This is a genomic window from Chryseobacterium glaciei (assembly GCF_001648155.1).
GTDB classification, from domain to species: Bacteria; Bacteroidota; Bacteroidia; order Flavobacteriales; family Weeksellaceae; genus Chryseobacterium; species Chryseobacterium glaciei.
In genome coordinates, this window is the sequence record NZ_CP015199.1 from 4,369,118 (window position 1) to 4,426,647 (window position 57,530).

The following is a 57,530-nucleotide window of genomic DNA, read 5'->3' on the forward strand; positions in this document are numbered from 1 at the left end:
AAGCTACAGAAAAGTCTTCTCTTTCTGCCGGTATCATTGCCTATCTTGCCATATTACTTACCGCTTTTGCTTTTTTTATCATCCTTTTTAATTTTGGGATTGCATTTCTTATTGGCAAAGCTTTAGATAATATTTCTTATGGATTTTTAATTGTTGCTGCCTTTTACTTTGTAGTTATGATTCTTGTTGTTTTCTTTAAAACCAGAATCGTAAATTCGGTAGCAGATCAGGTAATTAAATTTTTAAATCATTAAACTATGGGCAGAAACTACGACAGCTTAAAAGAATTAAGAATCAAGAAAAATTTATTGAAAGGTGAAATCAATGATTTGGAAAATCTTCTGACTTTTAAAAATACAAAAGAAAGTTTAAGCGCATTTACCAATGGTTTAACAGATCAATATCTACAGGAAAAGGTAGATGAAGATGGTGATGAAAAAATTGTTCTAAGAAAAGATGTGATTGCCAAACAATTGACCACTGAGGTTAAAGATATGTTTGTCAATAGAAATACCGCCATGGGAATTGCAAGTTCTGCATTAAAAGGAAATGCAATGGACAGCCTTATCAAGCTAGGAATCACTGCGTTGGTAGGGAATTATGCAAAGAAAAACATGAGCAGTTCTAATTGGAAGAAGAAACTTCTGGGCGCTGCGTTGATCTACATCGCTCCTATTGCATTGAAATTTGTACGAAAAAAATTAGAAAGCTATCAGAAAAATAAAAGTGTTTCAAGCTTGGAACAGCTTATATAGTGTTGTAGAGTTTTAGAGTCAGAGAATTTTAGGGTTTGCAATAACTCAAACTCTCCCACTCTAAAACTCTATTTCTCTCCTACCCTGAAAAGTTGTCCTAAAATAATCCCTGCAGCCATTGAAACATTCAGGCTTTCTGTGGATTGAGATTTACCAAATCTTGGGATACTGATGCTTTTTTGAAGTAATTTTTCTGTTTCTGGGCGCATTCCATTGCCTTCGTTACCTAAAATCAGATTCATTTTTTCAGGTTTTTTGAAAGTATAGATGTTTTCGCCTTCCATATCGGTTCCGATATTTATATTTTTTGTGTTTGAAAGATATTCAACCAAATCAGTATAAACCATATTTACCCTCGTAAAAGAGCCCATAGTCGACATAATAACCTTCGGATTATAAACATCTACTGTGTCTTCACTGCAAATAATCTGTTCAATTCCAAACCAATCTGCCAATCGAATGATCGTACCCAAATTTCCGGGATCCTGAATTCCGTCCAACACAAGCTGAACATTTTTATCCTTAAATATTTCTTCTGTTTTTAAGTGGCAAACTGCCACAGAATCTTTTGGAGTTTTCAGGAAACTAATTTTTTTCAACTCATTTTCAGACACATGAGTGATGGGAGCATCCGTACGGTCCAATTTTTGCGGATCGGTAGAAAATATTTCTTTAATTTTAAAATTAGAATTGGGAAGTTCGCAAATGATTTTATTACCTTCAACCAAAAACAAATTGTATTTTTGTCTGAACTTCTTTTTATCTAAAGACTGTAAAATTTTTATTGTATGAGCTGTAAGCATTATAAGAATTCTCCTCAAAAATATTATAAAATTATCTCATTTGCAACATTTGTTGGCCTTCTTTATGCTTGTAGTACAACAAAGAAAGTTCCGGATGGTGAATATCTGCTTACACAAAACAATTTTGAGTTTGAAGATAAGAAAGAACTTTTCGACGGTGAACTGAAGAATTACGTTCAGCAAAAGCCGAATAAAAAGCAGTTTCTCTTTATGCCTTTAAGTTTATGGCTGTATAATTCGGCTAATCCTAAGTACGATACGATTCTTAATGAATACATGACCTACCCAAACGAAATGAGAGATCAGAAATTACGTGATTCTCTTTTTATTAAATATAATATGAAAAGTAGCGTCGGGAAAAGCCTTTTAATAGACAGATTGTATCATAACTGGGGATCACCGCCGATAATTTTAGATCAGACAAAAACTGAAAAAAGCGCGCAATCTATTGAAAAAAGATTGACATATCGTGGTTATTGGGATGCGGAAGTTAAATTTAAACATGCTTTAGATTCAGCTTCTAAAAAAGCGGCTGTAACTTATTTTATTACGCATAAAGATCCTTCTCTTATCAAAGAATATTATTATAACATTCCGGATCCGAAGGTTAAAAATATTTATCAGCAAAAGATTCACGAAACTCTTATCAGATCTGGGAAAATCCTTGATCAGACCGTTCTTGAAAAAGAGGTTACAAGAATTAATGATCTTATGAGAGAATATGGTTATTATAAGTTTAATAATTTTAATGATGAAATTTATTTCGTTGCCGATTCTTTAAAAAGTAGAAAACAGATTCCTCTTACTTTAGAAATTCATAAAGATTCTATTGACACTCCTTATAAGGTTGCGACAATAGGAAATATAGACGTGGCTATCATTGATGAAGCGGGTGATTATCTTAAAAATACAACGAAAGACAGTTTAAGAGGCATTAGATTTCATAAAGTCAATAATCAATATAAGACGAGGTCAATCTGGAGATCAATTATTGTGGGAAGTAAACAGCCTTATGATCAAAAAAAATTAGATCTTACTAAGAGAAATCTTTTATCGATGAACAATTTCAGCATCATAAAAGCAAAAGACTCTTTAAGACATGGCGGCGGAACATCTCCCAACGACAGTATTGTTGATGTAATGTATTTACTGAAACCGCTTCCAAAATATGAATTGAAATTAGGAACTGATGTTAATTATTCTCAGTTATTGAATTTAGGAGTTTCTCCTTCGATAGATTTAACAACGAGAAACGTTTTCAACGGTGCAGAAAACCTTTCAACAAGTCTTTCAGGAACTTTTGGTTCTATAAGAAGTACGAAGGATATTAGCAAACGTATTTTAGCGTATGAAATTTCGGCGCAGGCTTCATTGAATTTCCCGAGATTATTGCTTCCTTTTGATTATTATAAATTCCTTCCAAAAAGATACAGTCCGACTTCTTCTATTGTTTTAGGAGCTGCGGTTCAGAATAATATAGGTTTAGGAAGAGTTAACTTTAATACAGGTTTAAATTATTTTGCAACTGTTAATGATAAGGTTTCTCACAGACTTACCCTTTTCAATACACAGCTGAGTTTAACGAAAAATAAAGATGCTTATTACGATTATTTTGTAAATGATAATATTATCAGAAATGAAATTTTCACTGATTATTTTCAGCATAATACAGATGCAGCGCAGGAATTTACTTCCGGGCAGAAAACAATTGATCAAATTTCTCAGGAAATTATTAATGACACCGATTATATAGGAACTCTTGATCAGACTGGTAGAGATCGATTAACGGCATTTTTGGGAACGTTGGTGAATAAAGACAGACAGACGCAAGATGTTATTATTTCTTCGATGATCTATAATTTTGTTTATAATGAAATTGGTAAAAAAGACTATCCAAACGCATTTTATTTTAATGGAAAAGTAGAATTAGCAGGTAATATTTTAAGTATATTCAATCAGAAAAGAAATGATGGGGGTATCGTAACAAGTCCTGAGAGAACCATTTTCGGGATCCCTTACGCTCAATTTATCAAATTTGATTTTGATGTAAGAAAATATTTCAAATTCAGCAACAACCAAACTTTGGTATTGCGACAGTTCATAGGTCTTGGTATTCCTTATGGAAACTCATCTTCAATGCCGGTGATCAGGTCTTACTTCAATGGTGGTTCCAACGATATCAGAGCTTGGGTTGCTTACGGAGGTCTTGGGCCATCTGATTCTCAGGTTGATGAAAGAGTTCGTACTTACATGACAGACAATGTAAAACTAACTACGAATATCGAATACAGAATCCCTTTTAATGAAATGTATGAAGGTGCCATTTTTACGGATATCGGTAATACATGGAGCCTTCGTAACCAAAATGACGGTTATGGAGATGAGTTTAAATTCAATAAATTCTTAGGGCAAATGGGTGTCGGTAGTGGCTTCGGGTTAAGGGTAAATGTAGCTTATATTACGCTTAGACTGGATCTTGCTTATAAAATCTATGATCCAAACAAACCGGATGGCGACAGATGGAGATTTAAAGATTTCCAACCCTTCAAACCAACTCTGAATATCGCGTTCGGATATCCTTTCTAATCAGGAGAAATTCCCAATACAAAATATACTACAGCAATTACTCGAGCCAGAATTTCTCTGGCTTGATTTCTGTAGAAACTTTCAGGTTTATTGACGTCCTGAGCATCAAAACCCAGCGCATTCATATTATTATTTCTTGCAAAAAACAATGCACGGAGATTATGAAAACCTTGTGAAACAATAATGACATTGTCTTTTTTATAAACGTCTTTGCAACGTAAAATGCTTTTATAAGTATTAAAACCTTTTGGATCTTCTGTAATAATATCTTCCGGAACACCCTCCTGATACACCAGATATTTTTTCATGGCAGCGGGCTCGTTGTAACCTTTACTTTTTTCACCACTTACAATGATTTGCTTAATTTTTCCGTGATGATAAAGAAGTGCTGTTGCATCCATCCTTTTCGTAAAATAAGGATTAGACATTCCCGATCTCATTTTAGGCGATGTGCCCAAAACCAAAGCAATCTCCCTCGGCGGAATTTTTGAGATTTTCGTATACGTACGACCTCCTGTAAGAGCAAATACCCAGGCATTGGCGAGACATATCAGCAGAATTCCAATTTCTACGGATATAAAGGCAAGGTTAAATATGTTTTTTACGATTCTCAAATGAAATCAAAGTTAAGCTTTATTTTCTTAGTTTTTGCAATGGACATACAGGCTAAAATTTTTCCTTGAGCTTCTTCTTTTTCCGTTAAATATTCATTTTCCAACAGCTCAACTTCCCCTACTTCAAGATAACATTCGCAACTTCCGCAAATTCCTGATTTACATGAATAAGGAACAGAAAATTTTTGACTCAATAATTGTTGAAGAATTTTATCCTTATTATCCGGCAATTCTGCATGATATTCTTTTCCGAACATGGTAAAATCAACTTCCACATTTTCAATTAAAGGAAATTCTTTTTCTATTGGATAAATATCGTCATTAAATTCTTCAAAAAGCTCAAAGTGAATATTTTTCTTAGGAATCCCGTGATGATAACATGCGTTTGCCAGCGTTTTAATCATTTCACCCTTTCCGCAGATCAAAACTTCGTCTACAGCATCCCAGATAGTAGATTCTTCATCAGTATCATCTAAATGTAGGATTTGATTAATAATTAAATTCAATTTCTTGGCATCTAATCTTCCATAAAAAAATTGATCGGCCGTTTTTTCCTGAGAAAAGAAATAGAAAATTTGTAATCTGTCACCACAAATTCTTGCAAGATTATCTAACAAATCTCGATAAACCAATTCCTCAGAATTCTTATTTCCAAAGAATAAAAACAATCTCGTTCTCGGTTCTGTATGAAGAATATTTTTATAGTGACTTAAAATTGGGGTAATACCAATTCCTGCAGCAAAAGCGACAATCGTTCTGAATTCATGAGGTTTGGAAACCAATGTAAATCTTCCGCTCGGCTCACTTACAAGTAACTCATCTCCTACTTTATAGTTTTTAAATAGTTCGGAAGTCGCTCCATCAGGCGAATTTACTTTTATTCCTAAACTTATTTTTTTCTCATAAGGAGCAGACGTCATCGAATAATCATTAATAACATCTTTACCATGAGATTGAAATTTTACACTTACAAACTGCCCTGCTTCAAATTGGAAATTTTCATGCAAATTCTCGGGAATCTCAAACTCCAGAGAAAAAGTATTTTTGGTAAGTTCTTCCTTTTTTGTTACTTTTAACCAATGAAACTGCGTCAGTTTCCCTTTATAGATTTGTTGTTCCATACTTCAATTCAAAAATAGCTAAAAAATAATTTATGAGGAAGATAATTTTATCCACGCTTGTTCTAGTTGCACTTTCAAGCTGTAAAAAAGAAAGCCAGAAAACTGATGAAAACGCTGTTACCGAGGATTCGGTTACTGTTTCACAAAATACAGAACCTGCTTCTCCTGCTTTAGCATTAAAAGTTTTGACTACACAACAGGCTTCCGACTTTTTAAAAACTAAAAATGACACTTTATATGTAACCAATTTCTTTGCAACCTGGTGTGGACCATGTGTAAGAGAAATCCCACATTTTAAAGAAAAAATCACGGAATTAAAAGGAAAACCTGTAAAAATTACATTTGTAAGCGTTGATAATAAAGATGTCTGGAATACAGATGTTCCTCGTTTTGTAAACGAACAAGGCATTAGTGAAAACACGCTATTGCTTGACGGAAAACTTCTTGATGCCAACTTTTTCAAAAGCAATTTCACAAAATGGGACGGAGGAGCCATTCCTTTCACCTTTATGAGAAAGGGTGATAAGACCGATGAATACTTGGGAATGATAACTCCTGAGCTATTAGATTCTAAAATAAAATTTTTTCTAAAATAAATCTTACAGAATTCTTTCTGAATGATGTCAAATAAATTTAAAATCCTGTGTTTACTGTTTTTAATCGCCATTATTATTACAGCGATCATTAATCTGAACACAGGATTTTTAAGTCTCCATGTTCAGGATTTTTTCATGAGCTCTGAGAATAATCAAATTGCAGAAATTCGTGTTAACAGAGTTTTAGTGATGCTTCTGGCAGGAATATCAATTCCGACCTCAGGTTTTTTGATGCAGGAATATTTTCAAAATCCATTAGCCGGGCCGGACATTTTAGGGATTACTTCTGTCGCAAGCTTATCTGTTGCATTTTATATCTTTTTCTCATACAATATTCTTCTTCCTGAATTTCTTCAAAACAGCTTTCTGAGCCTATCTGCCATTGGTGGAAGTTTACTCTTGATGCTGGTTTTATTATCAATGTCGAATAAATTTCAGGATAAATCTTACTTAATTATTTTTGGATTTTTGGTTTCCGCATTTGCCGGAGCGATTGTTTCATTACTTCAATTTTATGCTGAAAATCAAAGCCTGAAAAACTATATTTTATGGTCTTTCGGAGCCAATAATATGGTAACGAGAAATCAGATTTATGTTTTATCAATTTTAGTTTTGATAGGATTATTTATCTGCTTTAAAACCATAAAACCTCTTATTGGAAATTCTTTAGGAACTTCATACGCACAAAGTTTAGGCGTAAATTTGAATCGTTTAAAAATATTAATCATTGTAGCTTCTTCCCTACTTTCCGCGTCTATTACAGCGTTTTTGGGGCCTATTTTATTTATAGGAATCATTGTTCCTCACTTTTGCAGATTGGTTTATAATCCCGCAAAACTCTGGCAGCAATGGATTTTAAATATGTTTTTGGGAATGTTGATGATGTTATTATTTTCAATCGTTGCAGAAAAAACGCAAGTCCCAATAAATGTAATAAGCTCTATATTTGGAATTCCTGTGATATTGATGATGCTTTTGAAACAGAATAAAGTTTAGGTGTTGGTTTTTCGCAAAGGCGCAAAGTTATTTTCTTTAAGTTTGTGTTTTAAGACGCAAGGATTTTATCTTCGATAAAATTTAAAACTGCATATTTGTATTATTCAAATTAGTATAAAATCAAACACAACACAAATGACAGAAAATGAATTATCAAAAATAGTTTTTGAGATAGGATTAAAAATACACAAGAAATTAGGGGCAGGATTATTTGAACATGTTTATGAAGAATGTCTATTCTATGAGCTAACAAAGGCTGGCCTTTTTGTAGAAAAACAAAAACTCCTTCCAATTATCTATGATGAATTAAAAATTGAAAATGCTTTCAGATTGGATATGATTGTCGAAAATAAATTAATTTTAGAAATAAAAACAGTTGATTATATTAATCCAACACATAAGTCACAACTTCTAACATATCTAAAGATGACAAATTGCAAATTAGGATTATTAATAAATTTTCAAAGCGATCTTTTCAAAAATGGGATAACAAGAATCGTAAACTTTATATAAATAATCAGCATTAAAATTTGACAAAGTCAAATTCCTTGCGTCTTAAAACAGTATTTTGTAAAATAAACTTTGCGCCTTTGCGAAAAACCAACAAAGAGAAATGCACTTACAAATCAAACAAGCAAACATCGGCTACAATAAAATCTTAATTTCAAATGCTTCTGCCCATTTGAATTTAGGAGACGTATGCTTATTGATTGGTAACAACGGTGTCGGGAAAACTACTTTAATCAAATCTATTCTCCATCAAAATCCTTTATTAAGCGGAGAAATTTCTATTAATAATAAAAATATAAAAAATCTTTCCGTTAAAGAAATTGCGGAAAATATTGCGGTTGTTTTTTCAAAATCGATAATTCCGCAGAATTATACGGTTGAAGATCTTATTTCGCTAGGGAAATATATTTACTACCCTTTCTATTTCGAGCTTAAAAAAGAAGACAGAGAAGAAGTTTCTGATATTATCAAAGCATTAGATTTAGACCAATATAAACATACTCTTCTTAAAAACCTCTCAGATGGAAACCTTCAAAAAGCTTTTATTGGAAGAGCTTTAACCCAGAACTCTCCTATCATTATTCTTGACGAACCTACGACTCATTTAGATGAGAAGAATAAAATTATCATCTTAAAAACGCTTAGAAAATTATCCAAAGAACAGAACAAATTGATCTTGTTTTCTTCCCATGATTGGCGACTGGCAAAAGAATTTGCAGATAAAATTTGGTACGTAAAAGACAGTCATTTATACTCCGGAATTGTGGAAGATCTTTTGCTTCAACATGAGGAGTTAACAAATGCTTCTTTATTTCAAGTCAATGAAAATTTTGTAGCTCCAAAAATCATCGCACCTGATTTTTATAAAGAAATGTTGTATTCTTTGCTTCAAAAAAACTTCCAAAAAGACCTTTCTTCATTAAATTTTGAGTTTCAAAACAACTTTTGGGTTATTTCCAATGATTCAATCAAACAACAATGCGAATCCTTCGAAGAAATAGTTAATTTCGTGAAAACCATTTACTAATACATGTTTTTCTTTATTAACTTCATATACTATGCATGCATAGTATTATGCTAATCATACAATTTAATCATCTAGCAGTCAGGTTATTAACAAAATTTAACGTTAATAAATACTATGCATGCATAATATTTACTACATTTGAATTAAACCATTTCCACAAACATGATGGACAACAATAAAGATAAAATAGAAAATGTAGATCTAATTTTAAAGCAGACTTGGTTGGCTGTTTCTAAAATGTATACAGATCTTGCTCAGGAACATGATTCCACGGCTGTTCAGGCGCTTACGCTTCTTAAAATTGATCCAAAAGAAGGGACTAGAAGTACGAATTTAGGTCCTAAAATGGCTATTGAACCAACTTCTTTAACGAGAATTATAAAACTTCTTGAAGACAACGGATATATCTATAAAGAAAAGACAACCACAGACAAACGTGAAGTGATCATTAAACTTACCGATAAAGGACTGAATTCCAGAAACATGTCTAAAGAAGTTGTAGTTAATTTCAACAAAAGAGTAATGGAAAAAATTGCTCCCGAAAAGTTGGATACTTTCAAGGAAGTGATGGTTGAGATCATGAAAATTGCGATCGATTTAAATAATAAAAAATAATATAACAAATCAATAAATCAAATGAAAAGAAGAATCAAACACGTAACGGTTCTTGGTTCAGGAATTATGGGAAGCGGTATTGCGGCTCACTTCGCTAATATTGGCGTAGAGGTTTCGCTTTTGGATATCGTTCCTTTTGAATTAACTGAAGCAGAACAGAAAAAAGGTTTGACCAAAGATGACAAAGCGGTAAGAAACAGAATCGCTTCTGAAAACTTTGAAAAACTGAAAAAAGCAAGTCCGGCTCTACTCTATTCTCCAAAATTCGCAGATAGAATCAAGGTTGGAAATTTTGATGATGATTTACCAAAAATAAAAAATACAGACTGGATTATTGAAGTTGTGGTTGAAAGACTTGACATCAAAAAATCAGTTTACGAGAAAATCGAACAATTCAGAAAACCGGGAACTTTAGTTTCTTCAAACACTTCCGGAATTCCAATTAATATGTTGGTTGAAGGAAGAAGCGACGATTTCAAACATTATTTTGCAGGAACACACTTCTTTAATCCTGTAAGATACCTTCCTCTTTTAGAGATTATTCCTACAACTGATACAGCTCCGGAAATCATTGATTTCTATATGAATTACGGAGCAAAATTCTTAGGTAAAACAACCGTTTTAGCGAAAGATACTCCTGCATTTATTGCCAATAGAATTGGGGTTTTCTCAATGATGGATTTGCTTCACAACGTTCAGAAATTAGAATTAACCGTTTCTGAAGTTGATAAATTAACAGGTCCAGTAATCGGTCGTCCAAAATCTGCAACGTTCAGAACTGCTGATGTTGTTGGTTTGGATACGTTGGTGATGGTTGCAAACGGCGTTCGTAACAGCGGTGCTGAAGCGAATAATTTCAATGATGTTTTTGCTCTTCCAAGTTATATCCAGAAAATGGTTGATAATAAATGGCTAGGTTCAAAAACTGAGCAAGGTTTCTATAAAAAGGTGAAAAATGCAGAAGGAAAATCTGAAATTCACGGATTAAACCTTGATACATTAGAATATGAACTTCAAGGAAAATCTTCTTTCCCTACTTTAGAATTAACTAAAAATATTGATAAGCCGATTGACAGATTTAAAGTCCTAATTGGTGGAAAAGACAAAGCCGGAGAACTTTACAGAAAATCGTTAGGTGCATTATTCGCTTATGTTTCGCATAAAGTTCCTGAAATTTCTGATGAAGTTTACAAAATCGATGATGCCATGAGAGCAGGTTTCGGTTGGGAAAGCGGACCATTTGAAATCTGGGATGCCGTTGGTGTTCAAAAAGGTATTGAATTGGCTAAAGATGCAGGTTACGAAGTTTCAGACTGGGTGAAAAATGTAGAGACTTTCTATAAAGTTAATGATGAAGGACAAAGTATTTATGTTGATAAAAACTCAGGTGAATACAACAAAATTCCGGGTCAGGATGCTTTCATTATTTTAGATAATATCAGAAAAAACAAAACGCTTTGGAGTAATTCGGGAGCTTCGATTGAAGATTTAGGCGACGGAATTATCAACTTCGAGATTCGTTCTAAAATGAACTCTCTTGGAGGCGAAGTTCTGGATGGATTAAACAGAGCCATTGATTTAGCTGAAAAAGAATATGACGGATTAGTTATCGGAAATCAAGGTACAAATTTCTCTGTTGGAGCGAATTTAGCAATGATTTTAATGATGGCTATCGAGCAGGATTGGGATGATTTAAACATGGCAATTGCTTATTTCCAGAAATCGATGATGAGAGTTCGTTACTCCTCTATTCCGGTTGTCGTTGCTCCTCACGGAATGACGCTTGGTGGTGGTTGTGAAATGACGATGCACGCCGACAGAGTGGTTGCAGCAGCAGAAACTTACATCGGACTGGTTGAAACCGGAGTTGGTGTAATTCCTGGTGGTGGTGGAACGAAAGAACTGACATTGAGAACTTCAAGAGAATTCCACAGCGATGATGTTAAAAATAACAGACTTCGTGAAGCTTTCATGAATATCGCGATGGGTAAAGTAGCAACTTCTGCTTATGAAGCCTACGATATGGGAATTCTTGAAAAAGGAAAAGATATTGTTTCCGTAAGCAAAAACAGACAGATTGCAGAAGCTAAAAAGATTGCAAAATTATTGGCTGAACAAGGTTATACTCAACCAATCGAGCAGAAAGTAAAAGTTCTTGGTAAAGATGCATTGGGAATGTTCTATGTTGGAACTGACCAAATGTTGACAGGAAACTTCATCTCTGCACACGACAAGAAAATTGCAGATAAATTAGCGAATGTAATGGTCGGTGGGAATCTTTCTGAACCAACAATCGTTACTGAACAATATTTACTGAATCTTGAAAGAGAAACATTCTTACAACTTTGTGGTGAAAGAAAAACATTGGAGAGAATTCAATATATGTTACAAAACGGAAAACCATTAAGAAATTAACTGTCAAGTTTTGAGCCACGAAGTGGCGAAACAACAATAGCATCGGGTGAAACCCGGTGTAAAAATAAAAACCAAAATTAAAATGTCAAAACAAGCATACATAGTAAAAGGATTTAGAACAGCGGTAGGAAAAGCGCCAAAAGGCTCCCTTCGTTTTACTCGTCCTGACGTAATGGCGGCTACAGTTATTGAAAAATTAATGGCTGAACTTCCGCAATTAGACAAAAACAGAATCGATGACCTTATCGTAGGAAATGCAATGCCAGAAGCTGAACAAGGCTTAAACGTTGCTCGTTTGATCTCTTTAATGGGATTAAATACAGACAAAGTTCCCGGAGTTACCGTAAACAGATATTGTGCATCAGGAAGTGAGGCGATTGCAATTGCTTCTGCAAAAATTCAGGCAGGAATGGCTGATTGTATTATTGCAGGTGGTACAGAATCAATGTCTTACATACCAATGGGTGGTTATAAGCCTGTTCCTGAAACGGAAATTGCAAAAACAAATCCTGATTATTATTGGGGAATGGGTTACACTGCCGAAGAGGTTGCAAAACAATATAATATCACAAGAGAAGAACAGGATCAGTTCGCTTTTGAATCTCATATGAAGGCTTTAAAAGCCAATCAGGAAGGTAAATTTGCCAGCCAGATTGTTTCGATTCCTGTTGAATATAATTTCTTAGACGAAAACCAGAAAATGCAGACTAAAAAGTTTGACTTTTCAGTAGATGAAGGGCCAAGAGCAGATACTTCATTGGCAGGTTTGACTAAATTAAAACCAGTATTTAAAAACGGAGGAAGCGTAACTGCCGGCAACTCTTCTCAAATGAGTGATGGAGCAGCTTTCGTAATGGTGATGAGCGAAGAAATGGTAAAAGAATTAGGATTGGAGCCAGAAGCAAGATTAGTTGCTTACGCAGCTGCAGGTCTTGAGCCTAGAATCATGGGAATGGGACCAATTTATGCAATTCCAAAAGCTTTGAAACAAGCAGGTTTAGAATTAAAAGATATTGAATTAATCGAATTAAACGAAGCATTCGCATCACAATCTGTTGCCATCAAAAAAGAATTAGACTTAAATCCTGATATCTTAAATGTAAACGGAGGCGCCATCGCTCTTGGTCACCCACTTGGATGTACAGGAACAAAATTAACCGTTCAACTTCTTGACGAAATGAGAAAACGTGGAAACAAATACGGAATGGTTTCTATGTGCGTTGGAACGGGTCAAGGTGCAGCTTCAATTTTTGAACTCTTATAATAAAATAAAAACTAAACCTTCAAGGTTTTTAAAACCTTGAAGGTTTCCTTAATAAGAAAAAATCAAGTATTAAATGGGAAATATATTAAAAGGAGGAGAATTCTTAATTAAAGAAATTCCTGCAAACGAAATTTTCAGCCTTGAAGAACTAAGCGAAGAGCAAAAAATGCTTCGCGATTCTGCTAAAGAATTTATAGATAGAGAAGTTATTCCACACCACGATCGTTTTGAGAAAAAAGATTATGCATTGACTGAAGAAACAATGCGTAAATTAGGTGAAATGGGACTGTTAGGAATCACAGTTCCTGAAGAATACGGCGGTCTTGGAATGGGATTCGTAAGCACGATGTTGGCTTGCGATTACGTTTCTGGAGGAAATGGCTCATTAGCAACAGCTTATGGAGCGCATACAGGAATCGGAACACTTCCAACTCTTCTTTACGGAAGTGAAGAATTGAAAAAGAAATATCTTCCGGATTTAGCGACAGGAACAAAGTTCGGAGCTTATTGTTTGACAGAGCCGGATGCTGGTTCTGATGCCAACTCAGGAAAAACAAGAGCAAAATTGTCAGAAGATGGGAAACATTATATCATCAACGGACAAAAAATGTGGATTTCTAATGCAGGTTTTGCAGATACTTTCACTTTGTTTGCTAAAATTGATGATGATAAAAATATTACAGGTTTTGTAATTAATCGTTCTGAATTGGAGAATCCTGAAAGTTTGACTTTCGGTGAAGAAGAACATAAACTAGGTATTCGTTCGTCTTCTACGCGTCAGGTTTTCTTCAATGATATGAAGATTCCTGTAGAGAATATGTTGGGTGAAAGAAATAATGGTTTCAAAATCGCTTTGAATGCATTAAATGTTGGTAGAATTAAATTAGCTGCAGCAAACCTTGACGGACAAAGAAGAATCTTAAACCACTCTATCCAATATTCAAACGAAAGAAAACAGTTTGGAGTTGCAATCTCAACTTTCGGAGCAATCAGAAAGAAAATTGCTGAAATGTCAACTGGCGTTTTCGTAAGTGAAGCTGGTTCTTACCGTTTAGCAAAAAATGTTGAAGATAAGATTGAAGAATTAGTTGCTGGAGGAATGGATCATCAACAAGCTGAATTAAAAGGTGTTGAAGAGTTCGCAGTAGAAGCTTCAATTCTTAAAGTTTTTGTATCAGATCTTACTCAAAATACTGCCGATGAAGGAATCCAGATCTATGGAGGAATGGGATTCTCAGAAGACACTCCAATGGAAGCTGCATGGAGAGATGCAAGAATTGGAAGAATCTACGAAGGAACCAATGAAATCAACAGACTTCTTGCGGTTGGAATGCTAATCAAAAGAGCAATGAAAGGTGAACTAGATTTACTTTCTCCTGCAATGGCAATCAGCAAAGAATTGATGGGAATTCCGTCATTCGAAGTTCCTGATTATTCTGCATTTATGAGTGAAGAAAAAGCAATTATCTCTAATCTTAAGAAAGTTTTCTTAATGGTTTCAGGAGCTGCTCTTCAAAAATTCATGATGGATGTTGAAAAACAGCAACATTTATTATTAAATGCTTCTGAAATTCTTAACCAGATCTACATGGCTGAATCTGCAGTATTAAGAGCTGAAAAACACTTCTCTGCTGATTCTGTGGAAGCTGCAATGGCTCAGTTAAACCTTTACAAAGCAATCGACAAAATCATTGCTGGTGCAAAAGAAGGAATTGTTTCTTTTGCGGAAGGTGACGAACAGAGAATGATGCTTTCTGGATTAAGAAGATTCACAAAATATACAAATAGTCCAAATGTAGTGGCATTAACTGAAAAAGTAGCTGCCCATTATATTGAAAAAGGACATTACTAAAAAGTAATTTTAAAGAAAAGAATTTCCATTTTACTGAAACAGATTTTCTAAAACAAAAAATCCCGAAATTTACTTTCGGGATTTTTTTTAATTATAATTGCTTTTGTCCAATTTCATTAATTTCGTTGAAGTTTTCTTTAGGATTTACTCCATATTGATTTCTTCCTGGAGTTCCTTCAGTAGCACAAAGTATCAATAACCAAATTCCTCCAATAATTGGGATGAAAGCTATGAAAAACCACCATCCACTTTTATCAATATCGTGCATTCTTCTAATGAATACCGCTAAACCAGGGATAAAAGTCGCCAATCCATAAAGCAAATAAATATATCCGTAAGGGATTTCCGGTGTAAATTTCAATCCCAAAACATTATCCAATACCGCTGCTATAATTGCAAAAATCGTATTGAATAAGAGATACATCCAATACTCTGTTCTTCTAGCTCTTCCATCAAAATCAGCGTACTGTTTTAATACTTTTAAATACCATTTCATAGTTTTTAGTTTTATTGTTAAACTCAAAAATAAAGATTATTTTTAATAACATTGCTTTTTAATAAAAAAAATCTCTTTTATTGAAATAAAAAATTTTCACTGGCTAAAATTTATTTAAAGAAAAATACCATTACAGAAAATTTTTAAGAAAAAGAATGGAAGATATTTTTTACTTTTGTGATCTACTTTTATTTGAAATGACAAAAGACGATCTGCTTCACAGAGCAATAAAAATAGCCGATAAGGCACATAAAGGCCAAACAGACAAATATCACGCTCCATACATTGCTCACGTTATGCGAGTGATGGAATATGGTAAAACAATGGATGAAAAGATCGTAGGCGTACTTCACGACGTTGTAGAAGATCATCCTGTAGAATTCAGTTTGGATTATTTACGAGATCAAGGTTTTCCGGAATATATTATTTTCGCGATCAGTTGTCTTACAAAATTCGATCCTGATGAAGAGTATGACGATTTTGTAAAAAGAACCGAAAGATCTCCTTTGGCTGTAGCTGTAAAACTTAATGACCTTCGTGATAATATGGATCTTCGCAGAGTAAACCGCGAACTTCTTCCTAAGGATATTAAAAGATTTAATAAATATTTAAAAGCTTATCATTATTTGGTTGATAAATATTAAAAATATAATTTTCCCTTACATTCTATTGAATCTAAGGAGGATTTGTTTTATTTTCAGTTAAAAAAAGAAATTTATTTTTAATCCGCTCCCGGATAATCAAACGTTTTCACAGGATGGTTTGTTCCGTCGATATTGATATTTAATGCAAGATAAATGAAATGAAAATTTTGGTTTCCAGATGCATTAAATTCTCTTTGCCAAAGATATCCTGCTGCAATTCCGAAATTATTGTCAATCTGATAACCACCTCCCGCATAGACTCTATTCCTTGCGAAAGTAGGTTTCATCGGGCTTACAAGGAAAATTTCGTTGTACACATTCGCGAAAACCGTTCCTTTTTTAACCTCTTTTGAGTTTAAAGGAACACTTACATTCAATCGGTAACGGTAACGCATTCTTTGGGAATTTTTATCCGTTTGAGGTTCATGAAACCAAGATTTCTCAACACGAAAACGGTTTTCAAATTTTACTACACCTTTTTTAATGTCAATCACATCCTGTAACCATACCCTGAATTCTTCCTTATTGATGGCGTGGTCTTTATAGGTCGCATATCTTCCTAATCCAACAAAAGGCTTGTGATTTTTAGTAAGATTATATCCTAGCCCACCTTTTATTTCGTAATAATCAGGATAAGTATAATCTTCAATACTTCTTATCTGACCTTCCGCATATAGGAAAAATTTTGGATGAAATTTATAAGTCAGGGTCAGCGCATTGAAGCTTGAAATATGTTCTTGAGCTTTAAAAAATGTTAGACTTAATAGTAAACTGAGACTTAAAAAGAGTTTCATCTAAAAAAATTTTTGCAAATGTAATTGAATTAATATTAGATTAACAATTTTGTAACATTAACTTTAATTCATTCTCAGTTAACATTTACTTAATATTGATATTGTATGAGAAACCAACGTGAAACCACCTGTTAGGCATATTTACACCGAATGTTTCAGTGTATTCTGTATTGGTAACATTATTAATTAAAACGTACACAGAAAAGTCTTTTTTAACAAAACTTAATTTTTCATCTAAAAGATTATAACTACCTAGATTTAGCCTGTCGTTGTATCTGTAAACGAGTTCGTTTGTAAAGTTTTTAAGGAATTTTGTTTCTAATTTAGCAATAAACTGATGTTTTAAGTTATCCAAAACATATCTTGAAACAAAATCATTGGAAGCATTAAATTTATTATCAAGATAAGTATATCCAACAGTATATTTTAACCAATCTAAAACTCGGTGATCAAGCTCTGCTTCTACTCCTTTTATAGTTGTATCTCCTACATTTTGAGCATACCAGATCGGATCATTTAAAGAAGCTTTAACCCAATCAATAGAGTTATTGGCTCCTCTTAAAAATCCACTTACTTTAGCTAAGATATTTTTATTTTGAAACTGATATCCAATTTCTGAGTAAACAGCACTTTCAGGAGTTAAATTAACATTTCCCTGCTCTGTTTTACTTACATAATAAAGATCTGTAAAGGTCGGAACTCTGTGAACTTTTGAAATATTTCCGTAGATTTTATTGTTTGGATCGAAGTTATAGCCTACATCCAGTCCCGGGTAGAAGAAATTTCCTTCATTAGAATAGTTTGCCCAGGAAACTCCCGGTGTAATATTTAATTTTTTGTCTAATAAAGAAAAATGATGTTCGAAAAAGACCTGAGAAACAAAACGGTTTCTGTTTCCTAAATTATTACTCGCCAAAAATTCTTTTCTCAATTCAACACCAATGCCAGTCGTTCCCAACCCCCATTGATAGCTGGAATTTACTTCACCACCCACATTATTTCCGATGTGCATGTTTCTGTAAATTTCAGGTTTTTCACGGTTAAAAAGGTACATATCCTGTCCTCTTCTCCAATATACATTTGAGTTTAATCTGAACCTTCCAAACGTTTGCTGATGAGCCAAACTTACGACAGAAGCCTGAACTTCTTCATACTGCTCAGTTGCCAGCGGAGACGAATAAAAACCATTCGCGCCAAATTTTTTCTCTGAAAAACCAGCCTGTAACTTAATATCTCCGTCTTTTATAGCCAATCTACTCTGATAGAAAACATTTCTGATCTCATAATCCGTATTATGCATATATCCCTCTGATGAAGCAGAATTAGCCTGAATGGAGTTTGAGAATTTTTCAGTTCCGATACTTGCATTTAATCCTAAGCCATAGGTTTCGTAATCTCCACCTTCAGCGCTAATTTTAACTCTTTTTCCGAGATTTATTTTAGTAATGATATTGATCGCTCCGGCATAGGCATTTTGACCAAATCTCCTTGCTGCAGGGCCTTTTATCACTTCAATTCTTTCAACATCATCCAAATCTACAGGAATATTCATAGAATTATGACCTGTTTGGGAATCATTCATTCTGATTCCGTTTAAAAGCAAAAGAACTTGTTCAAAAGAGCTTCCACGGAAACCGATATCACTCTGTACACCATTCGCTCCTCTTCTTCTGATATCCATTCCGGGAATTTGCTGAAGAATTTCATCAATGCTTTTTGCAGGAGAATTTATAATATCCGCTTTTGTAATAATGGTAATATTTTGGTTGGCACTTTTATATGGTGTTGAAATAAATTTACCTTGTACAGCGATGGTATCAATATCGGTTGTTTTTTCCTGTGCCTGAGCGAAAAGCATCGTTCCAAGAAAAAAAACACTTCCTACTTTTTTAATCATGTCTTATCAGAATTATCTTCAGTTAGTTTTTTGCAGATTAGCAAGCCCAAAAATAACAGAGATAATCAAGACAGGCAAATGATAGTTGTCATAAAAAAAAGATGCAGAAAACTGCATCTTTAGACTTTTTGGGAAGTAAATTCTATCTTTTTCTCATTAAATGTGTAACTAGATCTCTGAATAATTTTCTCATTTCTATATTACATATTTATGAATACAATTTTAAATAATTTTAATATACAAAACAATACCAAAATGAAAAAACATGATGAAAATAGCAAAATTTAACATTAGCGCTCAATGATATGCTATGAATATTATTTTTTGGTTGATGATTGTTTAATTTTTCCTTCTGAATTTGTAACGTATTTCAGCCCTAAAAATCAGCATCCTATTTAAATAGATTCTTTGAATGATAATGAAACATTTCTCGGTAAAATTTTCCGTTTAAAATTCGTAATTTTGTTAGTCTTAAATTTACTATGGCTTCAACAACAGAAATAGATATAAAAAAACAGGTTTTTGTTAAAAACGCACACCTTAACAACCTGAAACATATAGATGTATTAATCCCGAAAAACAAGCTTATTGTTATTACGGGAGTTTCCGGAAGCGGAAAATCATCTTTGGCTTTCGATACGATCTATGCTGAAGGGCAAAGAAGATATGTCGAGAGTTTAAGCTCTTATGCACGTCAGTTTTTGGGTAAATTAGAAAAACCAAAAGTTGACGATATTAAGGGTTTAGCTCCATCCATCGCCATTCAGCAGAAAGTAATTTCTTCCAATCCGCGTTCTACAGTAGGAACTTCTACTGAGATCTACGATTATATGAAACTTTTATTCGCAAGGATCGGGAAAACATTTTCTCCGGTTTCGGGTGAAGAAGTGAAAAAAGATTCGGTGACGGATGTGATAGATTTTATTAAATCATCAAAAAAAGATACTTCTTTCTTATTGCTTACCCCATTGGAATATGACGTTGCCAATTTCAATGAAACTTTAAATGTCTTAAAAGTTGCAGGTTTTACAAGACTGGAGATCAACGGAAACGTTGCCGGAATTGAAGATCTGGAAAGTTTTGGTTTCGTTCCCGAAAAAGGAATGGCCATCAATTTGGTGATCGATCGTTTTTCTTACGAAGAGGACGAAAGTTTTCTTCAAAGATTGGCAGATTCTATCCAGATGGCTTTTTATGAAGGCAGAGGTCATTGCGCCCTTAAAAATATTGAAACAGAAAGTGTAAAAGAATTCTCCAACAAATTCGAATTGGATGGAATGGAATTTCTTGAACCCAACGTTCATTTTTTCAGTTTTAATAATCCTTATGGAGCTTGTCCGACTTGTGAAGGTTACGGAAAAGTGATTGGAATTGATGAAGATTTAGTGATTCCAAATAAAGCATTATCCATTTTTGAAGATACAGTGGCTTCCTGGAAAGGAGAAACCATGAGCGAATGGAAGAAAGATTTCATTAAAAAAGCAAAGGATTTCCCTATTCATAAGCCTTATCATCAATTATCAAAAGAACAGAAAAATTATCTTTGGAAAGGTGACGGAAGCAGCAGTTTTCCATCGCTTAATAATTTCTTCAAAATGCTTGAGGAAAATTTATATAAAATTCAATACCGTGTCATGCTTTCCCGTTACAGAGGAAAAACGCTTTGTCCGACTTGTGAAGGTTTGAGACTGCGTGAAGAAACGAGCTGGGTAAAAATTGACGGTCACAATATTCAATCGGTTATTGAACTTCCTTTAGATGAATTATTTCCTTTGATTGAAAGCTTCAAACTGTCTGATCACGATAAAGAAGTTGCGAAAAGATTATTATACGAAATCACAACCCGTATTGAGTTTTTATTGAAGGTTGGTTTGGGATATTTAACGATAAACAGAACTTCAAATACACTTTCCGGTGGTGAAAGTCAGAGAATTAACTTAGCAACGAGTTTAGGAAGTTCTTTGGTGGGTTCAATTTATATTTTGGATGAACCATCAATTGGATTACACTCAAGAGATACTGAAAATTTAATTGGTGTTTTAAAAAATCTTCGGGATCTTGGAAATACCGTAATCGTTGTTGAGCATGATGAAGATGTGATGAGAGCAGCCGATTATATCATCGATATTGGTCCGGAAGCGGGTTATCTTGGTGGTGAACTGGTATTTGCAGGAGATTACAAGCAGTTGAAAAATGCTGATACGCTTACTTCTAAATATTTGACAGGAAGATTGGAAATCGAAGTTCCTGCAAAACGTAGAAAAGCAAAAGAATGGATTCATATAAAAGGTGCGAGACAAAATAACCTTAAAAATATAGATGTTGACGTTCCGTTGGAAAGTTTGGTTGTAATTTCAGGAGTTTCAGGAAGTGGAAAATCTACTTTAATGAAAGAAATTCTTACGAATGACATACAGATTCAGCTTGGAATGGGCGGAAAAAAAGGAGATTACGACTCTGTAGAATTCCCGAAAAAATTAATCAAAAATATTGAATTAATTGATCAAAATCCTATCGGAAAATCATCCCGTTCAAATCCTGTAACGTATTTGAAGGCTTATGACGACATCAGAGATCTTTTTGCTAAACAGAAAGTATCAAAAATGATGGGTTACAAGCCTAAACACTTCTCTTTCAACGTTGACGGCGGAAGATGTGATGAATGTAAAGGTGAAGGGGTGATCAATGTTTCGATGCAGTTCATGGCAGATATCGAGCTTGAATGTGAAGTTTGTAAAGGAACCCGTTTTAAAAACGAAATTCTGGAAGTGAGATTCGATGAGAAAAACATTTCAGATATTCTTCACATGACGGTTGATGAATCACTAGAATTTTTCAAAGAAAATAAAGAAGAAAAGATCGTCACCAAATTAAGACCTTTACAAGAAGTTGGTTTGGGATATTTACAGTTGGGACAAAGCTCTTCTACTCTTTCCGGAGGTGAGGCGCAGCGTGTAAAATTGGCTTCTTTCCTTGTGAAAGGCGTTACCACAGACAAGACTTTATTTATTTTTGATGAACCATCAACAGGTTTGCATTTCCACGATATTCAAAAATTATTGAAATCTTTACAGGCTTTGATCGATCTTGGACATTCTGTGATTGTTATTGAACATCAACCCGACATTATAAAATCTGCCGACCATATTATCGATATCGGTCCGGAAGCCGGGAAATACGGTGGTGAAGTGGTTTTCACAGGAACACCGGAAGAATTAGCAAAAAATAAAAAGTCTCACACAGCGAAGTATATTAAAGAAAAGCTGGAGCAGTAAAATATAAATAGAGCGTCAAATTGACGCTCTATTTTTTTTGTTTTAAACACTAATAGCGCAAATATTTTTCACGAATGTTCACAAATTAATTTATTGTGTTTTAATAAAAAAAATATTTTCTAAGAGCTTTAAAATTGTGTTATTTGTGAAAGAATTAGTGAAATTCGTGTTTAGAAAAATTAAATATTATACAAAAACGGACTTCGTTTAATAAAAGTTGTATCCTCAATCTGAGAAACCAAAAACTCAGATAAATCTGTAGCACTGATTTTTTCTCCTTTACAATCTTCTAAACTTGTGTCTACAGGAAAACTATCCGAAGTCGGAATGATCAATGGAAGTCTTACTAACGTCCAGTCAAGTTTACAGTTTACAAGAATTTCGTATTCATCCTGTTTGTCTTTTGTTGTTTTTGGGTAGTTTTCATACATCCAGTTTGTTGCCATTTTTACCTTATCATTTTTATGATCAAAAGGCGTGTCAACATTCAGACCTGTGATGGCGATATATCTTGTGATTCCGTGTGAATTCATCGACTGTATCACATTTTTTGTAGCATCTGTGAATATTGACTTCTCTCCTATTGGCTGTCCAATTTTGCTGATCACAGCACTGCAATCTTTGATGAGCTGATCAACTGCTTCAAAATCTCTTGCATCGCCTTTTATGATTTCAATCAAAGGATTTTTTAAGGTGAAATTTTCAGGGTTTCGAAGTAATAATTTGATGGGATATCCCTTTTCTAAAAGATTTTGAACAAGATATTTTCCGGATTTTCCTGTTCCACCAATAACGGCAATTTTATTTGTTTTCATAATGATCTCTTTATTTGTGGTAATTAGCAAGCCATAAAACAGCGATGTGCTTTTACCTTTTAATTTTAATGTAATAGATTATTTGGGCTCAGAAAATTTGAACCTTAAAGTTTCAAGCCAAAAGAAATTGTGCTTGAATAAATTGTAATATTTATAAAGAGATATTAATGGAATAAAATTAGGACTTTTTTCGTGATATAGAAAGCTTTATCTTTGATTTTAAAATTTAATATAATCTTTAGGACTTCCAAAAAACATTTTTACCATAACCATGAAACTTAAAACACTCTCTTTTCTTTTATTAACTGTATTCATATTCAGTTGTTCTTCAAAAAAGAATATCGAACCAAATCTTAATTATGAAGTAAAGCTAGATACGCTTACAATGCTTGATCAATCAAGGAACAGAAAAATTCCTGTAGCCTATTTTAGTCCGAAAACGGATAAAAAAATCGCCAATCAGCAGGTTATTATTTTCAGTCACGGATACGGTGCGAATCACGGTGGAGATTATTTATTGTATTCTTATCTCACGGAAAAATTAGCTTCCAAGGGATATTTTGTAGTGAGTATTCAGCATGAATTACCAACGGATGAATTAATTCCTTCCGGTGGAATTCCACAAGTTGTAAGAATGCCTTTCTGGAAACGCGGTACAGAAAATATTTTATTTGTTTTGAATGAATTAAAAAAGTCTAAGCCCGAACTCGATTATAAACATGTAACTATGATCGGACATTCAAATGGAGCTGACATGACTGCTTTATTTGCCAATAAACATCCGGATATGGTCTATAAAATTATTACGATGGATAACAGAAGAATGTATCTTCCAAGAACATCAATTCCAAAAGTTTATACGTTACGTTCTAATGATTATCCTGCTGACGAAGGCGTTTTACCTACAAAAGGAGAGCAGGAAAAATATCATATTACGGTACAATTTACCAATATCAATCACGGAAAAATGGATAATAAAGGAAGTGAAGAAGAAAGAAAAGCGCTGACCGATTTTGTGCTAAAATATCTTAATGAAAACTAGCTAACAAGTTATCCACAAAAAATTGTTGATAACTTGTGAATTTTAACATTAAATTTACACTTCGTATTAAAATAATAGCTAAATTTACTATGTAATAAAACTGAAATGAATTCTTTTTTTGCCTTTTTCAGCTTTGGAATTGCAATTAAATTTGAAATAAAAATTTAAGCACAGCATTGTCGGCTGTGCTTTTTTATTGTTGTCTAATTAAAAAAATGAGATGTATTTATCTACTGAATCCGCTTCTAAAGAGCGGATTCTTTTATGTTGAATATATTTAATCTAAAGAATTCCCCGAGGCTTGCCTCGGCATTGATGGTGTAATCTTCTGTCTGTCCAGCTCTTAAGTTAGTAGATCCAGATTGAAATGACGAGGTATTGTTTGATGCTACCAAAAGTAACATTGGTGATCATATTGCTGTCTGCACCATATTAAAAAGTTGGCGAGCAATACTGTGCTTCAACAAGAGTGCAAAACGCAACAGCAGAAAGGATAAAAGTCTTCTTCATTAATACTTATTTTTATTGAGATAAGTTTTTATCTATTTAGACTGAATAAAAATAAGAAAGGTGATGATATTTATCCGTTTATTGTGATTTACTTAAAAAAACAAATTATTTACATGCTTATTTGATCAGAACTTCCAGCATATCAACATCTTTTCATTATCATAAGGATAACCTATTATTTTCTTCTGTTTATCGAAAATCTGAACAATTCTTATATTTTCTTCAAATTCGAAATGATTTTTGATCATTTTATCCTGTAAAGAATATACCCATACTCTATTATCTTCGTAGAAATAAATCAATTTTTCATCTTCAGAGACTAAAAAATCACTAAAATGAAAATCTAAGTTTATTGTAAATGGAGTTTTATGATCCAACGACTGATAGATGATAAGTTTTGGAATAGGTTCTATTCTTTCATGTTTTGTTTCTGTGGCAGGCTCTAAAATTCCGCATTGAAGATATAGTCTTCCCGATTTACGATGAATGACATTTTTGTAGATCTCTGTTTTTAAAACCTGATCCGTTTCGTTTTTCAATAAATCATATCTCATCACAGAACCATAATGTCCACAAAAAATAAGAAAACTATTGTCATTTACTTTACTGATTCCTCTGCAGGATTTCATTTTCTTTTTTATTGAGGTTTCTGTATCGGTGTTATAAATATTCAAAAAATTTGAACTGAAATTCATTAACAGTAAAGCATTTTTATCATCCGAACTTATATAGTCACTGTATTTGGGAACTCCTTTAGTCAGCTTCTTTTCAATAGTAAAGCTAGCTCTGTCAATTTGAAATATTTTATTGTCAGAAACAGCAAAGAGAACTTTTTTATTTTCGTTCCAATATAAACAGCGTACAGAATTTTTAATGGAAATACTATTCACTTCATCGCCTGCTTCAAGGACAAGCTTTCTCAGTTTCATGGAAGGAAATGATGATCCCCATCCATCGCTGATATAAAAATGAGTATCATCAACAGGATCAACCTGTGGTTTTATGCCACCGAAAATTGCATTTTTAAGCGTTATTCTCCAATGTTCTTTGATATTCATATTTAAGGCAGATAAGATTTAAGAGTTTCTTCGGCTTCTCTTTCGTAGATCTCAAATTGTTTTACGGCAGCTTCTTTTTTCTCTGTAGCATTAGAAGCATTTGGTTTTACTGTTCGTGATCCTTTGCCCAGAAAATAGATATCTCCATTATTATTCTTTTGGTAGTAAGCAGACCATGAAGTGTCATCCTCTGTATAGCCTTTGATTACATTCGGTAATGCCTTATTTAAAAATGCATATTCTTTGGCGCTGAATGTTGCCATCCCCATAATTAAACGCTTCAGTTTCTTTAATGTCAGAACGGGTAAAAAAGCAGGAAATTCTGTTTTATTAATTACAAATCCAAGGCTCAGAACTTCCAGATTGGGTAAACCTTCCAAAAAAGAAAAATTGTCAATTGGCTGGTTCCAGTCGAGTGTGCCATCGATATGCAGATATTTTAAACTGTCAATTCCCTTCAATCCGTCGAAATTTGAAACCCTGCGCAGATTTTCAAAATGGACAGATCGCAGTTTTGTTAATTTCTGAAGTGGTGAAAGATTAGAGAACCCCGAAACATATTCAAATACAACCTCTTCCAGGTTTTTTAAATTTTCGATAAATTCTATGTCCTTCGCCCTGAAAAAAGAAAGCCTTAACCTTTTAAGCAGTGTGAGATCTTTTATAGCTTCTACCTGTTCTTTGCTTGGATCGTGGAGTGTAAGCTCTTCAAGGTTTGGAAAATCAAAAATCTGTCGCCAGTTTTCATGATTTTTACTGATGGTCAATATTCTGACACTTCCTTTATCTTTAATTTCTTTTTCTATAGAATAGGCATTTCTTTCATTATTCGGAACAATCGTCCAATATTCGTCTTCTCGGTCTAATAAATCTGCAAAATGGTGTCTCATATTTTTGTTTATTGAATTTCGGTACAGATCTCAACTAAATAATTATCAATATCTTTTATGTAAGCAGTTGTTTGTCCCCAAGGCTTTACGGTAATTTCTTCATATAGAGAAGCTCCATTAGCTATTGATTTTTCAACCAAAGATTCTACATCATCTGTTACAAAACCCAACTCTATTCCGAAAGGTTTGTCATCTGCTTTAGATTTTAAAAATCCCCTTTTAATATTTGAACCGGCAAGTTGTAATGAAGCAAAAGAAAGTGTTGTTTCGCCTGAAATTAATTCTCCATAATCATTTTCCGGAGTTATAAATTTAATTTCAAAATTAAAGGTGTTTTTGTAAAAGTTCATGGATTTTTGTACGTCTTCTACATAGAGGATGATGTATTTTAATTTGATCATGTTTTATTTTTAGTAAATTTATAATTGAACGGGATGTTGACTTCTCTATCTTGAGTATGATTTTACTTAAATAATTTATACTCTTGTTAATTGATCAAGTTTTTTCAATAACGTAGGAAATCTGTATGAGCCATGCATTTTTTCAACATTAATTTTTATTTCATCTACATTTACTCCTTTTGCTGTAAGAAATAAGGGAGTTTTGCTTTCTCCTCTGTAAATATTTCTTCTTTGAGAATCAGGTGTTATGAATTCATTTTTTGCAATCCCAATGATTGGATATTTTTGGTCTAAAGCATCATAGAGATAACCTCCCAGACCTATTTTTCCTTCATTATCCAAGGTTACATACCCATCAACAATGATTATATCTCCTTCTTTAAGATTGATTTTTTGCAATAAGCTTACAATACACGGTAGCTCTCTTTTGTAGAACGCTCCACTTTCATAATCGGAATTGATCTCTGTTTTTTCACTGAAAATTTCAGTCTCTTTTTCGGAAGCCCAGTCTTCAAAAGCAATACAGATCGTATTGGCGTAATCATCGTAATAATAAGTGTCGAAAGCGTAAATCATTTAGCTAGGTAGTGAGTTTTAATTGTGAATGGTGAATGGTCAATATTGCTTCGCAAGTGAATTTTTACAGTATAAATTTCAAATTTATTTATTAAAAAACTCTCCAAAATGCCATAAAATTCCTGACAGATCGTGTACGAAACATTCTTTCCCCCAATCCATTGTTCTGATGGGTATTAATTTTACTCCATCGTATTTTTCTGGAAGATTTAAAGATAAAAGTTCAGTCCAAAATTCATCAACGTTCTCAACTTCAATAAAAAGCATTGTGTTTTCGATCCATTCTTTTATGTAGGCATTTTGCAGATAGAATCCGATTTCCTGTTTTTTAAACAAAGAAAGATTATGCTCTAAAATGATTTCTTCAAAGCCTAAATCTTTATAAAAGTCTCTGCTTATCTGAAAGTTTTTAGAACCAATAAATGGTCTGATGGATTTTACATTCTGTTTCATGATCTTCTGTTTTTCCAATTGTTGTAGGTCATTTCAAACTTAATTTCTCCTTTTCCGTGCGTTCCGATCTCGTTCCATCCTGATTTTCTGTAAAAAGTTTCTGCTCTTGTATTGGGCGAAGTTCCAAGCCAAATGTTATCTTTTGTCTGCTCAAAATACCAGTCCAGCATAATATCATGAAGTTTTCTACCAATTCCTTGATTTTCAAAATCAGGATGCAGAAACAAAGCCCAGATGTTATTTTCTTTCAGATCAACAATGGAAAATCCAACAATCTGATTTTCAACTTCACCAACCCAACCTTTTCCTCTTTCAAATAAAAATTCTTCACAGTCTTTATTTGTCACAAGATTAGGATCAGACAACATGTTTTCCTTCACAGAATTTCTTACAATTTGGATCTGTGGGATGTCTTCAATTCTGGCTTCACGAATAATCATACTCTTTAATTAAAGCTTTAATAAAAGCCTATAAAGTTTTATCTAATATAGGCTTATCTATTATTTTTAATGTAATTTATTGTTTTTTATCAACTACAATTCTCTCTGTTCGATTAGCAATTTCCCAAGCTGTTGCAAATACCAATTGAGTCCTTTTCTCCAATAAAGAATAGTCAATTTTATCTGGCTTATCCGTAGGTTTATGATAATCTTCGTGAATTCCGTCAAAGAAAAATGCTACAGGAATATTATTTTTAGCAAAATTATAATGGTCTGATCTGTAATACAGTCTTTCAGAATCGTTTGGATCATCATATCTGTAGTTCAGTTCCAGATTATTTGTGCGCTTATTTGCGGCTTCATTAATTACTTTTAATTCAGAGCTTAACATTTCAGAACCAATTACATACACGTACTGTTTCCCTCTGTTCTCAGGATCATCTCGACCGATCATATCGATATTTAAATCAACCACCGTATTCGCTAAAGGAAAAACAGGATTATCAGTATAATATTCAGAACCAAACAGGCCATGCTCCTCTCCCGTTACATGAAGGAATAGGATTGATCGTTTCGGCCCATTTCCTGCCTTTTTAGCGCTCTGAAAAGCTTTGGCGATCTCCATTACGCCAACTGTTCCGCTTCCGTCGTCATCAGCTCCGTTATAAACTACTCCATTTTTTGTCCCGACGTGGTCATAATGTGCGGAAACAACAACAATTTCGTTAGGTTTTTCACTTCCTTCGATAAAAGCCAGAATATTTTCAGAATCAGGGAGATTTCCACCACCTCTCTTCTTCATAAAATCAGCCGGAACCTTCTGATAATAAGAGCCTAAAGCTTTTGGAGAAGAAATTCCTAAAGTTTTATAATAGTTGATCATATACTCCCCAGCTTTTTTCTGTCCGGGACTTCCGGTATCTCTGCCGCCCATTTCATCAGAAGCAATTACATATAAGTTCTTCTTTAGATCATCAGCCGTAATCGTCTTGTAAGCAACAAGAAAAGCTTTATCTCCTTTCGCAACAGTAGCAACCGGTGCAGTAGGTTTTGAAATATTATTTGAAACTTTTGAAGTTCCACAACTTACCAGTACAGCAACAGAAAATATTGGAATAAGAAGTTTTTTCATTCTAGAATAATTTGCTTAAAAATAACAAAATTTATTTAATCTTTGACGAATTACAATTTTTCTTATATTTGATTTAAATGCAAAATAGATGGAAAAAATTTACGGATTTACTCATTACTCATTTTTCACCGATATGGCCGAACTCGCTTCAAAACATAATAGTTTTGATTTGTCTTTAGGTCTGCCCGATTTTGATATTGACGACCGTTTAAAACAATATTTAAAAGAATCTGCAGACTATAACCATCATAATTATGAGCCACTTGCGGGAAACCCTCTGTTAATTGAAAATATTATTCAATTTAATTTAAACCGAAAAAATAGCATTCAGCTTAAAAATAATGAGGTTACTATCGTTCCGTGTGCAACTTTTGCTTTACATACCTCTCTTAAATCTGTTTTAAATCAAGGAGATGAAGTTATTGTCATTCAACCTTGTTATTATACTTACGGGCCTTCAATTGTATTAAATGGCGGAATTCCTGTCTATTATGATCTTGATAATGATTTCACCATAAACTGGGAAAAACTTCAAAATTGTATTTCTCAAAAAACAAAAGCAATTATTATTAATTCTCCACAAAATCCAACCGGAAAAATATGGTCAAAATCTGATTGGAATCAATTTTACGAATTAATAAAAGATCAGGAAATTTATTTAATTTCAGAAGAAATCTATGATATTTACTGTTATGATGGAATTGAGCATTACAGTTCCTTTCTTCATCCCGAATTAAAGAAAAGAACTTTCTGTATTTTTTCTTTAGGCAAAATGTTTCATTGCACCGGCTGGAAAGTCAGTTATTTGTTGACACCTGAAGAATTAACTGCAAAATTCAGATGCCATCAACAATATATTTCTTACAGTGCGAATGCTCCGGCTCAATATGCTCTGGCAAAATATTTAGAGGTTTTTGATCCTTCAGAAACACAAAAATTGATGCAGAATAAAAGAGATATTTTTAATGAATTGATTAAAGATACTCCGTTTGAGGTTGAACAAAAGGCAGAAGGAAGTGTTTTTCAGATAGTTAATTTCAGGAATGTTTCTAAAACAATGAGCGATGTTGAATTTTCAAAATGGCTGACTATTGAAAAAAAAGTGGCTTGTCTTCCGCTTTCTGCATTTTATAACTCAAGACAAAATTCTGATTATGTGAGATTTAGTTTTGCTAAAAAAGATGAAGTGATTATTCAGGCTTTCGAGCATTTGAGAAAGAGTTTATAGTTTTTTTTCTCCCACAGATCTCGCAGATTTTTACAGATGATTGCATATAAAAAAGCACCGCATGATGCAGTGCTTTGATTATATATTTAAAACTTATTTACAGAGAAAGGACTCTTACATCGATTCTTCTGTTTTTTGCTTTACATTCATCGGTATCATTGCCTTCACAAACTGGATATTGTGCGCCATAACCCTCAGCTTCTATTCTGTCCGATGAAATTCCGAGCTCCAATAATTTTAATTTTGCTGTTTGAGCTCTTAAATTTGATAATTTCTGATTGCTTTCAGGGTTTCCTGTATTATCGGTATAACCTCCTAATTTTACTTTCAGATCAGGATAGGCATTTAAAATTTCTGCTAAATTAGTCAACTGAGCGTCCGAACCAGGTTTTAAATCACTCGAACCACTTTGGAAATACAGATTTTCGATCGTATACCAATTGTTTGGATCTAAAACTGTTTGATTTTTCAGTTTTACAGCATTGTACATTTGATATAATTGGCTTCCTTCACCAATCTTGATTGCTTTTCCACCTTTCAGTTTTATCTCTTCGATAGTTCCGGTTTCATATACAAAATCTCCGTCTTCATTTAAATGACCTTTAACTTCTTTTGGAGCTAAGGTTACCGCCGTATTTCCTGTATTTATAGAAGAAACCGAATGAGCACCTTCCATTGCCAGTAAGCTTTCAATTTTAGCTTTTCTGTTCGTTTCAATTTTATCTTTATGTAAAACTGCTAAAGTCGGCGCGATCACTAATGACACAATTGACATTAATTTAATTAAAATATTCATGGATGGCCCAGAAGTATCTTTAAACGGATCTCCGACCGTATCACCCGTTACTGAAGCTTTATGCGGCTCTGAGCCTTTGTAATAGGTCTGTCCATTGATATTCGCTCCTTTTTCAAATGATTTTTTAGCATTATCCCACGCACCGCCGGCATTATTCTGGAACATTCCCATCAAAACACCACACACTGTTGCTCCGGCTAAAAATCCACCTAGAACTTCAGGACCGAAAATAAATCCCATTAAAAGAGGAGAAATAATGGCAATTGCTCCCGGCAACATCATTTTTCTGATCGATGCGTCTGTAGAAATAGCGACACATTTTTCATACTCGGGTTCTGCTTTTCCTTCTAAAATCCCTGGAATTTCACGGAACTGTCTTCTTACTTCCTCTACCATTGCCATTGCGGCTTGTCCAACCGCTGTAATTGCCAATGATGAAAAGATAAACGGAATCATTCCGCCAACAAACAATCCTGCTAGAACATCAGCTCTGTAAATATCAATACCATCGATTCCTGCAATTCCTACGAAAGCGGCAAATAGAGCTAAAGCCGTCAAAGCAGCAGAAGCAATGGCAAAACCTTTCCCTGTTGCTGCCGTGGTATTGCCTACCGCATCTAAAATATCTGTTTTTTCACGAACTTCTTTGGGTAATTCGCTCATTTCGGCAATTCCTCCCGCGTTATCTGCTATGGGTCCGAAAGCATCAATTGCCAGCTGCATTGCTGTTGTAGCCATCATTCCTGCGGCAGCAATGGCAACACCGTACAATCCGGCGCATAAGTAAGAACCGTAAATTCCTCCCGCCAAAACAATGATCGGAAGTAAAGTTGATTCCATCCCAACGGCTAATCCGCCAATGATGTTTGTTGCGTGCCCAGTGGAAGATTGTCTTACGATACTTAAAACAGGTCTTTTGCCCATTGCCGTATAATATTCTGTGATGATACTCATTAAAGTTCCCACAACCAACCCGACCATGATTGCCCCGAAAACACCCATTTTAGTGAATTCATGACCTCTTAAAATCATTTTGTCAGGAAGAATATAAGTTACCAGAAAATAGGAAGCGACTGCCGTAATAACGATACTTCCCCAGTTTCCTAGATTTAAAGCATTCTGAACACTTGAAGTTGATGAACCTTCATTATCATTAATTCTGACAAATAAAGTTCCTATCATTGAAAATATAATTCCTGTTCCGGCAATCAGCATCGGCAAAAGAATCGGTGCAAAGCCTCCGAATGAATCATCAGAGATCGTCTCTCTTCCCAAAACCATTGTCGCTAAAACTGTTGCCACATAAGATCCGAATAAATCGGCTCCCATCCCTGCTACATCCCCAACATTATCTCCTACGTTATCTGCTATCGTAGCCGGATTTCTAGGATCGTCTTCCGGAATTCCTGCTTCAACTTTTCCAACTAAATCGGCTCCAACATCGGCCGCTTTCGTGTAAATACCACCGCCAACTCTTGCAAAAAGGGCAATAGATTCTGCTCCAAGAGAAAATCCGGTAAGAATTTCTATCGTTCTTTCCATTTCATATGAATCAACGGGGGCATTCGGGGCAAAAATTTGTTTTATAATTAAATACAAAGATCCTAATCCTAATACGGCCAGTCCGGCAACTCCCATTCCCATTACAGAACCTCCTGCAAATGAAACTTTAAGCGCTTTTGAAAGAGATGTTCTTGCGGCTTCTGCGGTTCTTACATTGGCTTTCGTAGCGATCTTCATTCCGATGAAACCTGCCAATGCAGAAAATATGGCGCCAAAAATAAAAGCAATCCCGATGCTCCAATGCGAATTGGCACTGGTCATACCCATCACGGCTAATAAAATGGCTACAATAACTACGAAATAGCTTAAAACTTTGTACTCGGCCTTTAGAAAAGCCATAGCACCGTCAGCGATATGTCCGCTGATAATTTTCATCTTTTCATTTCCGGCATTTTGCTTACTTACCCAGTTACTTTGGAAAAAAGTATAGAGCAAAGCAATCACACCAAAAATTGGTACTAACACAAATAGATCCATAGTTTAATATTTTTTTGGTAATAGAAAATTAAATATAACAAATAATTCTCACGAAATTGACAAAAACAATTGTAACTATTTAAAAATAAATGTTTAAACGCTTAAGCTATGGCGATATTTTTTTTGTTTTTTTACCACAGATTTCACACAGATTTTTGTGGATATTATTGAAAGGGACTTATGATATTTACGCTTTTAATAATTAATAATACAAATCTTTTTTTAGAGTCAGGAAGGGATGATTTTTTAAACATGTTGAAAGGCACAGCCCGACTTGAGTGGAGCACATTTTGTAGTTTTTGGAAAGGGAAAAGCATTGGCAAAACTATAAAATTGCGGGAACGGAAGGCGGAAACAGCTGCCCAAAAATGTATTATTGATTGTATCGTTTCTGAACTAAATTTCAATAAAAAAAGGATAAACGAAAATTCATTTATCCTTTGATATTATTTAATTAAGAGAATTTTATCCTCCGAATTTATCTGCGTAATCTTTCTGAGATGCAATGATAACTTTCTTAGCGTGTTCAGCTCCATAAACCTCTTGAATTCTACATTTTGCAGGCTCATCCGGTAAGTTTTTGTACGTTAAGAAATAGTGCATTAATCGTTTCACTTCAGCTTCAGGTAATTCAGCAATATCTCTGAAATGTCCGAAAGCATGGTCACCGATCATTACTGCAACAATTTTATCATCTGCCTCACCTCCGTCGATCATTTTGAAACCTCCGATTGGAATAGCTTCCATGAACAACCCACCTCCGTGAATATTGTGAGAACTCAAAACACAGATATCCAATGGATCATGATCTCCCATCGATACGTCTGTAGCCCCTCTTTCAACTGCTAATTTCATTACTTCATTATCGCAATATGTCCTTGGAACAAATCCGTACAATGCCGGGATGATATTTGAGAATTTCTGAGGTCTGTCTACCTTTAAATATCCTGTTTCTTTATCTACTTCATATTTAATAGTATCTGAAGGAACGATTTCCACGAATACATTAACAACATTTGGCGCATCTTCTCCTGCAGAAACTCCATGCCATGGATGTGCTTTAAAATTTGGAATCATTATTTATTTTTATTTTTAGTTAAGCTATTATTAAAATTTCTCTTCTCAAGTCTTCTATTGTTGCCGAAATATAGTCTTCATTTTCCATATAATTCATGATGAAAATGGTTTTAAACTCATCAAGATTGGCATTTCCGCTTAATCCTTCATAGGTTTTGTGAAGCAGATCCAGCACTGCATTCTTGGAATCAACAATATTTTTCCACGAATTTTTTGTAATGTATAATTGTTGTGAAGAATTATACTCAAACTCCTCATTGATCGTTTTTTCCGTAAGAAAAATGAATTCGTGAGCCGCAAGATCTTTATCAAATCTCTGAATAAGGTTGGAAGGCTTCATTCTTTCCAGAAAAAGTGTCATTCTTTCATAAGACTGGGTCTTATTTTCGGAATTCGATTTTACGGTAAGAAGCTTTATTTCCTGATTTTTAAGATTGATATAATTGTGTACAAACTGCCTCAGCAAAACCAAAAAAGGGATTGCGATGATCAATGCAAATGCATATGGTAGGTATCCTGAAAAACTTGTCATAATTTGAGGAAGCAAAATTACTAATATTTTCTGAATTTATGACTGAAAAACATGTCATTATCAACAATAAAATAAGATTAATCGATTTATGAGATTCGCTTTAAAATCTTACTTTCCAAATAACCGTATTCCTGGAGTTCTGCACCAAAACTTTTAAAGAAAACTTCTATCCCACGAATATTGCTCCCCATGAAATTAAAACTTTTTTCGTGAATATAATTTTCCAGAATTTTATCTATTAAAAAAGAGGGGCCGTTCTCGTTTTTAAAAGATTCATCATTAATTAATGCCAATAAAGAAAGTTGTTTTCCTTCTGAAATTACAATAGCTAAATTGATCAGCTTTTCATCCAAATAGGCTCCGCAAAGCTTAAGGAAGCCGTTTTTATTTAGAAATACTAAATATCTTAAAAACTTTTCGTAATCGGATCTTTTGGGAATTCCTTTATAATTATTTTCAATGAAATTGATAGAATCGGCATTTAAATCAATTTCTTTATAAAAGAGGTGTTGCGCCCATTTTGCGGTAGACTTTCTTCCTTTAAAATACTTTTTCCGCCTTAAAATTACGTAGTCAGAAATTGGAATTATGTAGTTTTTTTTCTTTTTTAAAATTTCTTCAAAATCATTATTTTGATTAAAAGAATACAAAAATACTTTTGAGCTTTTCTTTAAAAAATTTAAAAATTTAGTATTAATTTTACGATCATCTTTTTTCGAAAAAACGCCTAATTGCTGGCAGAAAAGTGGCATCAGCACAAAATTAAAACCAAGTTTTTTTTTCAATGGAACAGGCATTACCGCTTCATAATCGCCATACACCAAAAGCTGCCAATTTCCGGAAAGTTCGTCCAAAATGTTTTTATTGGCGTACCAATTTCTCTGTTCAGAATTTTCTAAACATTCAGTATATTTTTTGAAATCAATTTCGTTGTATTTCAATCTTCTAATCATAATAATCCTTCGTCTGAGAAACTAAAATATGAATTCTGTGTAATAATCAAATGGTCTAAAAGCTGAATAGTTAAGGTATTTCCCGCTTCTTTTATTTTTTGAGTGATATTAATATCTTCTTTGCTGGGCTTCAAATTTCCTGATGGATGATTGTGAGCGACAATAACTCCGGTCGCAAAGTGATCCAGAGCAGTTTTAAATAAAATCCTAATATCTACAATCGACTGACTGATTCCACCCTGCGTTAATTGTGAAATATGAATAACTCTATTACTTTGATTCAGAAAAATTGCCCAAAATTCTTCTGTCCGTAAATCTGCCAAATGATTTTTAAAAATCTGATAAGCTCCGTTACTGTTGGAAATCATTGGTTTTTCAGGAATTTCCTGACTCGATCTTCTTCTCCCGATTTCCAAAGCTGTTGCAATAGAAATAGCTTTCACCTCGCCTACTCCTTTGAATTTCGTTAAATCTTTCACCGACAATAAACTCAACTGATGCCAGTTATTATTGACAGAAGCTAGAATCTTTCTTGCCAATTCTACGGCAGTTTCATCCCTACTTCCGCTTCCCATAATGATCGCAAGGAGTTCAGAATCAGAAAGTGAGCCCTTGCCTTTCAGCAAAAACTTTTCTCTGGGTCTGTCGTCTTCTGCAAGGAATTTTATGGACATATTTTTTAGGTGGCAGGAATTAGGGTTTAGGGATTAGTTTAATAGAATGCGTATAAAATAATGGGTTGTTTTGATTGATCGATGTATTTTGCCGTTTCGTTGAATGCATCTTTTGAAAGCATTAGACAGCCAAAACTTAAACAAGCTGGATTTATCGATTCTTTATCCGGAACACAATAATAGGAATGGAGAACGATTGCTCTTGGTCTTGCGTTGCTGTTTGTTTCATCAAGCCCGTCTAAACGGTACGCTTTTCCGAATTTCCCGTTATAGCTTTCGCGAATTTCGTATTTCCCTAAAGATGATTGGTGAGAACCATCAACATTACTGAATTGTAAATTATTTGAGCTAGAAACTACAGAGCCTTCACCATGAGCAACAATCGCTTTCTGTAACATTTTATCATTTTTCAGATCATAAACGAAATATCTATATTTTCCGGAATGAATTTTAAAATTGATGAAAACTGCCAAATCCTGATTATAATTTTTCCCCTTAATATAGTTTTTAATCTCCGAAATTTTTGATTTTGGAAGATAATCAACAACATTATTAGCCTGAGATTCAAATTTTGAACAGGAAATAATAAAAAGGAATAAAAAAATAAAGTTTTTCATCATTTGACAGGAATTTACTCGATGATCATTCCGTCTTTCATGACTAATTTTCTGTCGGTAATTTCCGCAAGATTCGGGTTATGGGTTACAATCACAAATGTTTGATTGTATTTATCTCTTAAATCAAAAAATAATCTGTGTAAATCATCTGCATTTTTTGAATCTAAGTTACCTGTTGGTTCATCTGCAAAGATGATTTTAGGAGAGTTAATTAACGCTCTGGCGACCGCAACCCTTTGCGCTTCTCCACCCGATAATTGGTTGGGTTTATGCTGTAATCTTTGTTCGATTTTTAGATCTTCAAACAAAGCATAGGCCTTTTCCAATGATTCTTTTTCGTTGGCTCCGGCGATTTTCGTAGGCAACAGTACGTTTTCCAATGCTGTAAATTCCGGCAACAACTGATGAAACTGAAATACAAAACCAATATTCTGGTTTCTGAATTTAGAAAGCTGTTTGTCATTCATATTAATAAATGACTCCCCTGCCATTGAGATCTCTGTATCATATTTATTAGAGTTCGAAGGCGAATCCAATGTTCCCAAGATCTGCAGTAAAGTAGATTTTCCTGCACCTGATTCTCCAACAATAGAAACAACCTCTCCAGTTTTGATATGAATATCAACCCCTTTTAATACTTCTAAATTCCCATAAGATTTATGGATATTTTTTGCTTTAATCATGAGTCAAAAATAGTGATTTGATTTGAAATATGAGAGAAATTTAAGGTGAATTGTAAATGGTCAATGCACTTCGTTTGTCAATTTTTTTTTAAACTTAAATTTTAAACGCAAGGTTTCCAAGGATTTTTGAAATTCATTTTGCATATTTTTTTAGTTCGCAAAGGCTTTAACACTCAGTAAAGGTGAATGTTTAGAAATTCATTATCATATAGTTTGTCATCCGGAGGGCTAGTATATTATTAGAAAATAATATGGAACGATTCGTGCTTAGACCCCTGGAATGACAAACAGAGTTGAAAATTTAATAAACAAAAAACGTCTCCCAAAAATGAGAGACATTTTTGTATTTCAAACTGCAATAGTGGTGCAAAAAAAACTTATATATCTGATAAGAAATCTATACTGTTTTATTCGTTTAATTATGTATCCTATTTTACGACAAGACAATGAATTATTTACTTCAATTTATTTTTAGAAATACGGATGCTATACATTGTAATTAAAACAGTTACGAGAAGAAATAAAGCTCCGATCCACGGCGTACTTTCTATTCCTAATGCTGAAGTTACAATCAAACCTCCTGAATATGAACCAATCGCGATCCCAATATTAAAAGCAGCGATGTTGATTCCTGAAGCAACATCTTCCGTTCCGGGCAATTCTTTTTCGGCAATCTGAACGACCAAAAGTTGCAATCCGGGAACGGTAGCAAATGATAATGCCCCTAAAAAGAAAAGCGTAATGATACTCAAAATCGGACTGTTTACCGTGAAATAAAATGCCAATAAAACCAAGCCTTGCGTAGCAAACATCCAAAGTAATACTTTCAACGGATTTTTGTTGGCTACTTTCCCGCCGATTAAATTTCCTAATGCAATCGCAATTCCGTAAATCAATAAAATAATCGTTACGACTGATTCTTTAAATCCTGTAATCTCCTGTAAAATAGGCGATAAATACGTAAACACAACAAAAGTTCCGCCATATCCCATTGCAGTCATTAAGAAGGCAAAAATTAAACGTCTGTTGGTTAAAACTTTTAATTGTTGTTTTAAAGATGCTGTTTTTCCTTTTTGTAAGTTTTTCGGAATCAAAAGTGTACTTGCTATTAATCCTATAATTCCTAAAATTGCGACTCCGATAAAAGTGGCTCTCCATCCAAAATGTTGCCCAATAAAAGTTCCCAGCGGAACACCGGTTACAATCGCCAACGTTAATCCTGCAAACATGATGGATATTGCTGTTGCTCTTTTTTCCTCAGGAACCAAAGAGGCGGCAATCGTAGATCCGATGGAAAAATAAACCCCGTGAGCAAATCCTGTTAAGATTCTCGCCAATACTAAAGTAATAAATCCGGGAGCAATTGAAGCTAACCCATTTCCGATGACAAAAAGCAGCATGATGGATATTAATAATGCTTTTCTTGGTACTTTTCCTGTTAAAGCTGTTAAAATGGGAGCTCCAATGGCAACTCCGATAGCGTATAAACTTACCAAGAGTCCTGCTGATGGAATGGAAATATTCAGGTCACTGGCAACGGTTGGAAGCAGTCCTACAATGACAAACTCTGTCGTTCCGATTCCGAAAGCACTTATCGTTAATGCCCAAAGTGCTGCAGGCAGTTTTTTCTTTTTTATGATTTGAGGATCAGGATTGATATTGATCTCATTTTGATAGTTCATTGTGAATGATTTTAATGATTTTGACAGTACAAATTTCCGATGATTTATTGTATTATAAAAATTAGATAAATAGTAGTTAATTATCATTAAAATAATAGTTTGGATTTTAAATTACATTTGAAATCACCAAAAAAAGTTGTTCCTTTGTATAAAATACCAATCAGTATCTTATGAAAAAGTCGGAAGCAACCCGTTTAAATATTCTACGAAAAGCATTTGAATTGATCTATGAAAAAGGCTATCAAACTACGAGCGTAGATGAAATTATTGCGACCACTCAGGTTACAAAAGGCGCTTTCTATTATCATTTTAAAACTAAAGATGAGATGGGATTGGCAATCATTAATGAACTGATGAGATCTTCTTTTCAGGATACTTTTATTGATCCTTTTCAGGTTTCGGCAAATCCGTTAGACACAATTTATAATCTAATGGAAAATATTTTGATGGAAAATGAATTTTTAAAAGTTGAATATGGCTGCCCCACTTCCAATTTTACACAGGAAATGGCTCCGTGGAATATTGGATTTACCAAAGCGCTGAACAAACTTTCATCAGAATGGGAAAACGCAATGATTGAAGCTATTGAAAAAGGGAAAAAAAATGGAGAGGTAAATCAGGGTGTCAATGCAAAAGGAGTTGCTGTTTTTGTGATGTCCGGATATTGGGGAATAAGAAATTTAGGGAAATTAGAAAATTCAAAATCAATTTATCTTGTTTATTTAAAGCAACTTAAGTCTTATTTTGATTCGTTAAGATAATTTTTTATTAAAAAACATACTAATTAGTATGTTTTTGTTTTACCTTTGCTACATCTTAAAAATGAAAAGATGTACCAAACGCTTACTTTTTTGCATTCTACATTTCGTTGGCTGGTTTTATTAAGCCTTATTTCCTCCTTATTTATCGCTTACAAAGGATATTTTTCTAATAAAAATTTTTCAAAAATAGATGATTCTATAAGACATTGGACGGCAACTATAGCTCATGTTCAATTAATTTTGGGAATCACTTTATATTCTCAAAGCCCGATCGTTAAATACTTTTGGAACAACTTCAGCACTGCAAAAGAATCTTTTGATCTCTTATTTTTCGGATTGATTCACATTTTCCTGATGCTATTTTCTATTGTCTTAATTACGATCGGATCGGCAGTAACGAAAAGAAAAACAACGGACAAAGAAAAATTTAAAACGATGTTGATCTGGTATACGATTGCCTTGATCATTATTTTCATAGCCATTCCGTGGCCATTTTCTCCATTTGCTAACAGGCCTTATTTCAGATAATTATGATAAATTTATTTAAAACAAAAATCGGACGATTAAGAATTCTTGCTATTTTGGAAGGAATCTCTTTATTAACCTTAGTATTCATTGCAGTTCCATTAAAATACGGAATGGAAAATCCTGCTTTAGTTAAAATGATGGGACCTATCCATGGAACTCTATTCCTGCTTTTTCTTTTCAATACACTGAGTGTTGGTGTAGAGCAACATTGGAAGTTTAAAGAAACAACCTGGAAAGTAATTTTGGCGTGTTTTATTCCGTTTGGAACCTTTTATATTGATTATAAAATATTAAGCAAACTATGAAAAGTATATTAATTTTTTGCGGAATTGTTCTTACTGTATATGTTGTTTATCGCATTTACAGATACCAAACATTAGAAAATGGCTTAGAAAAGCTGATTAAAAACGGAGCCGTCATTTTAGATGTAAGAACCGAAAAAGAATATGCAATGGGACATATCGATGGATCTTTGAATATTTCTTTAGGAGAGATCAGAGAAAGATACATAGAACTGGATTCAAATAAAACTTATATCACCGTCTGTTCACACGGACTTCGAAGTGTAAAAGTTGAACATATTTTAAAGGAAAAAGGCTTTAAAAAGGTTTGCAATGGCGGTGCCTGGAGTGATCTGCAGAAAAGTCTTAAATAAAAAAATATCGAAAGAGCTGTAAAAAACTCTTTCGATACAAACTAATGAGAGAAACTAAACATTGAGTTGTTTAATTAGTAATATACGTTGAAACCGTATGGAATTTTATTTTGCCATTTTCCATAAAAAAGGTGTCTGTTCCAAAAGGTATCTCTGCAACTGAAGATTTGCTGTTCCAGATAATATGGGCAACATTTTGTGTAATAGAAAGCTGTTGCATTTCAAAAAATGAACCTGTAGGAATGATTTCAAAAAGCTTCGAAAAAAAAGCTCTAATATCCTCAAGTCCTCTGATAACACCATCTTTTGTTAAAACTTTTGATTCTTCTGTATAATCAAGCATAATTTTATCGAGATCATTTTCACCAAAAGCAGTGAGATGATCATTTAATATTTTTTTCGTTGTTTCATCCATTCGTCTTAAAATTTAGTTACTTTTAAATTCTTAAAATATCCGATCGTTCCGATATCTACCCATAAACCAATGCTTCCTGATTTCATTTTTCCTTTTCTTTCATTTACAATAAAGGATGGAAATTTTTGATTATTGATATAAAGAAAAATTTTCTCATTTTTTAATTCTAGTCGAAAAGTTATCCATTCGTTCAATCCCACATCAGCGTAGGTTTCGTACTGACCTTTAAATTCTTCTTTTCTTAATTTTTCAAATTTAAAATCAGGATATGCATAATACTGTACGCTGTGATTTCTATGAAATTGAAGGTCAGATCTACCCGCTTTTGGTCTTAAATAAACAGCTTCGAAAGCCGAATTATCATCATTAATATTAAAAGCCAATCCTATAAAACCTTGTGCAAATTCAAATGGTGATGGATTCTGAATTTGACTTAAAACCTTCACTTCAATAATCCCATTTTCAATATTTTCATTGGTAAGCTTAACAAAAGTGGATTCATCAACAGTATTTTCGAGATGATTTACATCGAAAGGTATTTTAGTTAAATCTCTTTCAATTTTTAAAACTTTTTCGCCTTTAAGATCTACGATAGAAGATTTTACATTAGAAATTTCAAATTGCTTATTTTCGAATTGTATGGTTTGCGCAGATATAGTAAAAAACGATATCAAAGAAAACATTATTATTAAAATTCTAGTCATTTTAAATTTTTTGCTTTGCTTCTTCAATTGTTACGGTTTTTCCTAATGCGCCAAACTCATGAAGATCTCCAAAAACCTCAATTCTGATGGATTGATCCAGCCCTCCTATTTTTAAAGCATCAAAACCATTATCTTGAATTAATTTTTCAATTTCAGTATCAATAGTTTCATCGTTATTTGCGTAAAATAAAACGGCTTTTTCAGGAGTTTGATAAGAAGATCCTGCTAAAGATGCAGCACCTAAAGTTCCGAATGCTTTAACCAATTTTGCATTTTTGGGTAAATAAGAAGAATTAATTTCTCCTGCAGATTCATTTTCTCCTACAATTTTTTTGAAACCTCCATTTTCATCTGGAGCAATAGGATTTGATGGATCTACAATGATTTTTCCTTCTAAATCTGTTGAATAGTCCTTTAAAAATCCACCAATTGTTTCAAATGGAATTGCCAAAATTACAATGTCTGCATCTTTTACAGCGGTTGCGATATCATTGGGTTTTGCATTCCATTTTACAGCAAGTTCTTTTGCTTTTTCGACATTTCTATCAGCGGCGATAAAGCTGGTATTTGATTTTGCAAAATTTCCGGCAACTGCCTGTCCGATGTTTCCTAAACCGATAACGGCTACTTTTGAATTTGTTGTCATAACTATTTCTTTTTAATTTATACTGCAAATTTCTGTTGAAAAGAGGTCTCTTTCCAATGAACTGCATCAAGAAATAGTATTGATCTAGATTAAGACTTTGACTTTACGAGTCTGTTTCTCAGTCTGCTCAGAAATTCTGGAGTGATGCCTAAAAAAGAAGCAATCTGTATTTGTGGAAGGCGATTGGATAAATGAGAATAGGTTTCCATAAAAGAAAGATACCGTTCTTCTGCCGTAGAACTGATATTTTGAAGCAACCGATTTTGAAGGGTAACAAAACTATTTTCTATTAAAACTCTAAAAATACGGTCAAATTTTGGAGCTGAAATATATAATTTGATAAGATCTTCATGACTGATTTGCAATACCATAGTGTCTTCGATAGCGTCTATGCTCAATTCTGAAGGAGTCCTTTTATGGAAACTTCCAATATCGATCATCCACCAGTTTTCGGGAGCAAATTGTATGATATGGGTATTTCCTTTTTCATCAATTTTATACATTCTTAAACATCCACGAACGATGAAATTGAACTGGTTACAAATATCTCCTTCCTGCAAAACATATTGTCTTTTACGATACAATCTTGATTTGAAAAGTTCTGTTACAAGCTTTTTTTCTTCCGAATTTAATGGAATAAGTTGATTAAAATAATCAATCAAAGGTTCTACAGAAGCTTGTAAAAGATTTTCTTTCATAATAAGATTTTACTTGACAAATTTAAGATAAAAAACAAATAGCTATCCTAAATCTAGAATAGCTTTTGTAAAAGGTTTTTAATCATTTTTAGTATCAATCCAGACCACTTTTTGTTCAGATTGATGATCTTGACCAATAATATCTTTATATAATTCAGGTCTTCGGGCTTGAATATATCGATATCCGCCAGCCTGGGTAAGTTTTTCAGGAGTAATAACCGCGGTTTCAAATCGATCATCAAACGAGCGACATTCTGCAATGATGTCGCCAAAAGGATCAATAATCATAGAACAACCATTTTTTAGTTGATCGTCATCCATCCCGATAGGATTTGAAAATACAACATACACTGCATTGTCATAAGCTCTCGAAGGAAGCCATTTCATCAACCAGTCTCTGCCTTTCATTCCGTCGAATTCTAAACGTAAAGAGGTTGGGTCTGCTACTCTATTTTCCCAAAGTTTTGGATCTACAAAACCTGCGCCCGGCCTTGTGGAAGGTGTACACATCGTAACATGAGGCATGAAAATAACATCTGCACCCAACAATTTTGTTGCTCTTACATTTTCAATAATATTATTGTCATAGCAAATCAGAATACCGCATTTCCAGCCGTGAATTTCAAAAACACAATATTCGTTTCCTGGCGTAAGATTAGGGTTGATAAAAGGATGTAATTTTCTGTATTTCGCAACTAATCCGGTTTTATCTACACAAACATATGCTTTAAATAGATTATCGTGTTCATCTTTTTCAAAAAGGCCTGCCAAAATTGTGATGTTATAATTCTCCGCGATTTCTTTTAGTTTTTGAATACTTTTTCCGTCTGGAATAAGTTCTGCAACATCTAGAAGCTGTTCTTTATTGAGTTTTCTGGCAAATGTATAACCTGTAATGGAGCATTCATGGAAAGCAATCACATGAGAACCTTTAGAAGCGGCTTCCTTAGCTAATTTTTCTATTACGGAAAGATTGTAGGCTTTATCACCACTTTTATTTTCAAATTGTGCTGTTGAAATTTTTAGATTAATCATCTTTTTTTCTACAAATCTATGATGTCTAAACCTCTAAAAATTGTAAAAAACCGACATCAATTATTTTGAATGAAGCTCTATAAAATTAACCGCCAATTTATTTTCTGTTTTTAAATACTCACTTGGTGTAAGTCCTATACTATTTTTAAATTCTTTGATAAGATGAGATTGGTCAGTATAGCCTGCTTTGTAAGAAAGACCTGTAATATTTTCTTCATTATTATTTGTTTTCATTAAGCTTAGGAAATAATGAAGACGTGCAATATTGCTGTATTTCTTTGGAGATAATCCAATATAATTTTGAAACTTTCTTTCGATCTGACGCTCGGAATACCCTGTAAAATGTTCCAGATTTTTTGAGGTTACAATTCCTTTATTCTGAATAATATAGTGTTGAGTTGCCTGTATAAGTTCATAATCTGAATTGATTATTTTAGATAAAAACTTTGTGAAATAAATATTTAAATCATTGATAATTAACTTAGGATCAGTTTTATAAAAAAGCTTTTCCTGAAAAATCTGCATTTCATTTTTTAAAACATCTTCCACGGAAATAATTTGATTTTGAATCTCTTTTGCTGAAATTTTAAGTAAAATATTCAAAAAATAAGGTTGAAATACCACTGCCATTAAAGAAAACGAACCATTTGTAACCAAATCTTTGTATTGAGTTAATTGTCCATAAAAAAATGAAAGCGGAAGCTGATCTCCGGAAAGATCCTTCAGATTGATATTAGCAGACAGAATAAGTCCCGTATTACCATCCGTAAACAGCCTTAATTTCATTATATTTTCCTCGGAATTTTCCATGAAAATATAATGTTTGATGTAGGATGCTAAATGTTTCGGTGGAGAAATCTGCATAGATCAAAATTAGGCAAATTAGTTTTAAACTATTTATGATTTAAATTTTTTAACAATCCACGGTAAGGTAAGTCCTTGTCCAAGCAAGGAAATTAAAACAACTACAACAGACAGAAAAATGATCTCATTACGCATAGGAAATGCTTCGCCATTTTCCAATGTAGCAGGAATACCAATAGCGATGGCCAGAGAGACAATCCCTCTCATTCCCGACCATGTAATGATAAAACTTGTTTTGGAATCAAACAAAGCGTCTTCACTGATTTTACGTTTTCCCTGAAAGGCTTTTTGAAGATTAAATTGCTGTAAATAAACACGCGCCATTCTGATCAGCAAGGTCACCAAAACGATAATTGCGGCATAACCTGCAAACGTCCAGACTTGTGCTTGAGGCATTTTCTTTAAAATAATAGGAAATTCTAGGCCTATCAATAAAAAAATCAAACCATTCAATAGAAAAATAATGATGTCCCAAAAATTACGGGATTGGTCTTTCACATGATCAGGGAACTTATTTCGACTTAATTTTGACATTCCCAATCCTAAAATAACTACGGCAATCACACCTGAAACTTTAAAATGTTCCGCAATAAGATACGTCACGAAAGGCATTAATAAAATCAAACTGTTGACTACCATCGCATCAGAACGAAAGAATCTAATGGTGAGTGATAATGCTTTAAAAATAACCCAGCCAACGAGAAAACCACCTCCCAAAACCATTAGAAATTCTAAAGATGCTTTCCAAGTTACAAAGGCAATTCCCGTAACGGCAGCAATCGCAAAACGGTACGCAACCAATGCTGAAGCGTCATTGATCAAGCTTTCGCCTTCCAATATGGTTACTGTTTTATGAGGAAGTCCGAGCCCTTTTGTGACTCCGACTGCAGCGACAGCATCTGTCGCAGAAAGAATTGATCCCAATACAAAAGCTAATGGCCAAGTCATTCCGGGTATTAAATAATGAGCCAAAACTGCAATTCCAGCTGTCGTTATAAATACCAATCCGATGGCTAAAGTGCCGATCGTATTCATATTGGTTTTAAAATCCTGAAAAGAAATATTGAAAGCCGCATCATACAGCAACGGCCAACGCATGGTTTGAAGATGGAAAAGATGATCCTAAAGTTTCGATTATTCGTGTGGAACCAACGGAAACCTATTATTGGGACATAAAAATTTGAAAACTGGTAAGCCTTTTTAGTTTCGTAGCCGCAGCCGTTACAGGAAAAACGACTGATAATTCCGATGGCGTGGAAGGAAATGCAACTGTTTAATTAATAGAGAAATTGGCAATATAAAAAGCAGTGAAAAATTTTTCACTGCTTTTGTTTTTATCATAAAATTTGGTTAATCTGCCTGATCATAAGCTTTTATCTACACTACTCCAATTCAAAAATAGCCTGTATTTCCACAGAAGAATTTACGGGAATAGAGGAAGCGCCTAATGTTGCTCTTGCGTGTTTTCCTTTATCTCCAAAAACCTCAACGGTAAGATCGGATGCGATATTCATCAAATCGGCATGCTTGGTGTAATCGTCTTTGGTATTGAAAATCCCTGTCAACTGTACACATTGTTTTACTTTGCTTAGATCTCCGCCAACGGCTTCATTCAAAACCGATAAAACGTTCAGCATCGTTGCTCTTGTAGCGTCCTTTACCTGTTGTTCATTGACATCAACCCCTAATTTTCCTGGGTTTAAAATTTTCCCGTCTTTCAAAGCAACCTGATTAATGAAAACCAAATTTCCCGAACGTACAAACGGCTTATAATTTCCTGCAGGTTTTGGAACTTGAGGAAGAACGATATTTTTTTGTTTTAAAGTTTCATTAAAATTAACAGACTTTTCAATTGTTGATATTGCTTTTTTAGCAAATGTTCCCTTTAAAGCCAATGCTACTTTTGCAAAGTTTTTCCCTTGAAGTTCGGCAATATTTCTTTCGTCCTTTGTAGGTCTTTCGACATCTTTTAAAGAAGCCATGCTTGTTACTCCCAGCACCGTGTTTCCCTGAGGAATTGCTTTGTTAATACTTTCTGTCCCACGAATTCCGTTAGAAACCATAACCATTCCATGAACGGTAAGACTGTTCCAAAAAGCCTGCAAGGCCAATTCTTTACCTGCTCCGCTTCCCGCAGACATGAAAACCGTTGCCGGCATTCCTTCCAGCGAATGGTTTGTCCAAAGATTAACTGTTTTAGATAAAAATTCACTCATGCCGGTGCTGATGTTTCCAAAATAAACGGGTGAACCAAAAGCAATTCCGTCATAAGTTGGAAGTTCCTCCACTGTAGCAACGGGAATATCCTTTAATTTTTGATTCTGAGATGTTTTTACCTGTTTTATAATTGCCGTTGCATTTTTATCGCTTTCAATTCCTTTGGCGATTTCTTTTGCCAGTTCATACGTTCCACCATTGTCTGAATGGATCAAAACCAATACTTTAGCTTTATCTTGTGCCATGATATTTGTGATTTTTAGTAATAAGAGTAATACAAAAAGAGAACCTAATTTTTTCATTCTGATTTGGATATATTTTTATAATACAAATTTATTAATGACGTTTTTATTAAATTTGCCAAAAACTTTATGCAGAACGACAAGATGAAATGTGGTTTGACTGAACAAAAAGAAAGTCATTTTATTGACACCATCGAAAAAGAAGCCTATGTTTGGTGCGAAGAAAACTGGAAGCATGACGATTACGAGCATACTCATAAGCGTGCACAGTTAACATATGTGGAAGAAGGCTATCAATATTTTCATATTGATCAGAAGATTTATCTGGTTCCGCAAAATCATGTAATCTGGATTCCTTCAGGGAAACCTCATCGCATTACTTCAGAGGCGAAAACAGTAAAATTGATGCTTTTTTTGTTTAATTCTTCCTTTAAAGAAGATTTTTACGATCATGTTCAGGTATTTGCGATTCCTCCGGTATTGCGGGAAATGTTGTTATATGCCTCAAAATGGAACAAAATTTTAACGGAAGATGATGAACAGGATATCTTTTTTAAAGCTATTTTAAAAAGCCTTCCCCACTTTTGCAAGGAAAGCAATTATCTGGAAGTTCCTGTTCCGACAGATGCCCGATTGATCCCTGTTTGCAATTATATTAATTCAAATTTTAAATATAATCTGAACATTGATCTTTTAGCCGAAAAAGCTCAAATGTCTGTAAGAAGTTTACAGCGGATTTTCAAACATGAAACGGGAATTACGCTTCAAAAATATTTACAATTGATAAGAATTCTAAAAAGCGTCGAATTAATTGATATGAAACAATTTACACTAAGTGAAGTTGGTTTTAAAGTTGGCTATCAAAGTCTTTCTGCGTTTACGTCTTCTTATTTTTCAATTATGAAATCGAAACCCAGAACAAAATAAATTAGACTTCAAATTTGGTGAGTTGTCCGTTTTTATAGCAATAAAATTCATATGCAGGTTCTTTTCTGAAAGTAAAGACTTTTTCAAGATGAATTTTGTCGTAGTGAGGTTTTAAATTCTCATATTTTTCTTTGAGATGTTGGGGAAGTTCATCCGCTTTTATGGGTCTTTCCACTTCAAAACCATCATCAAATGCGAATTCTACTATAAAATCGGTGCGTCTCCATGAAATTACAGACTCGGTTTCATGGCTGTGATGAGTGGTAGAAAAGGAAATTTTATCCTGTTGAATAATTTTCTCTGAAGTTCCTACCATCAGCATAATTCCGGAAATCACCATCGCCCCGTACCCAATTTTTTTGAATAAAAACTCACTCAAATAAGGAAGAATATATTTTACGGTGTAGGATGAGATGATGGTTGCCACCGCAATCGTAAGCCCAAGCCATAAAGCGGTGTTGGAATACAATCCGAGCGAAATATAAATGATCAGTTTAATTAAATGTAAAAAAACTTCATTGGCAGCTCTTGTCGCTACAATTTCCTCTTTTTTTAATCCAAATCTTAGGTAAAAACGATTAAATAACAGTCCAATTGCTCCTGTAATTCCCGAAATAAATCCTGCGCAAAATCCGATGATGATTAACATGAATTTTGGATACGCTTTTTCTGTTTTTACTTCTGATTTTTTTGATTTAAATAATTCAGGAAGATTAATGATCAGAAAAAAGGCAACAATTAATTGTAAATAATTGGGATTGATGTATTTAATAAGCCATGCTCCCAACAAAACAGCAGGAATAGAAAACGGAACAAACCAAAAAAAGATCTGCCAGTTGATATGTTTTTTAAACACGGCGATTCTTGAAACAGAACTCGTAAAAGTTCCGATAGTTAATGAAAAAGGAACCACTGAACTCGGCAATAATAAATTCAGGATAGGAATAAGTATCAAACTCGCTCCGCCACCGCAGATTGCACTGATCCAAAAGGCTAAAATTGTTCCTAAAAATAACAGTATGATATTGATTGTCATTGTATTAATTTTAAAAGTTTTTTACTAAACCAATTCCCATATTTCCCTGTTGATAAAAAGGCATGATCATGGTTTGTGATCTTTCTTTTTTACCACCTAAAAGCGTATTAATCTTAGGATATAACCAATAAGCAAGCTCTGTAGACAGGATTCCGAAACCTGCACCGCCAATGACATCGCCGAACCAATGTTTGTTGTTCAACATTCTGTAAACCCCTGTGAAAACAGCAAAAGAATATCCCGAAATTCCCAGCCAAAAGTTGGTGTCTCTGTATTCCCTGTACATGAATTGAGCAGACGCAAAAGCGATTGTAGTATGACCAGACGGAAAAGAAAGATTATTTGATAGATCCGGTCTTTCCTCTTTTACAATATGTTTTAAAGGAAGTGTAATTGCGGAAGTAATCAACATAGATGTTCCATAAATGATGCTTCTGTCCTTGAAATTATGTTTTCCCTGAACTCCGGCAGCATTGAGTCCGTACACCAAAACAGCGGGAGCAAACTGGGTGTAATTATCAAGTCTGATGTGATCCGGCTTATGTTCACTGATCTCGTATTGAGTAGAAAAATTAAGCTCTTTTAAACTTTTGATACTCAAACTCGCAACTCCGTAAGAAATAAGCGCGGTCGGAATAATCAATTTTTTATAAGTAAAATCATGAGTCTTGTCCTCCAAATTGGGCTTTATAGCAACAACACTGTCCTGAATTGTATGAACAGCTAAACTATCCTGCGCAGAGATATTTTGGAAGCTTATTGATAGTAAAACAAAGCTTGATATTAAACTATTCATAAATGCTTTCGTGTCTTTAGGATTAATTAATGACACAAAAATGCGATCCAATTTAGAATAAATTTAGAAGAAAAGGTTTAAAAAAGCTTAAATCGGATTTATTTGATCTAAAAATTCACAGAAAAAAAATGGAAATTATTTTCAAATTTATATTCAATGTTCCAATGCTGAAAGTTGCAGATTTCTTTTATGATGGCTAATCCTAATCCGCTTCCGTTGTTATCTTTTGAAGATTTTGAAAATCTTTTGAATAATAAATCTGTATTTAGTTTTTCTGTCCCGGAATTTGCTACTTCAAAAGATGAATTGGTTAATTTTATTGATATAGAACCGCCTTTTTGAGTGTGACGAATAGCATTTAATAACAAATTAGAGATTAAAATTTCAGTCAAACTGCTGTTTCCATTCACTTTTACTTCCGGTAAAATATAAGAGGTCACAGAAATATTTTTTTGCTGAAAATGTTCTTCTAAAACTTCAAAATTTTGTCTGAGAAGTATATCAAAATAGATCGTTTCCGAGTTGTCAAACTGACTGTTATCAATTTTCGCGAGTAATAAAAGATTTTTATTAATTCTGGAACTTCGGGTTAAAGCTTTATTTATTTCTTCTGCGATCTGATATTGTTTTTCTGTAAGATTTTCGGTTTGTAATAAAATATCAAGTTTGTTTTTAATAATAGCCAAAGGAGTCTGTAACTCGTGAGAAGCGTTTTCTGTAAATTCTTTTTGAGTTTTATAGACAGAAACATTGTGCTCTATTAATTTGCTTAAAGATTGATTTAATTCTTCAAATTCTGTAGTATCTGTTTTATCGAATTCAATTTTGCTTTGATGATTAAGGTTGAAAGTTTTTAATTTCCCCAATGTATTTCTAAAAGGTTTCCAAATGGTGTTGGATAATCTTCTGTTTAAAAATAAAAGCCCCAAAACGATCATAATAAAGAAAAAAATGGTTGTAATCGCAATAACAACAATCGTTTCCTGAGATTCTTCAATATTGGTTTCTACCGTAAAAAGATAAGGCTGGTCATGAATATACACAACTTTTTTCAAGCATCTGTATCGTTCTGTTTCCGGTTCGGATAAATAGTTTTTTTGTCTTTCTACTGTGAAAATAAGATCTCTTTTTAAAGCATTGGTCTGGATTTTTTCAATATTAGTTCCTGGTTGTATTTTGTTCCAGAGTGTAATACTTTTGGTTAATTCTTCATCAGAAAGCTTCAAATGGTTGAATTCATAAGCCGTTTTTTCAGCGATGGTTATATTATGTTCATCTAATTCGCTTTTCCATATCGTATCTACCGCCCAATAATAGACCGGTATGCTTATGATTAAAATAATAAGCACATAGATGAGAAACGGTTTTGTGGTTTTACTTAGTAGAGGCTTCAATTGTAGTTATGAATTATAAATTATGAGTTATGAATTTTTTATGTTGGTTTTTGATGAAAATATCACTCATTACCAATTACTTATTATTTATTATTTATAGATTACCTTCCTTCCCATTTGTAACCCGTACCATAAACTGTTTTTAAATAATGATCACAACCAGCATCGTAAAGTTTCTTTTTAAGATTTTTTACGTGAGCATATACAAAATCATGATTATCCAGCATATCTGCAAAATCGCCTGAAAGATGTTCTGCTAAAGTACTTTTTGAAATTACCTTATTCTTATTTCCTATAAAATAAATCAGAAGATCAAATTCTTTTTTGGTAAGAGCAATTGTTTCATCATTAATGGAAACTGTTTTGGCTAGAAGATCAATCTGTAATTCATTTTGCGTTACAATATTTGAATTATTAAATTGTTTCCGCCGAATAATAGAATAAATTCTTGCCATCAGCTCAGAAAGATGAAAAGGTTTCGTAAGGTAATCATCCGCGCCCATTTGTAATCCACTGATTTTATCATCTAAAGCATTTTTTGCTGATACAATAATAACTCCGTCCTGTTTATTCTGCTTTTTTAATTCCTCCAAAATTGTAAGACCGTTACCATCAGGAAGCATGATGTCTAAAAGGATACAATCGTATTGAAAGGTCTGTATCTTGTCCATCGCATCCTGAAATGTTGTCGCAAATTCACATAAATAATTTTCTTCTGAAAGATATTCTGCAATACTTTTTGCCAGTTCTGTTTCGTCTTCTATGATCAGGATTTTCATCGATGTATTTTAAGGTCTTGTTTTATTCTGCTAATTTACCGTTTCAATTTTGTAGAAATTTCGAATTAAATCTTTTTAAATATACTTAAAATCTTCAAAAAAATAAAACCATAAAATACATTATGGTTTTATCATTAATTTAAATATAATAAGATAGTAAAGTGGTCAGATTATAGAATTTTATTAATCATTATTTTAAAATTAATAATTGATTCATTTCGCTTTTAAAACATCCTAAAATAAACTCGGTATAATATAACTGAGCATTCAGAGCTTGTGTTTTAGGGTGTAATTCTAACTTTTTGGTAAGAATAATTTCACCTTTATAAGAAAATGAAAAATAAGCGAAAATTTTATATAATGAATTACGTATTGGTGTGCAGTAGCCTGTTGTGGCGATAGACCAGTCGGATTCAAAAAGTTTTGCGACATTTAAAGCCATAGTTTCTGCTATGTTTTCTGAGACACAATCGCATTCTTCAGCTTCATCTGAATCAATGCTTAATAATCTTACTTTTTCCGGCAAAGTGTAGGCTGTCATTCCTCCTTTATAGAACAATGAAGCGTTGGGCATTTGTGAAAAAGCAAGTTGAAGGCAGCCGGAAGTTACGCTCTCGACAACTGAAATAGATTCGTTAACGCTCAACAATGAGCGACTTATATATTCGAGTAAATTTTGTTGAAATTTCATAGTAATTAGGTTTAAGTGATGGTTTATATTGGTGTTTTAATTTAAAATTTTAATGAGAATCAACTCATTTTTGGGAACCTTTACTTTTAAATTTCTTTTTATATTTGGTGTTTTAGTATTTCTTTTTAGTCATGAATTTCCATAAATTTTTCAAAATAATGCAGATCATTCTTTTTCCTGATAGAAAGATAAAACAGAATCTGTTCCGGCTCATGTTTTCCGATATTGCCAACATCATCAAATTGTGCAATCAAAGCTCTGATGTCTTCTATTTTTCCTTTACTTTCTGAAACTACAAATAGTAGGAAAATGGTATTTTTTATTTCTTTCGCGTATATAATAGCATGATTTTCAAGCCAATTCCCGTTATTTGTAATTTTAATAAAATGACTTGCTTCCAGTGATTTTACTATTTTCTGATGATCCATTTTTTCAGTATTCATGGTTAAAACAAATCAGATAAATCTTTACATAATCATTATTTTAGAGCAATTTTGTCTCCATATTTTTAATCAAAACTATGATTAATTTCATAATTCAATTTACACCAATATATTTCACTTTTTTATGATTTGGGTCATGTTCCTAATACAAGATCTTCCGGTTTACGATTTTAAGGAGACTCTCTTTTTCCATCCTTTTCAGAACTCTAATAACCGTTTCTACACGCAGTCCGGTTAAATTGGCGATCTGCTGTCTTGTGAGTTCTATGTGAAAACAGTGCTGACAATCATCTTCGTAATAGCTTTTTAGATACTCCATTAATCCTTTTAATCTTAAGATTGGATTGGTAGAAGACATATTTTGTGTCATTAAAATTTTATAATAAAGTCTCTGCGAAAGACATGCATTCATTCCTAAACATATTTCGGGATGTATTCTTAATAATTCCAGGAAGTTGTGCTTAGGAACTCTTGTGATTTTTGAATTTTCCAGACAGATGGCATTGATGGGATAAAACTTCTCCAGAAAAAGCATAGAATCTCCAAAACTCTGGTTTTTACCAAAAATATTCTGGATAAATTCTTTACCGTCATCATTGTAATTATTGAGTTTTACTTTTCCTTCCTCAATCTGAAAATAATAAAGTGCATGGTCTCCTTCTCTGAAAATTATTTCTCCTTTTTTATACTCTTTAGTCTCTCCACTAAAGGTGCGAAGAAGCTCCATATCAATGTTCATACAGCTTACAGTTTTCATATGTACTAGTTTTAAGTCGCTTAGTTTCTATTGTAGAATTTACGTTATTTTTTTATCAATTAATGATTAATTTTTTGTCAAACAAATTTTAAACCATATTTGATATTTTATCTTAAAAAATTCACAAAATGATACAATTAACCCCGTTTAAATGCATAAACCGGGTTAATTTGTAGTTTAATTAAGCTTTTGGAAGCGTTATAATTAGTTATTTTAATGAAATATTTTATTTCGCAAACTTTTTTGTACCCGCCACACAGACGATAACTCCAATGGTAACACCTAGCATTCCCATGCTTACAGGTTCGTGAAGAAAATATGCGGCTAATGCCAATCCGAAAAACGGCTGTAATAATTGTAACTGGCCAACCGTTGTAATTCCACCCTGAGCCAAACCTTTGTACCAGAATATAAAGCCGATAAACATACTGAACAAAGCGATATAAGCTAAGCCAAGCCATCCTCCGGTGGTTACAGTCTCGATATTATTGGGAAAATAGATAAAAAATAAAGGAACCATTAAGGGTAAAGCTAAAATCAAAGCCCATGAAATTACCTGCCATCCGCCCAAGGTTTTTGAAAGTTTAGCACCTTCAGCGTAACCTAATCCACATAAAACTACGGCCGCCAGCATCAAAATATCGCCGATCGGAGATGCTGAAATGCCTTGAGAAACGGCAAAACCAATTACTAGAAGACTTCCAATAATTGAGAAAAGCCAAAATACAGGATGTGGTCTTTCTCCTCCCCTAATAACTCCGAAAATTGCTGTCATCAAAGGTAACATTCCTAAAAAGACAATAGAATGAGCCGATGTCACATATTGTAAAGCCAATGCCGAAAGCAAAGGAAAACCAATCACACAGCCTATCGATACTAATGCTAATGGAAATAACTGATTTTTAGTTGGTCGTTTTTCTTTGTAAATTAAAAGCACAATTAAAGCAAGTAAACCTGCGATTGCAGCGCGGGCAATTGTCACAAAAATCGGACTCATATCATTCACTGCCAATTTGGTTGCAGGCATAGAACCGCTGAACAAAAGAACTCCTATGAAACCATTGATCCAGCCGTTAACTGTTTGGTCTTTTGATATTGTGTTTGTCATCATTTTATTTTTGGTTTTATTTAATGTGTCAAAATTATAGAAGTTAATTCAGTAAGCACAGTCTCAGTTTTGTATATTTGCATGAGCACAGTTAGGAAATATGAATAAAGAATTTTTATATACAGAAATCGCAAACGGTATCGCTTCTCAGATCAGAAACGGAGTTTTAAAAGCCGGAGATAAACTTCCGTCTGTAAGAATTTTATGCAAAGAACATCAGATCAGCATGAATACGGCAAAACGTGTCTTTCTGGAATTGGAGTCGATGTCTTTAATAGAATCTAAGCCACAGTCGGGGTATTTTGTAAGTCAGTTACTTTCAATTAAACTTCCACTTCCCGAAGTGAGCCGACCTTCCCTGATTGCCAATAATAATGAACCCGATGAATTAATAAGCAAGGTTTATGAAAATATGGGTAAAAATAATCTTACGCTTTTTTCTATTGCCATTCCGTCGGGAGATCTTTTACCTCAAGCTAAACTTAAAAAAGAAATCATCAATGCAACAAGAGAATTAAAATCCGGTGGCGCTGAATATGAAGAACTTCAGGGAAATTTAAAGCTAAGAAGAATGATCGCCCTAAGATCGCTGTCATGGGGAGGAAATTTTAATGAAAATGATGTTGTGACCACAAACGGCGGGATGAATGCTTTATCTTTTTGTCTGATGGCTTTGGGAAAACCGGGAGATACGATTGCCATTGAAAGTCCGTGTTATCCGGGGATTTTACAGTTGGCTGCAGGTTTTGGATTGAAAGTTTTAGAATTGCCCACCCACCCTGCACACGGCATCGAAATTGAAGCTTTAAAAGAGGCAATTCCTAAAATTGATATCTGCTTATTAATTCCCAATTTCAATACGCCATTGGGAAGCTGTATGTCTGATGAAAACAAAAAAGAAGTGGTAAAACTTCTCGCAGAAAATAATATTCCTTTGATTGAAGATGATGTTTACGGAGATCTTTATTTTGGACC

General features: G+C 33.6%; 59 protein-coding genes and 1 pseudogene (2 of these 60 running past the window's edge). 22 read left to right on the forward strand and 38 right to left on the reverse strand.

Annotation, left to right across the window (positions count from 1 at the left end):
* Both A0O34_RS19755 and A0O34_RS19760 read left to right on the forward strand, forming a co-directional pair.
* A protein-coding gene (locus A0O34_RS19755) for a phage holin family protein (protein ID WP_066758578.1) crosses the window boundary here: on the forward strand, positions 1-254 show its 3' portion. The gene continues 55 nt to the left of window position 1, outside the view; 254 of the gene's 309 nt are visible here — the last part of the coding sequence; its start codon lies beyond the left edge, outside the window; its stop codon occupies positions 252-254.
* Between the two features lie 3 nt (positions 255-257).
* Complete coding sequence (locus A0O34_RS19760) at positions 258-755, forward strand: phosphoribosyl-ATP pyrophosphatase (RefSeq protein ID WP_066758579.1); 498 nt, start codon at positions 258-260, stop codon at positions 753-755.
* 68 nt (positions 756-823) lie between these two features.
* On the opposite strand, the gene A0O34_RS19765 is transcribed toward A0O34_RS19760, so the two are convergent.
* Positions 824-1,558 (reverse strand): TrmH family RNA methyltransferase, encoded by a 735-nt coding sequence (locus A0O34_RS19765; protein WP_066758580.1) that lies wholly within the window; start codon positions 1,556-1,558, stop codon positions 824-826.
* Here A0O34_RS19765 and tamL point away from each other — a divergent pair.
* Positions 1,544-4,144, forward strand: coding sequence for a translocation and assembly module lipoprotein TamL (gene tamL, locus A0O34_RS19770; RefSeq protein ID WP_066758582.1), 2,601 nt, complete (start codon positions 1,544-1,546; stop codon positions 4,142-4,144). The genes A0O34_RS19765 and tamL overlap by 15 nt on opposite strands.
* Here tamL and A0O34_RS19775 read toward each other — a convergent pair.
* Entirely contained in the window at positions 4,141-4,758 is a 618-nt protein-coding gene (locus tag A0O34_RS19775; protein ID WP_066758584.1) for a SanA/YdcF family protein, read from the reverse strand. The two genes, tamL and A0O34_RS19775, sit on opposite strands and share 4 nt — an antisense overlap.
* Positions 4,755-5,879, reverse strand: a complete 1,125-nt coding sequence (locus A0O34_RS19780; protein ID WP_066758586.1) for a flavin reductase family protein — start codon at positions 5,877-5,879, stop codon at positions 4,755-4,757. The genes A0O34_RS19775 and A0O34_RS19780 overlap by 4 nt, the downstream gene beginning before the upstream one ends.
* Before the next feature lie 32 nt (positions 5,880-5,911).
* Here A0O34_RS19780 and A0O34_RS19785 point away from each other — a divergent pair, with 32 nt between their 5' ends.
* The 8 genes from A0O34_RS19785 (at position 5,912) to A0O34_RS19820 (ending at position 15,154) form a co-directional block, all read left to right on the forward strand.
* Entirely contained in the window at positions 5,912-6,475 is a 564-nt protein-coding gene (locus tag A0O34_RS19785; protein ID WP_066758590.1) for a TlpA family protein disulfide reductase, read from the forward strand.
* A gap of 24 nt (positions 6,476-6,499) precedes the next feature.
* Positions 6,500-7,471, forward strand: a complete 972-nt coding sequence (locus A0O34_RS19790) for a FecCD family ABC transporter permease (RefSeq protein ID WP_185097289.1) — start codon at positions 6,500-6,502, stop codon at positions 7,469-7,471.
* A 135-nt stretch (positions 7,472-7,606) separates the two neighbouring features.
* The gene (locus tag A0O34_RS19795) at positions 7,607-7,984 is read left to right on the forward strand and encodes a GxxExxY protein (protein ID WP_066758594.1); all 378 of its coding nucleotides are present in this window, start codon (positions 7,607-7,609) and stop codon (positions 7,982-7,984) included.
* 100 nt (positions 7,985-8,084) lie between these two features.
* Positions 8,085-9,008: an ABC transporter ATP-binding protein gene (locus A0O34_RS19800; RefSeq protein ID WP_066758596.1), complete on the forward strand. Its 924-nt coding sequence runs from the start codon at positions 8,085-8,087 to the stop codon at positions 9,006-9,008.
* Positions 9,009-9,173: 165 nt separating this feature from the next.
* On the forward strand, positions 9,174-9,623 hold the full coding sequence (locus tag A0O34_RS19805; protein WP_054509975.1) for a MarR family winged helix-turn-helix transcriptional regulator: 450 nt from the start codon (positions 9,174-9,176) through the stop codon (positions 9,621-9,623).
* A gap of 21 nt (positions 9,624-9,644) precedes the next feature.
* Positions 9,645-12,038 (forward strand): 3-hydroxyacyl-CoA dehydrogenase/enoyl-CoA hydratase family protein, encoded by a 2,394-nt coding sequence (locus A0O34_RS19810; RefSeq protein ID WP_066758598.1) that lies wholly within the window; start codon positions 9,645-9,647, stop codon positions 12,036-12,038.
* A gap of 82 nt (positions 12,039-12,120) precedes the next feature.
* Positions 12,121-13,302, forward strand: a complete 1,182-nt coding sequence (locus A0O34_RS19815; RefSeq protein ID WP_066759869.1) for an acetyl-CoA C-acyltransferase — start codon at positions 12,121-12,123, stop codon at positions 13,300-13,302.
* Between the two features lie 73 nt (positions 13,303-13,375).
* Complete coding sequence (locus A0O34_RS19820; RefSeq protein WP_066758599.1) at positions 13,376-15,154, forward strand: acyl-CoA dehydrogenase family protein; 1,779 nt, start codon at positions 13,376-13,378, stop codon at positions 15,152-15,154.
* 91 nt (positions 15,155-15,245) lie between these two features.
* Here A0O34_RS19820 and A0O34_RS19825 read toward each other — a convergent pair whose 3' ends face one another.
* A complete protein-coding gene (locus A0O34_RS19825) occupies positions 15,246-15,650 on the reverse strand; it encodes a DUF805 domain-containing protein (protein WP_066758600.1) in 405 nt (134 codons plus the stop codon).
* 197 nt (positions 15,651-15,847) lie between these two features.
* On the opposite strand from A0O34_RS19825, the gene A0O34_RS19830 reads away from it, so the two are divergent.
* Positions 15,848-16,294: a phosphohydrolase gene (locus A0O34_RS19830; protein WP_066759874.1), complete on the forward strand. Its 447-nt coding sequence runs from the start codon at positions 15,848-15,850 to the stop codon at positions 16,292-16,294.
* A gap of 77 nt (positions 16,295-16,371) precedes the next feature.
* Here the strand turns inward: A0O34_RS19830 and A0O34_RS19835 are convergent, their stop codons facing one another.
* Positions 16,372-17,088, reverse strand: a complete 717-nt coding sequence (locus A0O34_RS19835; protein ID WP_066758601.1) for a DUF2490 domain-containing protein — start codon at positions 17,086-17,088, stop codon at positions 16,372-16,374.
* Positions 17,089-17,173: 85 nt separating this feature from the next.
* Positions 17,174-18,985, reverse strand: a complete 1,812-nt coding sequence (locus A0O34_RS19840) for a TonB-dependent receptor plug domain-containing protein (RefSeq protein ID WP_066758603.1) — start codon at positions 18,983-18,985, stop codon at positions 17,174-17,176.
* Between the two features lie 482 nt (positions 18,986-19,467).
* Between A0O34_RS19840 and uvrA the strand changes: the two genes are divergently transcribed.
* Positions 19,468-22,260: an excinuclease ABC subunit UvrA gene (gene uvrA / locus A0O34_RS19845; RefSeq protein ID WP_066758607.1), complete on the forward strand. Its 2,793-nt coding sequence runs from the start codon at positions 19,468-19,470 to the stop codon at positions 22,258-22,260.
* A 179-nt stretch (positions 22,261-22,439) separates the two neighbouring features.
* Here the strand turns inward: uvrA and A0O34_RS19850 are convergent, their stop codons facing one another.
* On the reverse strand, positions 22,440-23,075 hold the full coding sequence (locus A0O34_RS19850) for an NAD(P)-dependent oxidoreductase (protein ID WP_066758609.1): 636 nt from the start codon (positions 23,073-23,075) through the stop codon (positions 22,440-22,442).
* A gap of 271 nt (positions 23,076-23,346) precedes the next feature.
* Between A0O34_RS19850 and A0O34_RS19855 the strand changes: the two genes are divergently transcribed.
* Complete coding sequence (locus A0O34_RS19855) at positions 23,347-24,117, forward strand: alpha/beta hydrolase family protein (protein ID WP_066758611.1); 771 nt, start codon at positions 23,347-23,349, stop codon at positions 24,115-24,117.
* 635 nt (positions 24,118-24,752) lie between these two features.
* On the opposite strand, the gene A0O34_RS19860 is transcribed toward A0O34_RS19855, so the two are convergent.
* The 7 genes from A0O34_RS19860 to A0O34_RS19890 all read right to left on the reverse strand — a co-directional run bounded on the left by A0O34_RS19860 (position 24,753) and on the right by A0O34_RS19890 (position 29,577).
* Positions 24,753-25,685 (reverse strand): hypothetical protein, encoded by a 933-nt coding sequence (locus A0O34_RS19860; RefSeq protein WP_066758613.1) that lies wholly within the window; start codon positions 25,683-25,685, stop codon positions 24,753-24,755.
* 2 nt (positions 25,686-25,687) lie between these two features.
* The gene (locus A0O34_RS19865; RefSeq protein ID WP_066758615.1) at positions 25,688-26,575 is read right to left on the reverse strand and encodes a leucine-rich repeat domain-containing protein; all 888 of its coding nucleotides are present in this window, start codon (positions 26,573-26,575) and stop codon (positions 25,688-25,690) included.
* An 8-nt stretch (positions 26,576-26,583) separates the two neighbouring features.
* On the reverse strand, positions 26,584-26,976 hold the full coding sequence (locus A0O34_RS19870; protein ID WP_066758617.1) for a VOC family protein: 393 nt from the start codon (positions 26,974-26,976) through the stop codon (positions 26,584-26,586).
* Between the two features lie 75 nt (positions 26,977-27,051).
* The gene (locus A0O34_RS19875) at positions 27,052-27,552 is read right to left on the reverse strand and encodes an endonuclease V (protein ID WP_066758618.1); all 501 of its coding nucleotides are present in this window, start codon (positions 27,550-27,552) and stop codon (positions 27,052-27,054) included.
* Between the two features lie 84 nt (positions 27,553-27,636).
* Entirely contained in the window at positions 27,637-28,005 is a 369-nt protein-coding gene (locus A0O34_RS19880; RefSeq protein WP_066758619.1) for a VOC family protein, read from the reverse strand.
* Positions 28,002-28,445, reverse strand: coding sequence for a GNAT family N-acetyltransferase (locus tag A0O34_RS19885; protein WP_066758620.1), 444 nt, complete (start codon positions 28,443-28,445; stop codon positions 28,002-28,004). Before A0O34_RS19885 ends, A0O34_RS19880 begins: the two co-directional genes overlap by 4 nt.
* Before the next feature lie 76 nt (positions 28,446-28,521).
* Complete coding sequence (locus A0O34_RS19890) at positions 28,522-29,577, reverse strand: M28 family metallopeptidase (RefSeq protein ID WP_066758621.1); 1,056 nt, start codon at positions 29,575-29,577, stop codon at positions 28,522-28,524.
* An 88-nt stretch (positions 29,578-29,665) separates the two neighbouring features.
* On the opposite strand from A0O34_RS19890, the gene A0O34_RS19895 reads away from it, so the two are divergent.
* Positions 29,666-30,805: an aminotransferase class I/II-fold pyridoxal phosphate-dependent enzyme gene (locus A0O34_RS19895; protein ID WP_066758622.1), complete on the forward strand. Its 1,140-nt coding sequence runs from the start codon at positions 29,666-29,668 to the stop codon at positions 30,803-30,805.
* A 97-nt stretch (positions 30,806-30,902) separates the two neighbouring features.
* Here the strand turns inward: A0O34_RS19895 and A0O34_RS19900 are convergent, their stop codons facing one another.
* The 8 genes from A0O34_RS19900 to A0O34_RS19940 all read right to left on the reverse strand — a co-directional run bounded on the left by A0O34_RS19900 (position 30,903) and on the right by A0O34_RS19940 (position 39,859).
* Positions 30,903-33,641 (reverse strand): sodium-translocating pyrophosphatase, encoded by a 2,739-nt coding sequence (locus tag A0O34_RS19900; protein ID WP_066758627.1) that lies wholly within the window; start codon positions 33,639-33,641, stop codon positions 30,903-30,905.
* A gap of 465 nt (positions 33,642-34,106) precedes the next feature.
* A complete protein-coding gene (locus A0O34_RS19910; protein ID WP_066758631.1) occupies positions 34,107-34,718 on the reverse strand; it encodes an inorganic pyrophosphatase in 612 nt (203 codons plus the stop codon).
* 19 nt (positions 34,719-34,737) lie between these two features.
* The gene (locus A0O34_RS19915; protein WP_066758633.1) at positions 34,738-35,250 is read right to left on the reverse strand and encodes a DUF7935 family protein; all 513 of its coding nucleotides are present in this window, start codon (positions 35,248-35,250) and stop codon (positions 34,738-34,740) included.
* 86 nt (positions 35,251-35,336) lie between these two features.
* On the reverse strand, positions 35,337-36,203 hold the full coding sequence (locus tag A0O34_RS19920) for a hypothetical protein (RefSeq protein ID WP_066758635.1): 867 nt from the start codon (positions 36,201-36,203) through the stop codon (positions 35,337-35,339).
* The gene (gene radC / locus A0O34_RS19925; RefSeq protein WP_066758637.1) at positions 36,200-36,877 is read right to left on the reverse strand and encodes a RadC family protein; all 678 of its coding nucleotides are present in this window, start codon (positions 36,875-36,877) and stop codon (positions 36,200-36,202) included. Before radC ends, A0O34_RS19920 begins: the two co-directional genes overlap by 4 nt.
* 38 nt (positions 36,878-36,915) lie before the next feature.
* The gene (locus tag A0O34_RS19930) at positions 36,916-37,497 is read right to left on the reverse strand and encodes a murein L,D-transpeptidase catalytic domain-containing protein (RefSeq protein ID WP_066758638.1); all 582 of its coding nucleotides are present in this window, start codon (positions 37,495-37,497) and stop codon (positions 36,916-36,918) included.
* Between the two features lie 11 nt (positions 37,498-37,508).
* Positions 37,509-38,177 carry an ABC transporter ATP-binding protein gene (locus tag A0O34_RS19935; protein ID WP_066758639.1) on the reverse strand — a complete coding sequence of 223 codons (669 nt, stop codon included), beginning with the start codon at positions 38,175-38,177 and terminating at the stop codon, positions 37,509-37,511.
* A 455-nt stretch (positions 38,178-38,632) separates the two neighbouring features.
* The gene (locus tag A0O34_RS19940; protein WP_066758640.1) at positions 38,633-39,859 is read right to left on the reverse strand and encodes an MFS transporter; all 1,227 of its coding nucleotides are present in this window, start codon (positions 39,857-39,859) and stop codon (positions 38,633-38,635) included.
* Positions 39,860-40,029: 170 nt separating this feature from the next.
* Between A0O34_RS19940 and A0O34_RS19945 the strand changes: the two genes are divergently transcribed.
* From A0O34_RS19945 to A0O34_RS19960, 4 genes are all read left to right on the forward strand, one after another.
* On the forward strand, positions 40,030-40,620 hold the full coding sequence (locus A0O34_RS19945) for a TetR/AcrR family transcriptional regulator (protein WP_066758642.1): 591 nt from the start codon (positions 40,030-40,032) through the stop codon (positions 40,618-40,620).
* A 69-nt stretch (positions 40,621-40,689) separates the two neighbouring features.
* Complete coding sequence (locus A0O34_RS19950) at positions 40,690-41,148, forward strand: hypothetical protein (RefSeq protein ID WP_066758648.1); 459 nt, start codon at positions 40,690-40,692, stop codon at positions 41,146-41,148.
* A 2-nt stretch (positions 41,149-41,150) separates the two neighbouring features.
* Positions 41,151-41,453: a DUF3817 domain-containing protein gene (locus tag A0O34_RS19955; RefSeq protein WP_066758649.1), complete on the forward strand. Its 303-nt coding sequence runs from the start codon at positions 41,151-41,153 to the stop codon at positions 41,451-41,453.
* Positions 41,450-41,803, forward strand: a complete 354-nt coding sequence (locus A0O34_RS19960) for a rhodanese-like domain-containing protein (RefSeq protein WP_066758651.1) — start codon at positions 41,450-41,452, stop codon at positions 41,801-41,803. The genes A0O34_RS19955 and A0O34_RS19960 overlap by 4 nt, the downstream gene beginning before the upstream one ends.
* A 70-nt stretch (positions 41,804-41,873) precedes the next feature.
* Here A0O34_RS19960 and A0O34_RS19965 read toward each other — a convergent pair whose 3' ends face one another.
* The 7 genes from A0O34_RS19965 to A0O34_RS19995 all read right to left on the reverse strand — a co-directional run bounded on the left by A0O34_RS19965 (position 41,874) and on the right by A0O34_RS19995 (position 47,263).
* Positions 41,874-42,218: a nuclear transport factor 2 family protein gene (locus tag A0O34_RS19965; RefSeq protein ID WP_066758653.1), complete on the reverse strand. Its 345-nt coding sequence runs from the start codon at positions 42,216-42,218 to the stop codon at positions 41,874-41,876.
* Between the two features lie 5 nt (positions 42,219-42,223).
* Positions 42,224-42,922 (reverse strand): hypothetical protein, encoded by a 699-nt coding sequence (locus A0O34_RS19970; RefSeq protein ID WP_228394322.1) that lies wholly within the window; start codon positions 42,920-42,922, stop codon positions 42,224-42,226.
* Between the two features lies 1 nt (position 42,923).
* Positions 42,924-43,568 (reverse strand): NADPH-dependent F420 reductase, encoded by a 645-nt coding sequence (locus tag A0O34_RS19975; protein WP_066758657.1) that lies wholly within the window; start codon positions 43,566-43,568, stop codon positions 42,924-42,926.
* 89 nt (positions 43,569-43,657) lie between these two features.
* Positions 43,658-44,266, reverse strand: coding sequence for a Crp/Fnr family transcriptional regulator (locus A0O34_RS19980; RefSeq protein ID WP_066758658.1), 609 nt, complete (start codon positions 44,264-44,266; stop codon positions 43,658-43,660).
* Between the two features lie 78 nt (positions 44,267-44,344).
* The gene (locus tag A0O34_RS19985) at positions 44,345-45,301 is read right to left on the reverse strand and encodes a nitrilase family protein (RefSeq protein ID WP_066758659.1); all 957 of its coding nucleotides are present in this window, start codon (positions 45,299-45,301) and stop codon (positions 44,345-44,347) included.
* Positions 45,302-45,361: 60 nt separating this feature from the next.
* Complete coding sequence (locus A0O34_RS19990) at positions 45,362-46,165, reverse strand: helix-turn-helix transcriptional regulator (protein ID WP_066758660.1); 804 nt, start codon at positions 46,163-46,165, stop codon at positions 45,362-45,364.
* 33 nt (positions 46,166-46,198) lie between these two features.
* A complete protein-coding gene (locus A0O34_RS19995) occupies positions 46,199-47,263 on the reverse strand; it encodes a cation:proton antiporter (protein ID WP_066758661.1) in 1,065 nt (354 codons plus the stop codon).
* A 26-nt stretch (positions 47,264-47,289) separates the two neighbouring features.
* Here A0O34_RS19995 and A0O34_RS22640 point away from each other — a divergent pair.
* Positions 47,290-47,349, forward strand: a pseudogene (locus A0O34_RS22640) (hypothetical protein); the annotation flags it as partial.
* A 198-nt stretch (positions 47,350-47,547) separates the two neighbouring features.
* On the opposite strand, the gene A0O34_RS20000 reads toward A0O34_RS22640, so the two are convergent.
* Positions 47,548-48,627 carry an Atu1372/SO_1960 family protein gene (locus A0O34_RS20000; RefSeq protein WP_418219362.1) on the reverse strand — a complete coding sequence of 360 codons (1,080 nt, stop codon included), beginning with the start codon at positions 48,625-48,627 and terminating at the stop codon, positions 47,548-47,550.
* Positions 48,628-48,753: 126 nt separating this feature from the next.
* Between A0O34_RS20000 and A0O34_RS20005 the strand changes: the two genes are divergently transcribed.
* Positions 48,754-49,551 (forward strand): AraC family transcriptional regulator, encoded by a 798-nt coding sequence (locus A0O34_RS20005; protein ID WP_066758663.1) that lies wholly within the window; start codon positions 48,754-48,756, stop codon positions 49,549-49,551.
* Between the two features lies 1 nt (position 49,552).
* Here the strand turns inward: A0O34_RS20005 and A0O34_RS20010 are convergent, their stop codons facing one another.
* The 8 genes from A0O34_RS20010 to A0O34_RS20045 form a co-directional block, all read right to left on the reverse strand.
* Positions 49,553-50,587 carry a sulfite exporter TauE/SafE family protein gene (locus A0O34_RS20010; protein WP_066758664.1) on the reverse strand — a complete coding sequence of 345 codons (1,035 nt, stop codon included), beginning with the start codon at positions 50,585-50,587 and terminating at the stop codon, positions 49,553-49,555.
* A 10-nt stretch (positions 50,588-50,597) separates the two neighbouring features.
* Positions 50,598-51,383, reverse strand: a complete 786-nt coding sequence (locus A0O34_RS20015) for a phosphatase PAP2 family protein (RefSeq protein WP_066758665.1) — start codon at positions 51,381-51,383, stop codon at positions 50,598-50,600.
* A gap of 107 nt (positions 51,384-51,490) precedes the next feature.
* Entirely contained in the window at positions 51,491-52,777 is a 1,287-nt protein-coding gene (locus tag A0O34_RS20020) for a sensor histidine kinase (protein ID WP_066758666.1), read from the reverse strand.
* Between the two features lie 101 nt (positions 52,778-52,878).
* The gene (locus A0O34_RS20025) at positions 52,879-53,556 is read right to left on the reverse strand and encodes a response regulator transcription factor (RefSeq protein ID WP_066758668.1); all 678 of its coding nucleotides are present in this window, start codon (positions 53,554-53,556) and stop codon (positions 52,879-52,881) included.
* A gap of 190 nt (positions 53,557-53,746) precedes the next feature.
* The gene (locus tag A0O34_RS20030; protein ID WP_066758669.1) at positions 53,747-54,247 is read right to left on the reverse strand and encodes a CinA family protein; all 501 of its coding nucleotides are present in this window, start codon (positions 54,245-54,247) and stop codon (positions 53,747-53,749) included.
* A 125-nt stretch (positions 54,248-54,372) separates the two neighbouring features.
* Complete coding sequence (locus tag A0O34_RS20035; RefSeq protein WP_066758670.1) at positions 54,373-54,690, reverse strand: hypothetical protein; 318 nt, start codon at positions 54,688-54,690, stop codon at positions 54,373-54,375.
* Between the two features lie 142 nt (positions 54,691-54,832).
* Positions 54,833-55,447, reverse strand: a complete 615-nt coding sequence (locus tag A0O34_RS20040; RefSeq protein ID WP_228394324.1) for a Crp/Fnr family transcriptional regulator — start codon at positions 55,445-55,447, stop codon at positions 54,833-54,835.
* A 226-nt stretch (positions 55,448-55,673) separates the two neighbouring features.
* The gene (locus tag A0O34_RS20045; RefSeq protein ID WP_157886078.1) at positions 55,674-56,558 is read right to left on the reverse strand and encodes a DMT family transporter; all 885 of its coding nucleotides are present in this window, start codon (positions 56,556-56,558) and stop codon (positions 55,674-55,676) included.
* A gap of 97 nt (positions 56,559-56,655) precedes the next feature.
* Between A0O34_RS20045 and A0O34_RS20050 the strand changes: the two genes are divergently transcribed.
* Positions 56,656-57,530 carry the 5' portion of an aminotransferase-like domain-containing protein gene (locus tag A0O34_RS20050; protein WP_066758672.1) on the forward strand. 538 nt of this gene lie beyond the right edge of the window, so 875 of the gene's 1,413 nt are visible here — the first part of the coding sequence; the start codon lies at positions 56,656-56,658; its stop codon lies beyond the right edge, outside the window.

Bases quoted from the DNA above. Each gene is read 5' to 3' on its own strand.
- A0O34_RS19935 (WP_066758639.1), bottom strand. From the start codon at position 38,177: ATGATTAAAGCAAAAAATATCCATAAATCTTATGGGAATTTAGAAGTA.
- A0O34_RS19790 (WP_185097289.1), top strand. From the start codon at position 6,500: ATGTCAAATAAATTTAAAATCCTGTGTTTACTGTTTTTAATCGCCATT.
- A0O34_RS19940 (WP_066758640.1), bottom strand. From the start codon at position 39,859: ATGAACTATCAAAATGAGATCAATATCAATCCTGATCCTCAAATCATA.
- A0O34_RS19985 (WP_066758659.1), bottom strand. From the start codon at position 45,301: ATGATTAATCTAAAAATTTCAACAGCACAATTTGAAAATAAAAGTGGT.
- A0O34_RS19960 (WP_066758651.1), top strand. From the start codon at position 41,450: ATGAAAAGTATATTAATTTTTTGCGGAATTGTTCTTACTGTATATGTT.
- A0O34_RS19970 (WP_228394322.1), bottom strand. From the start codon at position 42,922: ATGACTAGAATTTTAATAATAATGTTTTCTTTGATATCGTTTTTTACT.
- A0O34_RS19805 (WP_054509975.1), top strand. From the start codon at position 9,174: ATGGACAACAATAAAGATAAAATAGAAAATGTAGATCTAATTTTAAAG.
- A0O34_RS19850 (WP_066758609.1), bottom strand. From the start codon at position 23,075: ATGAAAACAAATAAAATTGCCGTTATTGGTGGAACAGGAAAATCCGGA.
- A0O34_RS19825 (WP_066758600.1), bottom strand. From the start codon at position 15,650: ATGAAATGGTATTTAAAAGTATTAAAACAGTACGCTGATTTTGATGGA.
- A0O34_RS19885 (WP_066758620.1), bottom strand. From the start codon at position 28,445: ATGATTATTCGTGAAGCCAGAATTGAAGACATCCCACAGATCCAAATT.
- A0O34_RS19840 (WP_066758603.1), bottom strand. From the start codon at position 18,985: ATGATTAAAAAAGTAGGAAGTGTTTTTTTTCTTGGAACGATGCTTTTC.
- A0O34_RS19820 (WP_066758599.1), top strand. From the start codon at position 13,376: ATGGGAAATATATTAAAAGGAGGAGAATTCTTAATTAAAGAAATTCCT.
- A0O34_RS19835 (WP_066758601.1), bottom strand. From the start codon at position 17,088: ATGAAACTCTTTTTAAGTCTCAGTTTACTATTAAGTCTAACATTTTTT.
- A0O34_RS19890 (WP_066758621.1), bottom strand. From the start codon at position 29,577: ATGAAAAAACTTCTTATTCCAATATTTTCTGTTGCTGTACTGGTAAGT.
- A0O34_RS19920 (WP_066758635.1), bottom strand. From the start codon at position 36,203: ATGATTAGAAGATTGAAATACAACGAAATTGATTTCAAAAAATATACT.
- A0O34_RS20000 (WP_418219362.1), bottom strand. From the start codon at position 48,627: ATGGCACAAGATAAAGCTAAAGTATTGGTTTTGATCCATTCAGACAAT.
- A0O34_RS19980 (WP_066758658.1), bottom strand. From the start codon at position 44,266: ATGAAAGAAAATCTTTTACAAGCTTCTGTAGAACCTTTGATTGATTAT.
- A0O34_RS20010 (WP_066758664.1), bottom strand. From the start codon at position 50,587: ATGACAATCAATATCATACTGTTATTTTTAGGAACAATTTTAGCCTTT.
- A0O34_RS19965 (WP_066758653.1), bottom strand. From the start codon at position 42,218: ATGGATGAAACAACGAAAAAAATATTAAATGATCATCTCACTGCTTTT.
- A0O34_RS20025 (WP_066758668.1), bottom strand. From the start codon at position 53,556: ATGAAAATCCTGATCATAGAAGACGAAACAGAACTGGCAAAAAGTATT.
- A0O34_RS19855 (WP_066758611.1), top strand. From the start codon at position 23,347: ATGAAACTTAAAACACTCTCTTTTCTTTTATTAACTGTATTCATATTC.
- radC (WP_066758637.1), bottom strand. From the start codon at position 36,877: ATGTCCATAAAATTCCTTGCAGAAGACGACAGACCCAGAGAAAAGTTT.
- A0O34_RS19865 (WP_066758615.1), bottom strand. From the start codon at position 26,575: ATGAGACACCATTTTGCAGATTTATTAGACCGAGAAGACGAATATTGG.
- A0O34_RS19875 (WP_066758618.1), bottom strand. From the start codon at position 27,552: ATGATTTACGCTTTCGACACTTATTATTACGATGATTACGCCAATACG.
- A0O34_RS19760 (WP_066758579.1), top strand. From the start codon at position 258: ATGGGCAGAAACTACGACAGCTTAAAAGAATTAAGAATCAAGAAAAAT.
- A0O34_RS20030 (WP_066758669.1), bottom strand. From the start codon at position 54,247: ATGAAATTTCAACAAAATTTACTCGAATATATAAGTCGCTCATTGTTG.
- A0O34_RS19785 (WP_066758590.1), top strand. From the start codon at position 5,912: ATGAGGAAGATAATTTTATCCACGCTTGTTCTAGTTGCACTTTCAAGC.
- A0O34_RS19955 (WP_066758649.1), top strand. From the start codon at position 41,151: ATGATAAATTTATTTAAAACAAAAATCGGACGATTAAGAATTCTTGCT.
- A0O34_RS19975 (WP_066758657.1), bottom strand. From the start codon at position 43,568: ATGACAACAAATTCAAAAGTAGCCGTTATCGGTTTAGGAAACATCGGA.
- A0O34_RS19915 (WP_066758633.1), bottom strand. From the start codon at position 35,250: ATGACAAGTTTTTCAGGATACCTACCATATGCATTTGCATTGATCATC.
- A0O34_RS19765 (WP_066758580.1), bottom strand. From the start codon at position 1,558: ATGCTTACAGCTCATACAATAAAAATTTTACAGTCTTTAGATAAAAAG.
- A0O34_RS19930 (WP_066758638.1), bottom strand. From the start codon at position 37,497: ATGATGAAAAACTTTATTTTTTTATTCCTTTTTATTATTTCCTGTTCA.
- A0O34_RS19870 (WP_066758617.1), bottom strand. From the start codon at position 26,976: ATGATCAAATTAAAATACATCATCCTCTATGTAGAAGACGTACAAAAA.
- A0O34_RS20005 (WP_066758663.1), top strand. From the start codon at position 48,754: ATGCAGAACGACAAGATGAAATGTGGTTTGACTGAACAAAAAGAAAGT.
- A0O34_RS20045 (WP_157886078.1), bottom strand. From the start codon at position 56,558: ATGATGACAAACACAATATCAAAAGACCAAACAGTTAACGGCTGGATC.
- A0O34_RS20035 (WP_066758670.1), bottom strand. From the start codon at position 54,690: ATGAATACTGAAAAAATGGATCATCAGAAAATAGTAAAATCACTGGAA.
- A0O34_RS20040 (WP_228394324.1), bottom strand. From the start codon at position 55,447: ATGAAAACTGTAAGCTGTATGAACATTGATATGGAGCTTCTTCGCACC.
- A0O34_RS19830 (WP_066759874.1), top strand. From the start codon at position 15,848: ATGACAAAAGACGATCTGCTTCACAGAGCAATAAAAATAGCCGATAAG.
- A0O34_RS19995 (WP_066758661.1), bottom strand. From the start codon at position 47,263: ATGCGTTGGCCGTTGCTGTATGATGCGGCTTTCAATATTTCTTTTCAG.
- A0O34_RS19945 (WP_066758642.1), top strand. From the start codon at position 40,030: ATGAAAAAGTCGGAAGCAACCCGTTTAAATATTCTACGAAAAGCATTT.
- A0O34_RS20015 (WP_066758665.1), bottom strand. From the start codon at position 51,383: ATGAATAGTTTAATATCAAGCTTTGTTTTACTATCAATAAGCTTCCAA.
- A0O34_RS19880 (WP_066758619.1), bottom strand. From the start codon at position 28,005: ATGAAACAGAATGTAAAATCCATCAGACCATTTATTGGTTCTAAAAAC.
- tamL (WP_066758582.1), top strand. From the start codon at position 1,544: ATGAGCTGTAAGCATTATAAGAATTCTCCTCAAAAATATTATAAAATT.
- A0O34_RS19860 (WP_066758613.1), bottom strand. From the start codon at position 25,685: ATGAATATCAAAGAACATTGGAGAATAACGCTTAAAAATGCAATTTTC.
- uvrA (WP_066758607.1), top strand. From the start codon at position 19,468: ATGGCTTCAACAACAGAAATAGATATAAAAAAACAGGTTTTTGTTAAA.
- A0O34_RS19895 (WP_066758622.1), top strand. From the start codon at position 29,666: ATGGAAAAAATTTACGGATTTACTCATTACTCATTTTTCACCGATATG.
- A0O34_RS19815 (WP_066759869.1), top strand. From the start codon at position 12,121: ATGTCAAAACAAGCATACATAGTAAAAGGATTTAGAACAGCGGTAGGA.
- A0O34_RS19900 (WP_066758627.1), bottom strand. From the start codon at position 33,641: ATGGATCTATTTGTGTTAGTACCAATTTTTGGTGTGATTGCTTTGCTC.
- A0O34_RS19780 (WP_066758586.1), bottom strand. From the start codon at position 5,879: ATGGAACAACAAATCTATAAAGGGAAACTGACGCAGTTTCATTGGTTA.
- A0O34_RS19795 (WP_066758594.1), top strand. From the start codon at position 7,607: ATGACAGAAAATGAATTATCAAAAATAGTTTTTGAGATAGGATTAAAA.
- A0O34_RS19800 (WP_066758596.1), top strand. From the start codon at position 8,085: ATGCACTTACAAATCAAACAAGCAAACATCGGCTACAATAAAATCTTA.
- A0O34_RS19950 (WP_066758648.1), top strand. From the start codon at position 40,690: ATGTACCAAACGCTTACTTTTTTGCATTCTACATTTCGTTGGCTGGTT.
- A0O34_RS19990 (WP_066758660.1), bottom strand. From the start codon at position 46,165: ATGCAGATTTCTCCACCGAAACATTTAGCATCCTACATCAAACATTAT.
- A0O34_RS19810 (WP_066758598.1), top strand. From the start codon at position 9,645: ATGAAAAGAAGAATCAAACACGTAACGGTTCTTGGTTCAGGAATTATG.
- A0O34_RS19910 (WP_066758631.1), bottom strand. From the start codon at position 34,718: ATGATTCCAAATTTTAAAGCACATCCATGGCATGGAGTTTCTGCAGGA.